55 protein-coding genes and 1 pseudogene (2 of these 56 cut by a window edge) are annotated in these 55565 nt (G+C 72.8%); 31 read left to right on the top strand and 25 right to left on the bottom strand.

Features of this window, described 5'->3' with window-relative positions; genetic code table 11:
- A protein-coding gene (locus tag ITJ64_RS17400) for a LacI family DNA-binding transcriptional regulator (protein WP_194681930.1) crosses the window boundary here: on the bottom strand, positions 1-1045 show its 5' portion. It extends 44 nt beyond the left edge of the window; 1045 of the gene's 1089 nt are visible here — the first part of the coding sequence; the start codon lies at positions 1043-1045; its stop codon lies off the left edge, out of view.
- A 230-nt stretch (positions 1046-1275) separates the two neighbouring features.
- Between ITJ64_RS17400 and ITJ64_RS17395 the strand changes: the two genes are divergently transcribed.
- From ITJ64_RS17395 to ITJ64_RS17380, 4 genes are all read left to right on the top strand, one after another.
- The gene (locus ITJ64_RS17395; RefSeq protein WP_194681929.1) at positions 1276-2601 is read left to right on the top strand and encodes a Gfo/Idh/MocA family protein; all 1326 of its coding nucleotides are present in this window, start codon (positions 1276-1278) and stop codon (positions 2599-2601) included.
- Positions 2602-2717: 116 nt separating this feature from the next.
- Positions 2718-4559 carry an MFS transporter gene (locus ITJ64_RS17390; protein ID WP_194681928.1) on the top strand — a complete coding sequence of 614 codons (1842 nt, stop codon included), beginning with the start codon at positions 2718-2720 and terminating at the stop codon, positions 4557-4559.
- Entirely contained in the window at positions 4556-5035 is a 480-nt protein-coding gene (locus ITJ64_RS17385; protein ID WP_194681927.1) for a MaoC family dehydratase, read from the top strand. Before ITJ64_RS17390 ends, ITJ64_RS17385 begins: the two co-directional genes overlap by 4 nt.
- Positions 5036-5150: 115 nt before the next feature.
- On the top strand, positions 5151-5990 hold the full coding sequence (locus ITJ64_RS17380) for an alpha/beta hydrolase (RefSeq protein WP_194681926.1): 840 nt from the start codon (positions 5151-5153) through the stop codon (positions 5988-5990).
- Positions 5991-6006: 16 nt separating this feature from the next.
- Here ITJ64_RS17380 and ITJ64_RS17375 read toward each other — a convergent pair whose 3' ends face one another.
- The 5 genes from ITJ64_RS17375 to ITJ64_RS17355 are packed head-to-tail and all read right to left on the bottom strand — an operon-like array spanning position 6007 to position 11374.
- A complete protein-coding gene (locus ITJ64_RS17375; RefSeq protein ID WP_194681925.1) occupies positions 6007-6615 on the bottom strand; it encodes an alpha/beta fold hydrolase in 609 nt (202 codons plus the stop codon).
- Between the two features lie 55 nt (positions 6616-6670).
- The gene (locus ITJ64_RS17370) at positions 6671-8155 is read right to left on the bottom strand and encodes an aldehyde dehydrogenase (NADP(+)) (RefSeq protein WP_194681924.1); all 1485 of its coding nucleotides are present in this window, start codon (positions 8153-8155) and stop codon (positions 6671-6673) included.
- Positions 8152-9336, bottom strand: a complete 1185-nt coding sequence (locus ITJ64_RS17365; RefSeq protein WP_194681923.1) for a mandelate racemase/muconate lactonizing enzyme family protein — start codon at positions 9334-9336, stop codon at positions 8152-8154. Before ITJ64_RS17365 ends, ITJ64_RS17370 begins: the two co-directional genes overlap by 4 nt.
- The gene (locus ITJ64_RS17360; RefSeq protein ID WP_194681922.1) at positions 9333-10373 is read right to left on the bottom strand and encodes a 5-dehydro-4-deoxyglucarate dehydratase; all 1041 of its coding nucleotides are present in this window, start codon (positions 10371-10373) and stop codon (positions 9333-9335) included. The genes ITJ64_RS17365 and ITJ64_RS17360 overlap by 4 nt, the downstream gene beginning before the upstream one ends.
- A complete protein-coding gene (locus ITJ64_RS17355) occupies positions 10370-11374 on the bottom strand; it encodes an NAD(P)-dependent oxidoreductase (protein ID WP_194681921.1) in 1005 nt (334 codons plus the stop codon). The genes ITJ64_RS17360 and ITJ64_RS17355 overlap by 4 nt, the downstream gene beginning before the upstream one ends.
- Before the next feature lie 184 nt (positions 11375-11558).
- Here ITJ64_RS17355 and ITJ64_RS17350 point away from each other — a divergent pair, with 184 nt between their 5' ends.
- The 6 genes from ITJ64_RS17350 to ITJ64_RS17325 all read left to right on the top strand — a co-directional run bounded on the left by ITJ64_RS17350 (position 11559) and on the right by ITJ64_RS17325 (position 17306).
- A complete protein-coding gene (locus ITJ64_RS17350; protein WP_194681920.1) occupies positions 11559-12629 on the top strand; it encodes a LacI family DNA-binding transcriptional regulator in 1071 nt (356 codons plus the stop codon).
- Entirely contained in the window at positions 12626-13852 is a 1227-nt protein-coding gene (locus ITJ64_RS17345; RefSeq protein WP_370545249.1) for a M24 family metallopeptidase, read from the top strand. Before ITJ64_RS17350 ends, ITJ64_RS17345 begins: the two co-directional genes overlap by 4 nt.
- Positions 13853-13926: 74 nt before the next feature.
- A complete protein-coding gene (locus ITJ64_RS17340; RefSeq protein ID WP_370545248.1) occupies positions 13927-14946 on the top strand; it encodes a PmoA family protein in 1020 nt (339 codons plus the stop codon).
- Complete coding sequence (locus ITJ64_RS19420) at positions 14943-16100, top strand: Gfo/Idh/MocA family protein (protein WP_370545247.1); 1158 nt, start codon at positions 14943-14945, stop codon at positions 16098-16100. Before ITJ64_RS17340 ends, ITJ64_RS19420 begins: the two co-directional genes overlap by 4 nt.
- Positions 16097-17014, top strand: a complete 918-nt coding sequence (locus tag ITJ64_RS17330; protein WP_194681919.1) for a family 43 glycosylhydrolase — start codon at positions 16097-16099, stop codon at positions 17012-17014. Before ITJ64_RS19420 ends, ITJ64_RS17330 begins: the two co-directional genes overlap by 4 nt.
- 4 nt (positions 17015-17018) lie before the next feature.
- Positions 17019-17306 (top strand): DUF1905 domain-containing protein, encoded by a 288-nt coding sequence (locus ITJ64_RS17325; protein ID WP_194681918.1) that lies wholly within the window; start codon positions 17019-17021, stop codon positions 17304-17306.
- Between the two features lie 273 nt (positions 17307-17579).
- Here the strand turns inward: ITJ64_RS17325 and ITJ64_RS17320 are convergent, their stop codons facing one another.
- Entirely contained in the window at positions 17580-18653 is a 1074-nt protein-coding gene (locus ITJ64_RS17320; RefSeq protein ID WP_194681917.1) for a DNA polymerase IV, read from the bottom strand.
- Positions 18654-18918: 265 nt separating this feature from the next.
- Here ITJ64_RS17320 and ITJ64_RS17315 point away from each other — a divergent pair, with 265 nt between their 5' ends.
- The 9 genes from ITJ64_RS17315 (at position 18919) to ITJ64_RS17275 (ending at position 28609) form a co-directional block, all read left to right on the top strand.
- A complete protein-coding gene (locus ITJ64_RS17315; protein ID WP_194681916.1) occupies positions 18919-20229 on the top strand; it encodes an ABC transporter substrate-binding protein in 1311 nt (436 codons plus the stop codon).
- Positions 20230-20392: 163 nt separating this feature from the next.
- A complete protein-coding gene (locus ITJ64_RS17310) occupies positions 20393-21301 on the top strand; it encodes a carbohydrate ABC transporter permease (protein ID WP_228509206.1) in 909 nt (302 codons plus the stop codon).
- Entirely contained in the window at positions 21298-22209 is a 912-nt protein-coding gene (locus ITJ64_RS17305; protein WP_194681915.1) for a carbohydrate ABC transporter permease, read from the top strand. Before ITJ64_RS17310 ends, ITJ64_RS17305 begins: the two co-directional genes overlap by 4 nt.
- Positions 22210-22214: 5 nt before the next feature.
- Entirely contained in the window at positions 22215-22913 is a 699-nt protein-coding gene (locus tag ITJ64_RS17300; RefSeq protein ID WP_370545246.1) for a hypothetical protein, read from the top strand.
- An 8-nt stretch (positions 22914-22921) separates the two neighbouring features.
- Complete coding sequence (locus ITJ64_RS17295; RefSeq protein WP_194681913.1) at positions 22922-24205, top strand: alpha-L-fucosidase; 1284 nt, start codon at positions 22922-22924, stop codon at positions 24203-24205.
- The gene (locus ITJ64_RS17290) at positions 24202-25197 is read left to right on the top strand and encodes a serine hydrolase (protein ID WP_194681912.1); all 996 of its coding nucleotides are present in this window, start codon (positions 24202-24204) and stop codon (positions 25195-25197) included. The genes ITJ64_RS17295 and ITJ64_RS17290 overlap by 4 nt, the downstream gene beginning before the upstream one ends.
- A 123-nt stretch (positions 25198-25320) precedes the next feature.
- Positions 25321-26445: a Gfo/Idh/MocA family protein gene (locus ITJ64_RS17285; RefSeq protein WP_228509201.1), complete on the top strand. Its 1125-nt coding sequence runs from the start codon at positions 25321-25323 to the stop codon at positions 26443-26445.
- Entirely contained in the window at positions 26442-27641 is a 1200-nt protein-coding gene (locus ITJ64_RS17280) for a dihydrodipicolinate synthase family protein (protein WP_370545245.1), read from the top strand. The genes ITJ64_RS17285 and ITJ64_RS17280 overlap by 4 nt, the downstream gene beginning before the upstream one ends.
- A gap of 113 nt (positions 27642-27754) precedes the next feature.
- Positions 27755-28609, top strand: coding sequence for a sugar phosphate isomerase/epimerase (locus ITJ64_RS17275; protein ID WP_228509196.1), 855 nt, complete (start codon positions 27755-27757; stop codon positions 28607-28609).
- Positions 28610-28680: 71 nt separating this feature from the next.
- Here ITJ64_RS17275 and ITJ64_RS17270 read toward each other — a convergent pair whose 3' ends face one another.
- Genes ITJ64_RS17270 through ITJ64_RS17260 form a run of 3 tightly spaced genes read right to left on the bottom strand, consistent with a single transcriptional unit; the run spans position 28681 to position 31764 of the window.
- Positions 28681-29142: a BLUF domain-containing protein gene (locus ITJ64_RS17270; protein ID WP_194681909.1), complete on the bottom strand. Its 462-nt coding sequence runs from the start codon at positions 29140-29142 to the stop codon at positions 28681-28683.
- Between the two features lie 23 nt (positions 29143-29165).
- Positions 29166-30008, bottom strand: a complete 843-nt coding sequence (locus ITJ64_RS17265) for an aldo/keto reductase (RefSeq protein ID WP_194681908.1) — start codon at positions 30006-30008, stop codon at positions 29166-29168.
- A 25-nt stretch (positions 30009-30033) separates the two neighbouring features.
- Positions 30034-31764, bottom strand: coding sequence for a cell wall-binding repeat-containing protein (locus tag ITJ64_RS17260; RefSeq protein ID WP_194681907.1), 1731 nt, complete (start codon positions 31762-31764; stop codon positions 30034-30036).
- A gap of 174 nt (positions 31765-31938) precedes the next feature.
- Between ITJ64_RS17260 and ITJ64_RS17255 the strand changes: the two genes are divergently transcribed.
- Together ITJ64_RS17255 and ITJ64_RS17250 are read left to right on the top strand one after the other, a co-directional pair.
- Positions 31939-32154, top strand: a complete 216-nt coding sequence (locus ITJ64_RS17255; RefSeq protein WP_194681906.1) for a hypothetical protein — start codon at positions 31939-31941, stop codon at positions 32152-32154.
- Positions 32155-32195: 41 nt separating this feature from the next.
- On the top strand, positions 32196-32738 hold the full coding sequence (locus ITJ64_RS17250; protein WP_194681905.1) for a putative immunity protein: 543 nt from the start codon (positions 32196-32198) through the stop codon (positions 32736-32738).
- 22 nt (positions 32739-32760) lie between these two features.
- On the opposite strand, the gene ITJ64_RS17245 is transcribed toward ITJ64_RS17250, so the two are convergent.
- Positions 32761-32991 (bottom strand): hypothetical protein, encoded by a 231-nt coding sequence (locus tag ITJ64_RS17245; protein ID WP_194681904.1) that lies wholly within the window; start codon positions 32989-32991, stop codon positions 32761-32763.
- A 200-nt stretch (positions 32992-33191) separates the two neighbouring features.
- Between ITJ64_RS17245 and ITJ64_RS17240 the strand changes: the two genes are divergently transcribed.
- Positions 33192-34379 carry a MalY/PatB family protein gene (locus ITJ64_RS17240; protein WP_194681903.1) on the top strand — a complete coding sequence of 396 codons (1188 nt, stop codon included), beginning with the start codon at positions 33192-33194 and terminating at the stop codon, positions 34377-34379.
- A gap of 58 nt (positions 34380-34437) precedes the next feature.
- On the top strand, positions 34438-34779 hold the full coding sequence (locus ITJ64_RS17235) for a carboxymuconolactone decarboxylase family protein (RefSeq protein WP_194681902.1): 342 nt from the start codon (positions 34438-34440) through the stop codon (positions 34777-34779).
- A gap of 24 nt (positions 34780-34803) precedes the next feature.
- On the opposite strand, the gene ITJ64_RS17230 is transcribed toward ITJ64_RS17235, so the two are convergent.
- Both ITJ64_RS17230 and ITJ64_RS17225 read right to left on the bottom strand, forming a co-directional pair.
- On the bottom strand, positions 34804-35172 hold the full coding sequence (locus ITJ64_RS17230; protein ID WP_194681901.1) for a VOC family protein: 369 nt from the start codon (positions 35170-35172) through the stop codon (positions 34804-34806).
- A 32-nt stretch (positions 35173-35204) separates the two neighbouring features.
- Positions 35205-35687 carry a helix-turn-helix domain-containing protein gene (locus ITJ64_RS17225; RefSeq protein WP_194681900.1) on the bottom strand — a complete coding sequence of 161 codons (483 nt, stop codon included), beginning with the start codon at positions 35685-35687 and terminating at the stop codon, positions 35205-35207.
- Positions 35688-35849: 162 nt separating this feature from the next.
- Between ITJ64_RS17225 and ITJ64_RS17220 the strand changes: the two genes are divergently transcribed.
- On the top strand, positions 35850-36050 hold the full coding sequence (locus ITJ64_RS17220) for a hypothetical protein (protein WP_194681899.1): 201 nt from the start codon (positions 35850-35852) through the stop codon (positions 36048-36050).
- Between the two features lie 66 nt (positions 36051-36116).
- Positions 36117-36464: a hypothetical protein gene (locus tag ITJ64_RS17215; protein WP_194681898.1), complete on the top strand. Its 348-nt coding sequence runs from the start codon at positions 36117-36119 to the stop codon at positions 36462-36464.
- A 51-nt stretch (positions 36465-36515) separates the two neighbouring features.
- Here ITJ64_RS17215 and ITJ64_RS17210 read toward each other — a convergent pair whose 3' ends face one another.
- Complete coding sequence (locus ITJ64_RS17210; protein ID WP_194681897.1) at positions 36516-36845, bottom strand: hypothetical protein; 330 nt, start codon at positions 36843-36845, stop codon at positions 36516-36518.
- Positions 36846-36943: 98 nt separating this feature from the next.
- Here ITJ64_RS17210 and ITJ64_RS17205 point away from each other — a divergent pair, with 98 nt between their 5' ends.
- A complete protein-coding gene (locus tag ITJ64_RS17205; RefSeq protein WP_194681896.1) occupies positions 36944-37225 on the top strand; it encodes a hypothetical protein in 282 nt (93 codons plus the stop codon).
- Positions 37226-37378: 153 nt separating this feature from the next.
- On the opposite strand, the gene ITJ64_RS17200 is transcribed toward ITJ64_RS17205, so the two are convergent.
- The 6 genes from ITJ64_RS17200 to ITJ64_RS17175 form a co-directional block, all read right to left on the bottom strand.
- Positions 37379-38596, bottom strand: coding sequence for an HNH endonuclease signature motif containing protein (locus ITJ64_RS17200; protein WP_194681895.1), 1218 nt, complete (start codon positions 38594-38596; stop codon positions 37379-37381).
- Positions 38597-38859: 263 nt separating this feature from the next.
- A complete protein-coding gene (locus ITJ64_RS17195) occupies positions 38860-39876 on the bottom strand; it encodes a transporter substrate-binding domain-containing protein (protein WP_194681894.1) in 1017 nt (338 codons plus the stop codon).
- Between the two features lie 71 nt (positions 39877-39947).
- Complete coding sequence (locus ITJ64_RS17190; protein WP_194681893.1) at positions 39948-40709, bottom strand: amino acid ABC transporter ATP-binding protein; 762 nt, start codon at positions 40707-40709, stop codon at positions 39948-39950.
- Positions 40706-41767 carry an amino acid ABC transporter permease gene (locus ITJ64_RS17185; protein WP_370545244.1) on the bottom strand — a complete coding sequence of 354 codons (1062 nt, stop codon included), beginning with the start codon at positions 41765-41767 and terminating at the stop codon, positions 40706-40708. The genes ITJ64_RS17190 and ITJ64_RS17185 overlap by 4 nt, the downstream gene beginning before the upstream one ends.
- Entirely contained in the window at positions 41764-42363 is a 600-nt protein-coding gene (locus ITJ64_RS17180; RefSeq protein WP_370545243.1) for a GNAT family N-acetyltransferase, read from the bottom strand. The genes ITJ64_RS17185 and ITJ64_RS17180 overlap by 4 nt, the downstream gene beginning before the upstream one ends.
- Positions 42350-43534 carry an LLM class flavin-dependent oxidoreductase gene (locus ITJ64_RS17175; RefSeq protein WP_194681891.1) on the bottom strand — a complete coding sequence of 395 codons (1185 nt, stop codon included), beginning with the start codon at positions 43532-43534 and terminating at the stop codon, positions 42350-42352. The genes ITJ64_RS17180 and ITJ64_RS17175 overlap by 14 nt, the downstream gene beginning before the upstream one ends.
- Positions 43535-43709: 175 nt before the next feature.
- On the opposite strand from ITJ64_RS17175, the gene ITJ64_RS17170 reads away from it, so the two are divergent.
- The gene (locus tag ITJ64_RS17170; RefSeq protein WP_194681890.1) at positions 43710-45896 is read left to right on the top strand and encodes an FAD/NAD(P)-binding domain-containing protein; all 2187 of its coding nucleotides are present in this window, start codon (positions 43710-43712) and stop codon (positions 45894-45896) included.
- 40 nt (positions 45897-45936) lie between these two features.
- Here the strand turns inward: ITJ64_RS17170 and ITJ64_RS17165 are convergent, their stop codons facing one another.
- From ITJ64_RS17165 to ITJ64_RS17150, 4 genes are read right to left on the bottom strand one after another with little or no spacing between them, the layout of a single operon-like run.
- On the bottom strand, positions 45937-48258 hold the full coding sequence (locus ITJ64_RS17165; protein WP_370545242.1) for a glycoside hydrolase family 3 N-terminal domain-containing protein: 2322 nt from the start codon (positions 48256-48258) through the stop codon (positions 45937-45939).
- 34 nt (positions 48259-48292) lie between these two features.
- Entirely contained in the window at positions 48293-49201 is a 909-nt protein-coding gene (locus ITJ64_RS17160) for a carbohydrate ABC transporter permease (protein ID WP_370545241.1), read from the bottom strand.
- Positions 49198-50157 carry a carbohydrate ABC transporter permease gene (locus ITJ64_RS17155; protein ID WP_370545277.1) on the bottom strand — a complete coding sequence of 320 codons (960 nt, stop codon included), beginning with the start codon at positions 50155-50157 and terminating at the stop codon, positions 49198-49200. Before ITJ64_RS17155 ends, ITJ64_RS17160 begins: the two co-directional genes overlap by 4 nt.
- A 34-nt stretch (positions 50158-50191) precedes the next feature.
- Positions 50192-51475 (bottom strand): extracellular solute-binding protein, encoded by a 1284-nt coding sequence (locus ITJ64_RS17150; protein ID WP_194681887.1) that lies wholly within the window; start codon positions 51473-51475, stop codon positions 50192-50194.
- Positions 51476-51648: 173 nt separating this feature from the next.
- Here ITJ64_RS17150 and ITJ64_RS17145 point away from each other — a divergent pair, with 173 nt between their 5' ends.
- The 4 genes and pseudogenes from ITJ64_RS17145 (at position 51649) to ITJ64_RS17135 (ending at position 54909) form a co-directional block, all read left to right on the top strand.
- Complete coding sequence (locus tag ITJ64_RS17145) at positions 51649-53196, top strand: glycoside hydrolase family 43 protein (RefSeq protein ID WP_194681886.1); 1548 nt, start codon at positions 51649-51651, stop codon at positions 53194-53196.
- Entirely contained in the window at positions 53193-54206 is a 1014-nt protein-coding gene (locus ITJ64_RS17140) for a LacI family DNA-binding transcriptional regulator (RefSeq protein WP_194681885.1), read from the top strand. The genes ITJ64_RS17145 and ITJ64_RS17140 overlap by 4 nt, the downstream gene beginning before the upstream one ends.
- Positions 54207-54271: 65 nt before the next feature.
- Positions 54272-54467, top strand: a pseudogene (locus ITJ64_RS19035) (GNAT family N-acetyltransferase); the annotation flags it as partial.
- A gap of 67 nt (positions 54468-54534) precedes the next feature.
- On the top strand, positions 54535-54909 hold the full coding sequence (locus ITJ64_RS17135; protein ID WP_194681884.1) for a VOC family protein: 375 nt from the start codon (positions 54535-54537) through the stop codon (positions 54907-54909).
- Positions 54910-54946: 37 nt separating this feature from the next.
- Here ITJ64_RS17135 and ITJ64_RS17130 read toward each other — a convergent pair whose 3' ends face one another.
- A protein-coding gene (locus ITJ64_RS17130) for an alpha/beta hydrolase (RefSeq protein ID WP_194681883.1) crosses the window boundary here: on the bottom strand, positions 54947-55565 show its 3' portion. The gene runs 362 nt beyond the window's last position; only the last 619 of its 981 coding nucleotides appear in the window; its start codon lies beyond the right edge, outside the window — the gene reads right to left on this strand; its stop codon occupies positions 54947-54949.

The following is a 55565-nucleotide window of genomic DNA, read 5'->3' as shown; positions in this document are numbered from 1 at the left end:
CGACGGGGGAGCCGGCCGACACGGCGGCGGCGTCCGCGTCCTCGAGGGCGAGGCGGAGCGCCGTGCGGCCGACCTCGACGAGCGGCACGGTCACCGTCGTGAGGGTGGGCCAGACGTCCTGCACCGTGGGGATGTCGTCGAACCCCGCGACCGCCACGTCCGCCCCTGGGGTGAGCCCCGCATCCCGCAGCGCCGACAGCGCGCCGACCGCCATCACGTCGTTCACCGCGAAGACGGCCTCGTTGGGTTGCAGGCCGGCGGCGATCAGCGTCTGCATGCCCTCGTAGCCGCCGTCGCGGGTGAAGGCGCTCTGCACCACGCGGTCGGCCTCGACGCGGATGCCCGCCCGCTCCAGCTCGGCCGTGAAGCCGTCGAGGCGGTCGGCGGCCGTCTTCAGCTCGCGATTGCCGGTGAGCACCGAGAAGCGGCGGTAGCCGAGCTCCACCAGCGACGCGGCGAGAGCGGACGCCCCCGAGGCGTTGTCGATCTGCACCGTGCGGAAGCCGAGCTCGTTGCGGCTGATCAGCACGACCCGCCCGCCGGCCCGCTCGTAGTCCTCGAGCTCGCTCTTCAGCGCGGCCTGCGACGGATCGCCCTCGCGCCGCGAGCCGGCCAGGATGATGACCTTCGGCCGCTGCCCGCGCAGGGTGCGCACGATCTCGAGCTCGCGCTCGGAGTCGCGCTCGGTGGCGGCCATCGTGACGATCAGGCGCCCCTGGTCGGCCTCGGCCACCACCCCGGCCGCGATCGAGGAGAAGTACGGGTCGGTGATGTCGGCGACCACGAGCGCCACGGTCATCGTGCTGCCGCGGGCCACGGCCTGCGCCGAGAGGTTGGGGGAGTAGTTCAGCCGCGCCGCCGCGTCGAGCACCTTGCTGCGGTAGTCGGCGTTCACCGTGCGGCTGCTGCCGTTCAGCGAGCGGGACGCGGTGGCGAGCGACACCCCGGCCGCGCGGGCGACGTCTTCGAGCGTCGCGGGCGAGCTGCGGCGCGGGCCCGCGTCGAGCGGGGGTGCCGTGGGGCCGTCGGGGGTGTTCCCGGTCATGCGTTCCTCCGGTGCCGGATGGCGCGGGCGGTCGTTGCCCGAGCGATCCCGATGCTATCGCGACCCCGCCGCCCCGCCCGGGACGTTTGCCCTCTCAGCGCGCCCCTGGTACAACTTGGGATAGCGCTTTCTCGCAGCCGGGCGGCTCTCGACGCAGTCGGCTCCCGGATGATCGGCAAGCGCTTTCTCGAACGCGACGGCGCGCAGGCGCCAGAACCAGGAAGAGCGCCATGGCCCAGACCGAACGCTACGCACTCATCGGAACGGGCGGCCGGGCCGACCTCTACGTGCGCGGGCTGACCGGCCCGCACGCCGACGTCGCCGAGCTCGTCGCGTGGAGCGACGTGAACCCCGGCCGCCTCGACGTCTACGAGCGCCAGGTGACGGCGGCGGGCATCCGGGCACCGAAGCGCTACACGCCCGACCAGCTCGAGCGGATGATCGTGGACGAGCGCATCGACCGCGTGATCATCACCACCCCCGACTTCACCCACGCCGACTACGTGGTGCGGGCGCTCGAGGCCGGCGCCGACGTGGTCGTGGAGAAGCCGCTGACGATCGACGTCGAGAGCGTGCGCCGGATCGCCGCGGCGATCGAGGCGACCGGCCGCGAGGTCATCACGACGTTCAACTACCGCTACTCGCCGCGCAACAGCGCGCTGCGCTCCGTGATCGCCGACGGCACGATCGGCCGGGTCACCGCGGTGCACTTCGAGTGGGCGCTCGACACGGTGCACGGGGCGGACTACTTCCGGCGCTGGCACCGCGACAAGGCGAACTCGGGCGGGCTGTTCGTGCACAAGGCCTCGCACCACTTCGACCTGGTGAACTGGTGGATCGCGGCGACCCCCGTGCGGGTGTTCGCGAGCGGCGGCCTGCGCTTCTACGGGGCGGCGAACGCCGCCGAGCGGGGGCTCGGCGAGCGTCCGGCCCGCGGCACCGGGGTGACCGGCGACCCGTTCGCGCTCGACCTCACGGCCGACGCCCGGATGAAGGAGCTCTACCTCGACAACGAGCACCACGACGGCTACCTGCGCGACCGCGACGTCTTCGACCCGGGCATCACCATCGAGGACAACCTCGCGGCCCTGGTCGACTACGACTCCGGTGCCACGTTGAGCTACTCGCTGAACGCGCACTCGCCCTGGGAGGGCTACCGGGTCTCGGTCAGCGGCACCGAGGGGCGGGCCGAGCTCGAGGTCGTCGAGCGCGGCGCGGTGCTGATCGGGGAGGACGGGCGCGTGGTCGTCGACCCGAGCGCCAACCCCGGCTACTCGCCGGAGGACGACGTGCGCCCCGACTCGGAGCGCCTCGTCGTGCAGCGGCACTGGGAGGGCGCGCGCGTCGTCGAGATCCCCGAGGGCATCGGCGGGCACGGGGGTGGTGACGCGTACCTGCTCGACCACCTCTTCCACCGGGTCGCGGTCGACGAACCGCTGGGGCGCGTCGCGGGCTTCGCGGACGGCGTCAAGGCCGTCTCGGTCGGCATCGCGGGCAACCTCTCGCTCGCGACGGGCGAGCCGGTGCGCATCCCCGACCTCCGCCTCCTCGGCTGAGCCGCCGGGCCTGCTCGGGCCGGCCTGCGTGGTACCAGCAGGGACAGGCGGCGGGTCGTCGACGCCCGTAGATTCGCTGCGACGGGCGCGTGGGGCGCCCGGAGGAAGGCGTGTCGATGACCAGCGATCCCACCGTGTCTCCGGCGGCGTCCACCGCCTCGGCCACGGCGCCGGGCTCGGCCACGGCGGCGCGGGTGGGGGCGCTGGCGCCGCTCGGGGTGCGCATCTTCCGGTGGCTGTGGATCGCCGGGCTGATCAGCAACATCGGCGGCTGGATGCAGACCGTCGGAGCCCAGTGGTTCCTCGTCGAGCAGAACGCCTCGCCCGCGGTGATCGCGCTGGTGTCGACGGCGTCGGCGGCGCCGGTGCTGCTGTTCGGCATCCCGGCCGGCGTGCTCGGGGAGTTCGCGAACCGGCGGCTGCTCCTGATCGGGGTGCAGAGCGTGCAGGCGCTCACCGCCCTCGCCCTGGCGCTGCTCACCGCGGCCGGGGCGATGAACCCCGTGCTGCTGCTCGCGCTGACCTTCGCGCTCGGCACGGCCTCGGCCGTGCAGCTGCCCGCCTACCAGGCGATCGTGCCCGAGATCGTGCCCACCAAGCTGATCGCGAACGCCGCCTCGCTGTCGTCGATCGGGGTGAACGTGGCGCGGGCCATCGGTCCGGCGCTGGCGGGGCTGGCGATCGCGTCGCTCGGCATCCCGTTCGTGTTCGCGCTGAACGCCGCGAGCTTCGCGGGGCTGCTGCTGGTGCTCGTGCTGTGGCGGGGCTACCGGCCGCCGAAGACCGATCGCGAGCCCTTCTTCTCGGCCACCCGCGCGGGCCTGCGCTACGTCGCGCACGCCGGCGTGGTGCGCCGCCTCTACCTGCAGCTGCTGCTGTTCATCGTGCCGGCGAACGCGCTCTGGGCCCTGCTGCCGGTGCTGGCGGATGTTCGGCTGAAGCTCGACTCGAACGGCTACGGTCTGCTGCTGGCCGCCCTCGGGGTCGGCTCGATCGGCGGGGCGTTCCTCATCCCGAAGCTCCGGGACGTCTGGGGGACCAGCCGGCTGATCGTGGCGACGAGCGCCCTCTACGGGCTCGGCATCGCGGGGGTCGCGCTCTCGGACGCCCTGCTGATCACCCTGCCGGTGCTCGTGCTGGTGGGCCTCGCCTGGATCGGGGTGATCGCGACGCTCAACGGCACGGTGCAGTCGTTCCTGCCGGCGTGGGTGCGCACCCGGGGGCTGTCGGTCTACCAGCTCGTGCTGTTCGGCGGCACCGCGCTCGGCGCGACGATCGCCGGGGCGCTCGGCACGTCGATCGGGGTGGTCGTGACCGTCGTGGGCGCGGGCGGGGTGGTGGTGCTGACCGCCGTGTGGCTGCTGTTCCGGCCGCTGCTGCCGACCTCTGGCAAGAGCCGGGTGCTCGCACCGATGCCGCTCACCGATGTGCCGCCGGTCGAGCTGCCGGCCGGGCCCGACGACGGCGACCCGCTCGCGGATGCCCCGGGTGCCCCGGGCGCCTCGAGCACTCCGGGTGCCCCGGGCGCCCGCCCGCCGCTCGATCCCGACGGCAGCACCCTCGTGATCGTGCGGTACGAGATCGCCGACGCCGACCGCATCCGCTTCCTCCAGCTGATGCGGCGGGTCGAGCAGAGCCGGCGCCGCACCGGGGCGCGCACCTGGACGCTGTACGACGACCGCGAGCATCCGGGATTCATCGTGGAGGCCTTCACGGTCGGCTCGTGGCGGGAGCACCTCAGCCAGCACCGCACGCGCACCACCGGCTGGGACTCCGAGATCAGCGACGCCGCCCGGGCGCTGTCGCGGTCGGGGGTCACGGTCGACCACCTCGTCTCGATCGAGGTGCCCCGCCACCTGCTCGCGGCCGACGCTGACGCGCCGGCGCCCGGAGCCGCCGCCGCACCCGCGCCCGCACCCGCCGCACCCGAGGAACCCACCGCCGAGGAGAAGCCATGACCGACGCCGCCTTCGACCCGCTCGACTTCGCCATCGTGCCGCCCCGCACCTTCGAGGAGCTCGAGGTCGGCGAGGTGTTCCGGGCGCCGAGCCGCACCCTGACCGACGCCCACGCCTCGGCCTTCCAGGCGGTCTCGGCCGACAACCACCCCGTGCACTACGACGAGGTCTGGGCGAAGGCCCACGGGCACTCCGCCCCCGTCGTGCACGGGCTGCAGGTGCTCGCGTTCACCGCGCCGGGCGCCACGCTCTTCCCGCATGTGATCGGCGAGGTGTTCATCGCCTTCACGGGGGTGTCGGCGCAGTTCCTCGGCGAGGTGCACGCGGGCGACACCCTCTACTCCGAGCTCGAGATCACGGCGCTCACCCCCGAGGGCTCGAACGGCGTGGTCACGGCACGGGTGACGGTGCACAACCAGCGCTCCGAGGTCGTGCTGGCGGGGGAGCACACGTACCTGCTGAGGCGCAGCCGCTGATGCGCGGCCTCGCTCCGAGAGGCCACCGCCGGGCATCGGCCGCACCGGGGTGCGGCACCCGGCCCTTCGACCACCGTCGAGCATCCGTCGACGACACCACCAACCGGGAGACACCATGAACCAGCCCGACGCGGCCGCGATGACCGTGACCACCGACGTGAGCTACGGCGAGGCCGGCGGCACGCCGCTGCTGCTCGACTTCTACCACCGCGATGCCGACGGGCCGGCCGACGACGAGCGGGCGGCGATCGTGCTCATTCACGGGGGCGGGTGGTTCCGCGGCGACAAGTCCAAGGAGCCGCCGCTCGCCGCGACCCTGGTCGAGGCCGGCTACCTCGTGGCCGTGCCCGACTACCGCGAGGCGCCGCAGCACACCTTCCCGGCGAGCCGCGACGACGTGCTGACGGCGTACCGCTGGCTGCTGGCGTCGGAGCAGCGCTTCGACCGCGGGCGCGTAGCGTTCTTCGGCGGCTCGGCGGGCGGCAACCTCTCGGTCGAGGCGGGGCTGGCGACGGGGCGCCCGGCGGTCAGCTGGTCGGGCATCTTCGACCTCGCGGGGATCGTGGCGGCCACCGACGGCACCATCGCCGAGCCCACCCAGCAGGATCTCGACGCCATGAAGAGCGCCGACATCAACCAGACCGGGCCCGACGACGCGTTCCTGCGCTTCACCGTGCTGCAGGAGGTCGGCGGCGACCGCTCCCTGCTCGCCGAGGCCTCCACCACGGGTCATGCGACCGCGGCGGCCGGCCCGGTCTACCTCGCCAACTCGCTGAACGAGTTCGTGCCGGTGCGCGACCCGCAGGCGATGCAGCAGGCGCTCTCGGCGGTCGGCGTGGCGAGCACGCTGCAGCTCGTGCCGGGCACGCACCACGCCGAGGGGTACACCCCCGCGGCGATCGGGCAGACGCTCGCGTTCCTGGCCGACGTACTGGCACCCGCCCCGGCCCCCTGAGCTCTGACGCCCGGCGTCAGCGCAGGGTGCGGCCGGGCGAGGGGTGGCGCGGCCGGTTGCGGGGCACGCGGGCGCGGATGTCGGCCGCCACGAGCGACAGGTCGGCGCCGAGCTGGTGGCCGCCCGTCGTGGTGCGGGTGACGGCGCCCGGCAGGGCGGTCGCGTAGAGGTCGCGGTGGGCGAAGGGCACGATCTCGTCGTCCTCGCTCGCGTAGAGGAGCAGCCCGGCCGAGGCCGGCAGGCGCTCGGCGAAGTCGTCGGGCAGTTCGAAGCCGTCGAAGGTCCAGTCGGGGTCGCCGCCCGGGTAGGGGGCCGCGATCACGGCGACGAGGGCGACGGGCTCGTCGGCGGCGGATGCCCGCGCGGCCAGCGCCTTGAGCAGCAGGTAGCCGCCCGCCGAGTGGCCCACGAGCACCACGGGCGGGTGCGCCGCGTCGATGGCCTCGCCGATCATCCGGAGCCAGCCGCTGTCGCCCGAGTCGTCGTCGACCGGCAGCCGCGGCACGGTCACCGCGTAGCCCGGGCCGAGCCGGCGGGCGAGGTCGTCGGCGAGCAGCGAGTCGGCCTCGAAGGCCCCCTCGCCCGCGCCGTGCAGGAACACCACGTCGATCGGCCGCGCATCCATGCCGACACCCTAGGCGCGGCGGCGGCCGAGGGGAAGATCGCCGCGAGCGCCCGGCTCAGCCGAGCGTCAGCACCCCGTCCACCCGCCGCGGGATGCCGAGCGGGTTCGACTCGCGCAGCTCGGCCGGCAGCAGCGCCTCGGGCGCGTCCTGGTAGGCGACCGGGCGCAGGAAGCGCCGCAGCGCCGTCACCCCCACCGAGGTGTGGATCGACGTCGTCGCCGGCCACGGCCCCCCGTGCTGCTGCGACCACGTCACCGCGACCCCGGTCGGCCACCCCGCGAACAGCACGCGCCCGGCGATCGCGGTCAGCGCGTCCACGAGCTCGTCCACCGGCTCGCCGGGCTCGGCGTGCAGGGTGGCCGTGAGGCTCCCGCCGATCGCGGCGATCAGGGCGAGCGCCTCGTCGCGTCCGTCGTACTCGATCACGAGCGTGGCCGGGCCGAAGCACTCCACGAGCAGCGCCTCGGGGTCCTCCCGCACGGTCGAGGCCGTCGTCTCGAACACGGCGACGGATGCGCGGCCGCTCTCCGCCGCCGCCACCGACGCCGCCTCGCCGCCCACGACGACCCGCACCGACGGGTGGGCACCGAGGGCCCGCACCCCGTCGCTGAAGCCGGAGGCGATGGCGGCCGAGAGCATCCGCGGCCCCTCGCCGGCGCCTTCACCGAGGATCTCGGCCAGCCGGTCGGCGAACCCCGAGCCGCTCGGCACGAGCACGACGCCCGGCTTGGTGCAGAACTGGCCCGCGCCGAGGGTGAACGAGCCGGCGAGCCCCTCGGCGAGCTCGTCGGCACGGGCCTCGAGGGCGGCGGCGGTGATGAGCACGGGGTTCAGGGCGCTGAGCTCGCCGTAGAACGGGATCGGATCGGGGCGCGCGGCCGCCAGGTCGAACAGGGCGCGCCCGCCGTGCAGCGAGCCCGTGAAGCCGATCGCGCGCACGGCGGGGTGGGTCACGAGTGCGGTGCCCGCGTCGCGGCCCTCGATCAGCGCGAAGGTGCCGGCCGGGGCGCCCGCAGCGGTCAGCGCGGTGTCGACGATCTCGGCGGTGCGGTGCGAGAGCAGCGGATGCGCGGGGTGCGCCTTCACGATCACCGGGCATCCGGCGGCCAGGGCCGAGGCGGTGTCGCCCCCGGCGATCGAGAAGGCGAAGGGGAAGTTCGACGCCCCGAAGACGCCCACCGGGCCGAGGGGGCGGAGCATCCGGCGGAGGTCGCCGTGCGGCGGCACCGCGGCGGGGTCGGCGTGGTCGATCGTGGCCTCGAGGTAGGAGCCCTCGACGACGGCGTCGGCGAACAGGCGCAGCTGGGCGGTGGTGCGGGCGAGCTCGCCGGGCAGACGGGGGCGGCCGAGGGCGGTCTCGCGGTCGGCGAGCTCGACCAGCTCGTCGGCGGCGGCGTCGAGGGCGTCGGCGGCGGCGCGCAGCCAGCGCGCGCGGTCGGCGGCGGGGGTGGCGACGAGGGCGACGGAGCCGCGGCGGGCCCGCTCGGCGATCGCGTCGAGCTCGGCGGGCGAGGTGGTGGGCTCGTGGACGAGGGTCATGGGGTGTCCGTTCGCGGGGTGGGGGTGGGTTCGGGTGTGGAGGCGGAGGCGGAGGTGGAGGTGGCCGTGGCGGCGGCGCGGGCCGGGTCGGGGGTGAAGCGGAGGCCGAGGCCCGGGTGGTCGGTCACGTGCATCCGGTCGCCGTCGACGACGACGGGGGAGGGATCGGCGAGGATGCCGAGGTGCGCGAAGCCGGCGTCCTCGACCGCCTCGACGAGGGGGCGGGACACCGTGGGCGGGAAGGCGGCGGCGAGCTGGCCCGAGAGCTCGAGCAGGAGGTGCGGGGCGACCTCGACGTCGTGGGTGCGGGCGAGGGCGGCGATCTGCTGGAAGGGGGTCACGCCGCCGACGCGCACGGCGTTCGGCTGCAGCACGTCGACGACGCCGGCGCGCAGGAACTCCTCGACGCGGTAGCGGGTGTGCACGTTCTCGCCGAGCGCGATCGGCACGGACGTGCGGGCGCGGAGGGTCTCGTGGGCGGGGAGGTCGTCGGCGCGGAGGGGCTCCTCGATCCAGCGGAGGTCGAACTCGGCGAGGGCGTCGAGGGCGCGCACAGCGCGGTCGAGATCCCAGCGCTGGTTCGCGTCGATCATCAGGCGGCGGTCGGGGCCGATCACCTCGCGCACGGCGCGCACGCGGGCGACGTCGTCGGCGAGCTCGGGGCTGCCGACCTTCATCTTCACGGCCTGGAAGTCAGCGCTGACCCAGCGCTCGGCCTGGGCGACCAGCTCGGGGAGGGGGTAGTGGAGGTTGACGCCGCTGCCGTAGACCTCGGGTTCGGAGGGGGCTTCGTCGTCTCCGGGCGCGTCGCGCAGCATCGCCGTGAGGGGCCGGTCGGTGCGGCGGCCGGCGAGGTCCCAGAGGGCGAGGTCGAGGCCGGCCATCGCGATCGTGGTGAGCCCGCCGGATCCGGCCTCGTGCAGGTGCGCCCAGAGCTCGGGCCAGAGGGCCTCGGGGTCGGTCTCGCGGCCGACGGCGAAGCGGGCGATGTCGTGGTCGAGGAGGGCCTGGGCGGCTTCGGCGCCGATGGAGGGTGTCCACGAGAATCCGAAGCCCTGGGCGCCGTCGGTGTCGCGCACGGTGGTCTCGACGATCGCGATGGATGTGACGTCAGGGCCCCAGGGGCGGTGGAGCGGCACGCGGATGAGGCGCGTGGTGAGGCTCTCGAGGCGGGCGGTCATCGTGGGGCGGGGGCGGCGGCGGGCGTCGCTGTGCGGCCGGCGGGCTCGGTGTGTTCGGCCGACGGTGCGGCAGCACCCGCGGCGGTCAGCTCGGCGGCCAGCGCCAGGCCCGCGTCGAGGAGGGCCGTCAGCCGCGCCTCCTGCTCGGCCGTGGGGTCGACGAGCGGTGGGCGCACCGAGCCGACCGCCAGCCCCCGGAGGCGCAGCCCCGCCTTGATCAGCGACACCCCGAACCCGGGCGTCTCGTCGCGCAGCCGCACGAGCGGCACGTAGAACTCCTCCAGCAACCGCAGTCGCGTCTCCTCGTCGCCCGCGGTGTAGGCGGCGTAGTGCAGCGCCGCCAGCTCGGGGATCATCGCGAACGCCGCCGACGAGTACAGCGGCACGCCGATCCCGCGGAACGCCCCTTGCGTCAGCTCCGCCGTCAGCAGCCCGTTGAAGAACTGCAGCTCGCGGCCGGTGGCGCGGGCGGCCAGCACGATCTCCTGGGTCGCGCCGATGTCGCCCGTGCCGTCCTTGAAGCCGATGACCTGAGGATGCGCGGTGAGGCGCCGCACGGCGTCCGGCGTGTAGCGGGCGGTGCCCCGGTGGTAGAGCACGACGGGCAGCGAGGTCGCGGCGAGCACGGCCTCGACGTAGGCGACGAGCCCCTCGGTGGTGCCCGAGACGAGGTAGGGCGGCAGGAGCAGCAGGCCGTCGGCACCGGCGGCCTCGGCGCTCCGGGCGTTGTCGATGGCGTGGCCGAGCGGTCCGCCGGCGCCGGCGAGCACGGGCACGCGGCCGGCGACGGTGGTGACAGTAGTGCGCACGACGTCCTCGACCTCGCGGGCGCTCAGCGCGTGGAACTCGCCGGTGCCGCACGCGGGGAACACCGCACCGGGCCCGAACGGCAGGCGGCTGGCGACGTGCTCGGCGAGCATCCCGTGGTCGACACCGCCGTCGGCGCCGAACGGGGTGACGGGGAAGAACAGCACCCCGTCGAACGCGAGTGGCCCGGGAGTGGCGGGGGTGGGGGCGTCGGCGTCGGCGTCGCTCATGATCGCGCTGCTCTCTCTTCGGGGGTCTGGGTCGGGGTCTTGGTCTTGGTCTGGGTCGATGTCGATGTCGATGTCGGCGCGGTGGCGGATGCGGCCCGGGCGTTCGGGAGCTCGGTGCGCCAGGTGCGCGTGGGGCGCCAGCCGAGCATCCGCTCTGCCTTGGCGATCGAGAAGACGGGGGCGCCCGGGCCGAGCGCGTCGGCCGCCTCGCCGAGGGCCGGGGCGTGCTCGCGCCAGAGGGACGCGACCGGTTCGACCGCGAGGGCGTCGGCGGCGCCCACGAAGAAGCACTCGCCGTCGATCGCGGCGGGGTCGGCGCGGAGCCAGACGTCGACGAAGTCCGCGGCGTCGCGGGCGTCGACGTAGTTGAACAGGCTCACGGCGGCCAGGGCCGGGTCGCGCAGCCGTTCGAGCACGGTGTGGCCCTGCTGGGTGGGGGCGCCGGCCCACTCCTCGGGGGAGATGACGTAGCAGGGGCGGAACGAGCCGAACACGTGGGGGGAGGTGCGGGCGAACATCCGCACCTCTTCTTCGAGGACGGCCTTCGACAGGGCGTAGGCGTGGGCCGGCGCGATGGGATGGGCCTCGTCGAGCGGGAGGGAGCGGGGGCGCCAGGCGGGCAGGGTGTAGCCGAGCACGGTGGGGCTGCTGGCGACGAGGGTGCGGGCGATGCCGGCGCGGTCGGCGGCGGCGCAGACGGTGTAGGCGAGGGCGGTGTTGGTGCCGAGGATCTCGAGCTCGGGGGCGCTGAACGGCACCGCGATCGCGGCGAGGTGCACGACGGCGTCGGGGCGCAGCTCGGCGAGCAGGGCGTCGAGGGCGGCGGCGTCGCGGAGGTCGAGGTGGTGCTCGGCGTAGGTTTCAGCGACTGCTCCAGGTGCGGGGCCGTCCGGCGCGGCCGGGGCGCGGTCGAGGCCCGTGACGCGGTGGCCGTGCGCCAGGAGGCCCGCGACGACGCTGCGGCCGAGGCGGCCCGATGACCCGGTGACGACCACGTGCATCCGCTTCTCCTCCTGCGTCGACGATGATGCCGCGGCTCACCCGGCCCGGCCGCAGCAACGAGCGCCGATTCGGGAAACCGCTTTCTCGCACGAGCCTAGGCGAGCGCTGGCCCCCACGGCAACCGCGCCGCTACAGTGAGTAAGCGATTTCCCACTCGAGATCGCGCGACGACACGAGGACCGGATGGCCGCCAGAACCAGACCCGCCACCATCGCCGACGTCGCCCTGCGCGCCGGCGTCTCCCAGGCCTCCGTGTCGCGGGTGCTGAACGGCAAGCAGAACGTCGACCCCGCCATCGCCGCCCGCGTGCACGACGCCGTCGCGGACCTCGGCTACACCCCGAGCATCGCCGCCCGCAGCCTCGTGCACGGACGCAACGACACCGTCGCCATGGTCGTGCCCGACCTCGAGAATCCGCTGTTCCAGGGCATCCTGAAGGGCCTCAGCCTCGCCGCCGCGGCCGACGGCTACCGCGTGCTCGTCGCCGACACCGCCGAGCAGGCCGGCGAGGAGGCCGCGATCGCCCGCGAAGCCCGCCACCGCTGCGACGCCATCGTGCTCTGCGCCCCGCGGATGCCCGCCCCCCAGCTGCGCGCCCTCGCCCCCCTGCTCGCGCCGGCCGTCGTGGTCAACCGCAGCCTCGACGACCCCGCGGTGCCCACCGTCGGCGTCGACTACGCCCGTGGCATGCGCGATCTCGTCGAGCACCTCGCGGCCCTCGGCCACACGCGCCTGGTCTACCTGGCGGGCCCCGAGGCCAGCTCGTCCCAGGCCGAGCGGATGCGCGGCCTCCGCGACGCCGTCACCGCCCACCCCGGGGTGACGGTCGACACCCTCCCGTGCGGCTCCCGCATCGACGACGGACACCGGGCCGGCGAGGCGGCCGCCGCCGCGGTGCGGGCGGGCGCGACCGCGGTGATCGCGTTCAACGACCTCGTGGCGCTGGGGCTGATGCCGCGGCTCGTCGAGCTGGGGCTCCGCATCCCCGAGGACGTCTCGGTGGCCGGTTTCGACGACGTGCCGCTCGCGCGCTACGCGACGCCGCCGCTGACGAGCATGTCGGTGCCGCGCAGCGAGCTCGGCGCGCAGGTCTGGTCGCGGCTTCGGGCGCTGATCGCGGGGGAGCCCTCGGAGCACGCGCTGCTCTTCCGCCCGCGCCTCGAGCACCGCACGAGCACGGCGCCGCCGTCACCGGCCCGGCGTCTGGCCGGCGTGCGTGAAGCCCTCCTCGCCGAGTCGGAGCTGCCGGCGTGAGTGCTGTGACACGCGCCGCCGACCGCGCCTCAAAGCGTGAGCGGCTTCTTGCGCTGCTCGACGAGCGCGGCGCCGAGGGGCTGGTGCTGAGCTCGCACGCGGCTGTCACGTGGTACCTCGACGGGGCGCGCACGCACGTGTCGTTGATGGGCGACCCGGTGGCGGCGGTGGTGGTGCGGCCGGGTGGCGACGAGATCCGGCTGTTCGAGAACGAGGCCGAGCGGATGCTCGCCGAGGAGCTCCACCCCGACGACGCCGCCCAGGTGACGCGGGTGCCCTGGCACGAGCCGCTGCTGCCCGCTGGGCTCGTCGGCCCCACGCCCGGCCGTGCTTCCGCCCTCACGCCCGGACTGGCTTCCGGCCCCACGTCCGGCCGGGCTTCCGGCCTCATGCTCGGCCGCGGGCTGTTGCGGGAGAGCGACGTCGCCGGCGAGCTGCGGGCCGCGCGGGCGTCGCTGCTGCCTGGTGAGCTCGGGCGGTACCGGCGGCTCGGCGCCGAGGTCGCGGAGGTGCTGACCGACGTGGCGGAGGCGGTCGCGCCCGGGAGCAGCGAGCGGGACGCGGCCGCGATGCTCGCCGGGGGGCTCGTGTCGCGGGGCATCGACCCGGTCGTGGTGCTGGTGAGCGGGAGCGCGCGGGTGCGGCACCGGCATCCGCTGCCCACCGACGGGCCGCTCGGGGAGCGGGCGATGCTCGTCGTGTGCGGGCGGCGGCACGGGCTGATCGCGAACGCGACGCGGTGGGTGGAGTGGGAGCCGGCAGTCACCGCGAGTGGCGGGCGCGCCGGGGCGGGCGCGGCGTCGGGCAGCCGGCGGTCGGGGCCGGGTGCGACTCACGCGGGTTCGGGCGGGGAGGCGGAGCGGGGGGTGCTCGAGGTCGAGGCGGCGTTCTTCGACGCGAGCGTGCCGGGCGCGAGGGTGGGGGAGGTGTTCGCCGCGGGGGCCGCCGCTTACGCGGGCGTGGGGCTCGACGGGCAGGAGTGGCGGCGGCACCATCAGGGCGGCCCCACAGGCTACGCCGGCCGCGACCCCCGCGCCTCGTTCGGCGTCGAGGACGTCGTGCAGACGAACCACGCCTTCGCCTGGAACCCGAGCACTCCGGGTGCCAAGGTGGAGGATACGGTGCTCGTCACCGCCGCCGGCATCGAGCCCCTGACGGTCGACCCCCGCTGGCCGGTCGTCGAGGTCGCCGGCCGGTGGCGACCGGTACCGCTCCGTCGCTGATCGTGTACATTCGGATGCGGATAGCGCTTTCCAGGAGGCGCGACGACACCTGACCGACGACGACAGGAGACGCGGTGGCCGACATCAGGATCACCGAGGCCGCCGACCGCATCCTCCTGGCCGTCGCCGCACCGCCACTCGCCTCGACCGCCGCCGCGGGCGCGCCCGCCGCCGCCTCAACCGCCGCAGCCGCAACCGCGCCGGCCGCGGGAACGCTCGTGCTCGCCGAGTACGTGATGCGGCCCGCCGACCCGCAGCTCGAGTCGCCGCGCCCGTACTTCGCCCCGCTGCGCACCCTCGCCGGCGACGTCGTCACCGACCTGCGCCCCGCCGACCACGTCTGGCACAAAGGACTGTCCTGGTCGCTGCCGGTCGTCGGCGACGAGAACTTCTGGGGCGGCCCGAGCTACCGCCGCGGCCAGGGCTACGTGCAGCTGCCCAACAACGGTCGCCAGCGCCACCTCGGCTTCGACCGCCTCGACGACGGCCCCCGCGCCCGTGTCACCGAACGCCTCGACTGGATCACCGAGGACGGCCGCACCCTCTTCGACGAGACCCGCCGCCTCACCGCCGAGATCATCGACGACACCGCCTGGCTGCTCGTCTTCGACACGGTCATGACCAACCGCACCTCCGCGCCCGTCGCCCTCGGCTCCCCGACCACCGAGGGCCGCCCGAACGCCGGCTACGGCGGCCTGTTCTGGCGCGGCCCGGCCTCCTTCACGGGCGGCCGCATCCTGGCACCGAACGCCTCGGGCAGTGCGGGCGACGGCAGCGCGGGCGCCGACGAGCTCCGCGGCACGAGGTCGCCGTGGCTCGGCTTCGTGGGCGAGCATCCGGATGCCCGTTCCTCGACGATCGTGATGGTCGACCTGCCCGGCAACCCGCGGCATCCGACGCCCTGGTTCGCCCGCAGCGAGGAGTACGCCGGACTCTGCCCCGCCCCGTTCTTCGACGAGGAGTGGGAGGTGGCGCCCGGGGCGGACCTGCACGCGCGCTACGCCGTCGTGCTCGCCGACGGAGCCCTCGACCCGGAGGGCGCCGCCCGGCTCGCTGCCCGCGCCCTCACCCTCGCGACGAAGGAGTCCCCGTGACCCATCCCATCCCCACCGGCGGCGGCCTCGAGAACGAAAGCGCGACCGCCCGCCCGCTCCGCGCCGGCATCGTCGGCACCGGCGGCATCTCCGAACTGCACGCCCAGGCGCTCGCCGCCTACGACGGAGCCGAGCTCGTGGGCGTCGCCGACCTCGACGCCGAGCGGGCGCGGGCCTTCGCCGAGCGCTGGAGCCGCGCATCCGGCCCGCTCGTCGAACCGGTCGCCGACCTCGACGCCCTGCTCGCCCTCGACCTAGACGTGCTGCACGTCTGCACGCCGCCCGCAGTGCACGCCCAGCAGGCGCTCGCCGCTTTCGCGGCCGGGGTGCACGTGGTCTGTGAGAAGCCCGCGGCCCTGTCGCTCGACGAGCTGCAGACGATGACGGACGCGGCCGCCGCGGCCGGCCGGCAGCTCGCCATCGTCTTCCAGCAGCGCACCGGGACCGCGACCGCCCACGTGCGGGGCCTGCTCGCGGCCGGATCCCTCGGCCGCCCCCTCGTCGCCACCTGCCAGACCCTCTGGTACCGCCCGCAGAGCTATTTCGACGTGCCCTGGCGCGGCACCTGGGCGAGCGAGGGCGGCGGTCCGACGCTGGGGCACGGCATCCATCAGATCGATCTGCTCGCGCACCTGCTCGGCGACTGGGCGAGCGTGTCGGGGCAGCTCTGGCGGCTCGGCCGCGAGACTGAGACCGAGGACGTCTCGACCGCCGTGCTGACGTTCGCGAACGGGGTCGTGGCGTCGGTGATCACGAGCGCGCTGTCGCCGCGCGAGGTCAGCTCGGTGCGCATCGACACCGAGCTCGCCACCGTCAGCGTCGACCACCTCTACGGGCACGGGCACGAGAACTGGCGCATCACGCCGGCGCCGGGCGTCGAGGCGCCGCCCGAGTGGGAGCTGCCGGAGGTGGAGGAGGGCAGCGGGCACGTGCCGCTCGTGCGAAAGGTCTACGACGCGCTCCGCTCGGGCTCTCCGCTGCCGGCGGTCACCGCGGCGCCGGCGCGGTCGCTCGAGATCGTGACGGCGCTCTACTCGTCGGCGGCGACGGGCCGCACGGTCACGCCCGCGACCCTCCGCGACGACCCGGCGCGCCTCCGCTCCCTCGAGAGCCCGGTCACCGACCTGCGCCCGGTCGCCGACCTGCGCCCGTGACCGGCGCCTTCCCGAGCCCGCTGTTCCGCGACCCGGTCACCGACGGCGCGGCCGATCCGACGGTCATCCGCCACCACGAGACGGGCGAGTGGTGGATGTTCTACACACGCCGCCGCCCGGCCGACACCGGCCCCGGGGTGACGTGGGTGCACGGGTCGCGCATCGGGGTGGCGCGATCGCCCGACGGGCGGCACTGGCGTGCGGCGGGGCTGGTCGAGGGCCTCGACCCGGACGCGGGGCCGAACACGCACTGGGCGCCCGAGGTCGTCCACGACGGCACCCGCTACCGCCTGTACCTGTCGTTCATCGAGGGCGTGCCCGATCGGTGGGACGGGCACGCGCGGCACATCGTCGAGTACCAGAGCCCCGACCTCGAGCGCTGGACGCGCATCCGCTCGCTGCCCCTCTCGTCGGACCGCGTCATCGACGCCTGCGTCGCCCGCTGCCCCGACGGCCTCTGGCGGCTCTGGTACAAGGACGAGGCGCGCGACTCGACCACCTGGGTCGCCTCGAGCCCCGACCTCGGCGACGAGCACGAGTGGCGCGTCGAGGGCGAGGCCGTCGGCGGCCGTCCACACGAAGGCCCCAACGTGTTCGAGCTCGGCGGGTGGTGGTGGATGCTCGTCGACGAGTGGCGCGGATTCGCCTCCTACCGCTCCACCGACGCCGTCACGTGGACCCGCCAGGGCGGCCCCGACGCCGTGCTCCTCGGCGCGGCGCCGGTCGGCCGGCACGGTGACGTCGTGGTGGAGGGCGACACGGCCACCCTCTACCACTTCATCCACCCGCACTGGACGGGTTCGGAGATCGACGCCGCTCCGACCCCGGCGTCCCGCACCACCTGGCTCGAGGCGGCCCCCCTCACCGTCCGTGCCGCCACCCTTCTCGTGGGGGAGGGGCGCGTTCTATCGTGAGGGGGTGGAGATCGCGGTGCGGGGTGAGGTGTGGTGGTGGCGCGGGCCGGCGCCGTTCCACTTCGTGACCGTGCCGGCCGCCGAGAGCGAGCTGATCGCCGGGATCGCGCCGGGGGTGAGCTACGGGTGGGGGATGATCCCGGTGGCGGTGCGCGTGGGGCGCACCGAGCTGCCGACGTCGCTCTGGCCGAAGGACGGGCTCTACGTCGTGCCGCTGAAGAAGGCGCTGCGCGATCGAGAGCGCATCGAGCTCGGCGACGTGGTCGACCTCACCCTGATCGTCGGTCGCTAGCGCAGGCGATCCGGCGACGGCGGATCGACCAATCGGTGCGACGGGCCGCTCCGAATCCCGTGTGTACACACGGTCTTCCCGGGAAGTTCAGGATGAACGGCATTAACAGCGCGACGATCGACGACGTGAGCTGGTACCTCGAGTACGGCTATGACGCAGGCGAGGGTGACGCGCATCCGCTTGCCGGAGGTTCAACAGTTTCCGTGAGGATCCCGCCACGCGCGGCGTAGGTCAGGCGCACTCCCATCGTGTGAATCCTCCCAGGAGCATTCCTCAGAACAGCGTGGGCGGGATGCCCGCCAGCGGCCGCAGCCCCGTCAGGCTCGCCCTCACCGAACCGGCGTCCGCGACCGCGTCAACGGGCAGGCGCGCCAGCTCCGCAGCGGCCATCCGCAGCCAGACCGACGGGTCGTCGGCCGCCGTCGGAACCGGTGCCACCGCCTTCATCGTCGCCAATACCGCCGACGCCGCCGCCGCGTCGCCCCGCACCACGATCGTCAGCCCGGTCGCACCGAGCCCGGCGCGCATCGCCCGCTTGCAGACCCGGCGGATGCACGTCTCGACCAGCTCCGCCACCGTCCAGTCCGGCCGCGCGTACCCGGCGATCGACCCCTCAGAGCTCAGCACCGTGCGCTCCGACACCGGGCGCACCGTGGCGTCGTCGCTGCCGTCGCGGATGCCGAGCAGCCGCCGGGTCATCATGGTGCCGCAGGCGTCGAGCAGCCGCTCCGGCAGCACCCCGTCGAGGTCGCCGAGCCGCCGCACGCCGAGCGCCTCGAGCCGCTCGAGCGTCTGACGCCCCACGCCCCACACCTTCGCCAGCGGCAGCGTCGAGCGCAGCCGCTGCTCGGTCGCCGCGTCGATCACATGAAGCCCGTCGGGCTTCGCCGCACGCGAGGCGAGCTTCGCCATCAGCTTCGTGCGGCCGACCCCGACGCTGACGGGGATGCCCAGCTCCTGCCACGCACGACGCCGCAGCTCCGCGCCCGCCCGCACGGCCGCCGCATCACCGCTCTCGTCGTCCCCGGCACCGACGTCGAGAAACGCCTCCTCCATCGACCCCGGCTCGACCGCTCCGGCCACCGAGGCGAACAGGTCGAACAGGGCGTCGGCGGTCTCCTCCACCTCGCCCTGCGGCACGTCGAACAGGGCGAGGCCGGGACAGCGCCGCCGCGCATCCGTCACCAGCATGCCGCCCGTGACACCGCGGTCGCGTGCCGGATAGTTCGAGCTGGCCACGAAGCCGTGCACGACCACCGCCATGGGCGTCGCCCGGAGCGCAGGGCAGGAACGGAGGACCACCGAGGCGAAGAACGAATCCGCGTCGGCGTGCAGGATCGGCGGCACCGCTCCTCCTCCCGGATCGCCATCGAGATGGCCGCCCTCATCCTCCCGCACACCACCGACACCCCCGGGCGGGCGCCGGATGGAAGCGGTCCGGCCCATCGCCTAGGGTGGAGGGCTGACGAGGAGGTCACGGACTTGAAACGTTTTTCTGAACCGTGTTGACCGACACGAACAGCTCGGTTACAGTTGCGGAAAGCGCTTTCTAGTGAAGCATTCCCGAGGGGCGCTGCACCGGGCAGACACAGACGTTTCCAGGAGGACAAAGATGTTCGAAATTCGCAAGCGCCGAACGGCGGTCGCCGCAGCGGCGATCGGTGTCAGCGCCGCTCTCGCGCTCACGGGCTGCGCCGGTGGAGGCTCCGAGCCCGCCGCGACCTACGACCCCAACGAGAAGGTCACGCTGAACTTCGCGTTCTGGGGCAACGACGTGCGCGCCGGTCTCTACGACCAGGCCTTCGCCGCGTTCAACGAGGAGTACCCGAACATCACGGTGAACAGCTCCTTCCTCGGCTTCCCCGAGTTCTGGGAGAAGCGCCAGACCGAGGCGGCCGGCGGCGGCCTGCCCGACGTCATGCAGTTCGACTACTCCTACCTCCGCCAGTACTCCGAGAACGGGCTGCTGCTCGACCTCGACCCGTACCTCGGCACCACGATCGAGACCGACGCGATCGCCGACAACATCCTCGGCATCGGTGTCGTCGACGGCACCACCACCGGCATCGCGACCTCCACCAACGCGTGGGGCCTCTACACGAACCCGAAGCTGCTCGAGCAGGTCGGCGTCGCCGGCTACGAGGGCGGCGGCAGCTGGGACGACTACGCGGACTGGATGAAGCAGGTCACGACCGCGGGCAGCGCCCAGGGCATCTCCGGCGGCACCGACTGGACCGGCCGCATCCAGAACTTCGAGATCCAGCTGCGCGCCGAGGGCGCCGAGCTGTTCAGCGAGGACGGCGAGCCCGGCTTCGACAAGGCCCGCCTCGCCGAGTTCTGGGAGCAGGGCGCCGAGGTGCGCGACCCCGCCATCACCATCCCGCAGCAGCGCCTCGAGGAGATCTACCCCCTGTCGGGCTTCGACGCGGCGCAGACCGCGAGCGAGCTGACCTGGGACAACTTCGGCGCCGGCTACCTCGGCAACCTCGGTGACAGCTTCACCGAGCTCGGCCTGGTCGCCCCGCCGGTCACCAAGGAAGGCGCGAAGGACCTGTACCTGAAGCCCTCCATGCTGCACACGATCTCCTCGAAGACCGACCACCCGGAGGCCGCGGCGACGCTCGTGAACTTCCTGGTGAACTCGCCCGAGGTCGGCGCCATCTTCGGCACCAACCGCGGCCTGCCCGCGTCGGAGACCCAGCTCGAGGGTGCCGACCTCGGCGGCCTCGACGCCCAGATCCGCGACTACGAGGAGTCCATCCAAGACCGCCTCGGCGACGCGCCCCCCGTGCCGATCGTCGGCGCCGGCACCCTGGAGGAGAAGTTCCGCCAGATCGGCCAGGAGCTCGGCTTCGGCACCCTGACGGTCGACGAGGCCGTCGACCAGTTCTTCAACGAGATGGACGTCGTCCTCAACCAGTAACCACCCACGCCTTCCGGGCCCGGACCTCGTGTCCGGGCCCGGAGTGCGTCACAGGGATCGGAGAAATCGCGTGACGATCACGAAAGAGGCTGCCGCGGAGCAGCCCACCCGCGCCGGAGCGGGCGGCCCTGCCAAGGGCGCCGGCCGGCCTAAGACCCCGGCGCTGAAGCCGGGCCGGCGACGGGCCAACCGCCGTGAGAACGTGGCGGGCTACACCTTCCTGCTGCCGTGGCTGATCGGCTTCCTGGGCCTCACGCTCGGGCCGATGATCTACTCCCTGTACCTCTCGTTCACGAAGTACAACCTGTTCGCCGACCCGAAGTTCGTCGGGTTCGACAACTACGTGCGCATGTTCACCCAGGACCCGCAGTTCCTGCAGTCCGTGCAGATCACGCTGGTCTACGTGCTCGTCGGCACCCCGGTGAAGCTCGCCGCCGCCCTCGGCATCGCGATGCTGCTGAACTACCGCAACCGCGGCACCGGCTTCTTCCGCTCCTCCTTCTACGCGCCCTCGCTGATCGGCGCCTCGGTGTCGGTCGCCATCGTCTGGCGTGCCATGTTCTCCTCGAACGGGCCGGTCGACTCCTCGCTGAGCTTCTTCGGGCTCGAGATCGGCGGCTGGGTCGGCAACGTCTCGCTCGTCATCCCGATGATGATCCTGCTGGCGGTCTGGCAGTTCGGCGCCCCGATGGTGATCTTCCTCGCGGGCCTGAAGCAGATCCCGCGGGAGCTCTACGAGGCCGCCGAGGTCGACGGCGCCGGCCCCGTCCGCAAGTTCCGCTCGGTGACCATCCCCATGCTCTCGAGCGTCATCTTCTTCAACCTGCTGCTGGAGACCATCAACGCCTTCCAGGTGTTCGCCTCGGCGTACATCATCTCGAACGGCTCGGGCGGCCCGGCCGGCATGACGAACTTCTACACCCTCTACCTCTACAAGCGCGGCTTCGCCGACGGGCAGATGGGCTACGCCGCGGCGATGGCCTGGGTGCTGGTGATCGTCGTCGCGATCATCGCCTTCATCCTGTTCCGCACCTCGAAGTCGTGGGTCCACTACGCGGGAGAGAGCAAATGAGCACCATCGAAGTCGACCGCGCCGCGTTCCTCGAGGGCCAGATCGAGCCGCAGCCGCGGCGTCGCCGCCCGAAGCGCAAGACGGTCAACACGGTCATCTGGTTCGTGGTGCTCCTCGCGCTCACCGCGATCATCCTGTACCCGCTCGTCTGGCTGGTCTTCTCGACCTTCAAGCCCTCGAGCGAGTTCGGGCAGAACCCCGGGCTCATCCCCGAGAACCCGACGATCGACAACTACCTGAAGGTGTTCGACGGCATCGCCGGCACGCCGCTCTGGCGGTTCTTCGGCAACTCGCTGCTGATCGCGGTGAGCGCGGTGATCGGCATCCTGGCCTCGTCGGCGCTGGCGGCCTACGCCTTCGCGCGCATCAAGTTCAAGGGCGTCGGCGTGCTGTTCGCGGCGATGATCGGAACGCTGCTGCTGCCGTTCCACGTCATCATCATCCCGCAGTACATCATGTTCCAGAAGCTCGAGCTGGTGGACACCTACGTGCCGCTGATCCTGCCGAAGTTCCTCGCGACGGAGGCGTTCTTCGTCTTCCTGATGGTGCAGTTCATCCGCAACATCCCCCGCGACATGGACGAGGCGGCCCGCATCGACGGCGCCGGCCACACCCGCATCTTCTTCTCGATCATCCTGCCGCTGATCCGGCCGGCCCTGATCACCAGCGCGATCTTCGCGTTCATCTGGACCTGGAACGACTTCCTCGGGCCGCTGCTCTACGTGAACTCGCCCGAGAAGTACCCGCTGCCGATCGCGCTGCGCCTCTACAACGACGCCACCAGCACCTCGGACTACGGGGCCACGGTCGCGGTGTCGTTCCTGGCTCTCCTGCCCATCCTGATCTTCTTCATCGTGTTCCAGCGGTTCCTGGTCGACGGGGTGGCCACGCAGGGGCTCAAGGGCTGATGACCGTGACCGACCGGCAGCACCGCCGCTCAGAACGCGCCGCCCGCCGGGCCGCCGAGTCGGGCAGCGGACCGCTGCGCGAGGAGGGGCTGCCCGCGCGGTTCCCCGGCGCGCGCAACCGCTTCGCCCTGCTCGGCGAGGTGCTGACCGTCGGCATCATGGTGACCCTGGTCTCGCTGCCGCTCGTGACGCTGCCGGCCGCCCTCGCCGCGGGGGCCGGCCACATGCGCCGCTTCCTGCGGGCCGAGGAGTCGACCTTCGCCGTCGCCTGGGCCGAGTTCAAGGCCGCCTTCCTCGGCGGTGCGGTCGTGGCGGTCGGCGCCGCGGTGCTGGTGCTCGTGCTGGTGCTCGACATCGACCTGGCCGGCTCGGGCGCGCTGCCCGGCGGCCCGCTGGTCGGGCTCGTCGGCTGGGTGGGGCTCGCGGGGGTCGCACTGGTGCTGCTCACCGTGTGCGGTCGATGGTCTCCGGATGCCGGCTGGCGCGCCGCCTTCAAGGCGGTGCCGACGGCTCTGCGCACCGACCCGGCCGGCGCGGGCTACACGGTCGCGACCGCGGCCTTCGCGGTGGTCGTGACGTGGCAGCTGCTGCCGCTCGCCGTTCCGGCGCTCGGCTGCGTCGTGCTGGCGATGGTCGCGATCCCCGAGCGGCCGCGGCGCACGGACGGCGGCGACGACGTGCTCGGCCCGGAGGAGACCCGGTGAATGAGAGCGTGAGTACCGCGACGGCCGGTGGCAGTGACACCGCGAGCGTGCTCTCGCAGCCCCTGCCCGCCTGGGCGCGCGACGCCACCCTCGGCGTCTTCGTGCACTGGGGCGCCTACTCGGTGCCCGCCTGGGCCGAGCCGATCGGCGCTCTCGGAGCGGTGCCCGACGAGGAGTGGTTCGCCCACAACGCCTACGCCGAGTGGTACGCCAACACGATCCGCATCGCCGGCTCGCCGGCTGCGGAACGTCACGCCGAGCTCCACGGCGACGCTCCCTACACCGCCTTCCTCGACGACTGGACGGCGGATCGCTACGACCCCGCCGACTGGGCAATCCTGTTCGCCGCGATCGGCGCCGACTACGTCGTTCCGACCACGAAGCACCACGACGGCATCGCGCTCTGGGACGCTCCGGGCGCCGGCGAGCTCAGCACGGTGGCCCGCGGGCCCCGCCGCGACCTGATCGGCCCCCTCGCGACCGCGGTGCGCGAGGCGGGGATGCGGTTCGGCGTCTACTACTCGGGCGGTCTCGACTGGGCGTTCGCGGAGCATCCGCCGCTCACGTCGAGCGACGAAGTCAGCCGCCTGCGACCGGTCGGCGCCGACTACAACGACTACGCCTACGCGCAGGTGGCCGACCTGATCGACCGCTACGCGCCGGAGGTGCTCTGGAACGACATCGACTGGCCCGACACCGGCAAGCAGCCCGGGCCGACCTCGATCGAGGCGCTGCTGACGCGCTTCCGGGCGGCGGCACCCGAGGGCATCGTGAACGACCGCTGGGGTGCACCGGTCGGCGACTACCGCACGAGCGAGTACGACCACGACACCGGCAACGAGACCGACGACGGCTGGGAGCACTGCCGCGGGCTCGGTTTCTCGTTCGGCCACAACGCCGTCGAGGACGAGGCCCTGACACTCAGCCCCCGCGAGCTCGCGCGGCTGTACGCCGACGTCGTGTCGCGCGGCGGCCGGCTGCTGCTGAACGTGGGGCCGACGGCGGCGGGCGAGATCCCGGAGGTGCAGCGGCGCACCCTCGAGGGCGTCGCGCCGTGGCTGGCCGAGGTGAAGCCCGCGACGGTGGGGCGGTCGACGGTGGAGCGGGCGGGCATCCGAGTGACCGTGCCGGGCTCCGACCCGACCGCGTCGACGGACGAGCCGTGGTGGCGGGCGTGGCGGAACGCGGACGGCCTCGTCGTCGTGGTGGACGATCCGCGTGCGATCGTGCAGGCGGAGGGCCCGGTGACGGTCGTCGCCCTGCCCGGTGACACGGACGAGGAGACGGCATGAGCGGCTACGGACACGCGCTGGCCTGGGCGCGACGGCAGGTCGACGAGGGCGTGCTGCCCACGGCGGTGCTCGGCATCGCCGACGCGAACGGGGTGCTCGAGCTCGAGGCCTTCGGGGCGAGCGGGCCGCGCCGGGCGGCGGTGGGCGACCACTACCCGCTCTTCTCGATCACCAAGCCGATCGTCGCGCTCACCGCGCTGCGGGCCGTCGAGCGGGGGCTGCTCACGCCGCAGACACCGCTTCAGGATGCTCGGCCGGCCTTCGGGCTGCGCCGCTCCGACACCGTGCGCCTGCGTCACCTGCTCAGCCACACCTCCGGCATCGCCGAACCTCCGCTGCACACGCCCCTCGGACTCGAGGCCTCGCTGCTCGGCGCGGACGCCGACTTCGCAGCCGGCACCGTCTCGCGCTACTCCAGCATCGCGTTCGCGGGCGTGCAGGCGCTCGTCGAGCACGCGACGGGGGAGTCGCTGCAGCACGAGCTCGACGCGCTCGCCGCCGACGCCGGGATGCCCGGGCTGACGTTCGACGCGGGCTGCGATCCGCACCCGGTGTTCGACGCGGCCGAGCAGGGGCTGGACTATCCGGCGTTGCAGCGGCTCGCGCATCCGGGGGCGGGGCTGTACGCGACCGCGTCGGATCTGCTCGCGCTCGGGTCGGCGCTGCTGTCCGACGGGGGACAGGTCGTGCATCCCACCACCGTGTCGGCGATGCTGCGTCCGCAGACCACCGGACTGCCCCGGCTCGAGCCCTACCCCGCCGAGCGGGGTCAGGACTGGGGCCTGGGCTGGAACCTGCGCTTCGCGGCGCCCGGGCTGCTCGAGCAGCGCACCTACGGGCACGGCGGCTGGGCCGGCACCGAGTTCTGGATCTACCCGGACCTCGGCGTCGCGTTCGTGCTGCTGACCAACATCGCGAGCCCGTCGCGACTCGGCCTCGACGTCGACCGGCTGCACAACGCGGTCGTGGCCGGAACGCCGGCGGCGGGCTGACACCCACTCCCACTGGACAACGCCGGAACCGTCTGGCAGAGTCGAACTATCTGGAAAGCGCTTTCCGCACGGAGAGCCCGAGAGAACGGAAACGACGTGTCGACGCAGACGCTTCGCATCATCATGAACGGCGTCACCGGGCGCATGGGCTACCGCCAGCACCTGGTGCGCTCGATCCTCGCGATCCGCGACGACGGCGGCATCCTGCTGCCGAACGGTGACCGGCTCACGGTCGAGCCGATCCTCGTGGGCCGGAACGCCGACAAGCTCGCCGAGCTGGCCGCCCTGCATGGCGTAGCCGAGTACACCACCGACCTGGCCGCCGCCCTCGCCGACGAGACCGCGACCATCTACTTCGACGCCCAGGTCACCAGCGCCCGGAAGGACGCCATCCTGCAGGCCATCGCCGCCGGCAAGCACATCTACACCGAGAAGCCGATCGCCAACTCCGTCGCCGACGGTCTCGAGCTCGTCGCCGCGGCCAAGAAGGCGGGCATCGTCAACGGCGTCGTGCACGACAAGCTCTACCTGCCGGGCCTGCTGAAGCTCAAGCGCCTGATCGACTCGGGCTTCTTCGGGCGCATCCTGAGCGTGCGCGGCGAGTTCGGCTACTGGGTGTTCGAGGGCGACTACCTGCCCGCGCAGCGCCCCTCGTGGAACTACCGCGAAGAGGACGGCGGGGGCATGACCCTGGACATGTACTGCCACTGGAACTACGTGCTCGAGAACCTCTTCGGCCGGGTCGAGGCGGTCTCCTCCAAGGCCGTCACCCACATCCACGAGCGCTGGGACGAGCAGGGCAACCGCTACGAGGCCACCGCCGACGACGCCGCCTACGGCATCTTCGAGCTCGAGGGCGACATCATCGCGCAGATCAACTCGAGCTGGGCGGTGCGGGTCGATCGCGGCGAGCTGGTCGAGTTCCAGGTCGACGGCACCCTCGGCTCGGCGGTCGCCGGCCTGTTCGGCTGCAAGGTGCAGCCTCGGGTGAACACCCCGAAGCCGGTCTGGAACCCCGACCTGCCGACCGACCAGGATTTCCCGTCGCAGTGGACGCAGATCCCCGACAACCAGGAGTTCACCAACGGCTTCCGGGCGCAGTGGGAGCAGTTCCTGCAGGACGTCGCCGCCGGTCGCCCGCACCCCTACGACCTCGCCGCCGGCGTCCGCGGGCTGCAGCTCGTCGACGCGGGTCTGCAGTCGTCGAACGAGGGGCGTCGCGTCGAGATCGAGGCGGTGTCGTCGTGACGCTCGTGAGCGCCGGCAGCAGCGTCGGCACCGGCACCCGCCTCGCGCTGCCGACCGCCGGCGGGTGGCGGGAGATCGAGCTGAACGAGCCGCGGGCGTGGGACGCGCATCCGTCGCCCTACACCTCGCGGGTCGCGTTCGCGGCTGCGCACGTGGTGGCCGACCCGCACGGCGACAACGTGCCGGGGGCGCCCGCCGCGATCGACTGGGACGCGACGCTCGCCTTCCGCCGGCACCTGTTCGGCTACGGGCTCGGCGTCGCCGAGGCGATGGACACGGCGCAGCGCAACATGGGGCTCGACTGGCCCGCGATCCAGGAGCTCGTCACCCGCAGTGCGGCTCAGGCTCAGGAGTTCGGGGCCCGCATCGCCTCGGGCGCCGGCACCGACCACCTCACCGTGGCGCCCGGGGTCGCGACGCTCGCCCAGGTGCAGGAGGCCTACCTCGAGCAGGTCGCCTTCGTCGAGTCGACCGGGTCGCAGGTCATCGTGATGGCCTCGCGTCACCTGGCCGCCGCCGCGGCCGGGCCCGAGGACTACCTGGCGGTGTACGACCGCATCCTCTCGCAGGTCTCGGAGCCCGTCGTGCTGCACTGGCTCGGCGAGGCCTTCGACCCGCAGCTCGCGGGCTACTGGGGCACGCGCGACGTGACGGCTGCGACCGCGACGTTCCTGTCGCTGATCGAGACCCACGCGGGCAAGGTCGACGGCGTGAAGGTGTCGCTGCTCGACGCCTCCCACGAGATCGGGCTGCGCCGGGCGCTGCCCGCCGGGGTGCGCCTCTACACCGGTGACGACTTCAACTACCCGTCGCTCATCCGGGGCGACGACGAGGGTCACTCGGATGCTCTGCTCGGAGCGTTCGCGGCCATCGCCCCCGCCGCCTCGGCCGCACTCGCCGCGCTCGACGACGGCGACCTCGCGCGCTACGACGCCGAGATGGCGCCGACGCTGGAGCTCTCGCGCCACATCTTCGAGGCGCCCACCTTCTACTACAAGGTCGGGATCGCGTTCACGGCGTGGCTGACCGGGGCGCAGAGCGGATTCCAGATGGTGGGCGGGCTGCAGTCGGCCCGCAGCCTGCCGCACCTCGCGCGCATCGTGGAGCTGCTCAACGAGGCGCGGCTGCTGCCCGATCCGTCGCTGGCGGCGCACCGGTTCGGGCTGCTGGCCGAGACGATGGGGGCGACGCGATGACCGTGCAGCAGGGGGTAGGGCTGGGGCTGTCTGCGGATGCGCGTGGTGGCGCATCCGCAGCATCCCTCGCTGAGGCGGCTGTGCTCGACGTGCCGAGCGGGCTGCCGGCGCGCATGCCCACGCCGGTTGCGGGTGACCCGCGGCTCGCGCGGCTGTCGCTGAACCAGCGCACCACCGCGAACTGGACGCTGCGGGAGGCGATCGACGGCGCCGTCGCCGCGGGCCTCGGCGGGATCGGTGTCTGGCGCGAGCCCCTCGCCGACGTCGGGGTCGACACCGCCGCCGCCTGGATCGCCGACTCGGGGCTGCGCGTCTCGAGCATCTGCCGCGGCGGCTTCTTCACCGTGATCGACCCGGCCGCGCGCCGGGCGGCGCACGACGAGAACCTGCGCGCGCTCGACGAGGCGGCGGCGCTCGACGCCCCGACCCTCGTGCTGGTGCCCGGTGGGCTGCCCGAGGGGTCGAAGGACCTCGTGGGCGCCCGCACCCGGGCCGCCGAGGCCATCGCGGAGCTCGCGCCCGAGGCGCGCGCCCGCGGGGTCGTGCTCGGCATCGAGCCGATGAACCCCATCTTCGCCGCCGATCGCGGGGTCGTCTCGACCCTAGGGCAGGCGCTCGCCCTGGCGGAACCGTTCGCGCCCGAGGAGGTCGGCGTGGTCGTCGACACCTTCCACCTGTGGTGGGAGCCGGGCGTGCTCGAGCTCGTCGCCGGTGCGGGGGAGCGGATCGTGAGCTACCAGGTCTGCGACTGGATCACCCCGCTGCCCGCCGACACGCTGCTCTCGCGGGGCATGATGGGCGACGGCCACATCGACTTCCCCGCCTTCACGCGGGCCGTGGCGGCCGCCGGGTACGCGGGCGACGTGGAGGTCGAGATCTTCCACGCCGACGTGTGGGCGGCACCCGGCGCGGGCGTCGTGGCGACGATGGCGCGGCGGTACGCGGAGCTCGTGGAGCCCTGGCTCTGAGCCGCCTCTGAGGCTCTGGGTCTCGGAGGCTCAGGGCTTCTGAGCCTCCGGGCCTCTCTGGGCTTCGCCGGTCAGGCGAGGGGCGTCGCGGTGCCCTTCGCGGTGGCCTCGAACCAGGCCATCAGGTCGGCGAGGGCCCGCACGGCCTCCCGGGAGTCCTCGTCGTCGTCGCTCAGGCCGAAGGCGCTGAGGTAGCCGGGGATATCGTCGGGCGGCGTCGACTCGTGCGGCACGAAGCCCATCGTCCAGTCGGGGAAGCGGCGCTCGCTCAGCCCCTCCTCGAGCAGCACCAGCACCTCGGCGTGACGCGGGTCGCGGGCGATCACGGCCATCCGCTCGCGCACGCCGTCGTCGGGCCCCTCGAGCACCTGCAGGAAGCGGCCGTCGCGGTAGAGCAGCATGCCGGTCACCTCGCTGCCCGCGTTGTTGCGGCGGCTGACCTTCAACAGCTCGACCAGGTCGGTGTCGCTGAACGGCACGGTCGCAGCGCTGGAGTAGATGATCGACAGCACGGCGTCTTGTTCACTGGCCATGCCAGCAGTCTAGCGAGGGCGCGTCACTGCTCCTCGTGCGTCTCCGGATCGCCGTCGAAGAGCCGGCCGTCGGGGCGACCGAGAGCCGTGATCGCGGCCACCTCGTCGCCCGACAGCTCGAAGCCGAATACGTCGAGGTTCTCGGCCTGGCGAGCCGGGGTGGCGCTCTTCGGGATCGGCACGCTGCCGAGCTGCACGTGCCAGCGCAGGATGACCTGGGCCGGCGACACGCCGTGCCGCTCGGCCGCGGCGACGATGGCCGGGTCGTCGTAGCGCGCCGCGCCCTTGCCGAGCGGGCTCCACGCCTCGGTGACGATGCCGAGCTCGGCGTGCACCGCGCGCAACTCCTCCTGCGGGAAGGAGGGGTGCAGCTCGATCTGGTTGACAGCGGGGGTCACCCCGGTGGCCTCGATGACCGCGCGCAGGTTGCCGGCGGTGAAGTTGCTGACGCCGACCGAGCGGATGACGCCCTCCTCGCGGGCCTGCAGGAGCGCCTCGTACGCCTCGACGAACTTCCCGACGCTCGGGTTCGGCCAGTGGATGATGTAGAGGTCGAGGTAGTCGAGCCCCAGCCGCCAGAGCGACTCGCGCACGGCCTCGCCGGCCTGCTCACGGGCGTGGTAGCGGCCCGGAAGCTTCGAGGTGACGAAGAGCTCCTCACGCGCCAGCCCGGCCCGGCGGATGCCCTCGCCGACCGCTCCCTCGTTCTCGTAGTTGAAGGCGGTGTCGATCAGGCGGTAGCCGGTGCCGATGGCGGAGGCCACCGCATCCGCCCCTTTCTCGCCGCGGAGCGGATAGGTGCCGAAGCCCAGCGCGGGGATCTCGTGGCCGTCGTTCAGGGTGAGGGTGGGAGCGAGCTCGGTCATGCCTCCACGCTAGCCCCGCGATGCGTCAGTCGCCGCAGCTGGTCAGCGCGAGCACCGCGTCGGACACCGCGCGGGGGCCGCCGAGCACGGTGAGCGACGAGACGTCCTGCCCGCGCATCGCCGCGAGGGCGGCGGCCGGCAGGCAGTCGGGGCGCGTGACGTAGAGGGGTGCACCGGTGCGGCCCGCCCAGGCCGAGCCGGCGAGGGCGTCGGGGAAGTCGGCACCGGTCGCGACGAACGCCTGCGGAGCGAAGTCGAACACGGCGGCGTTCAGGGCCGCCGCGACCTCGAAGCGGTCGGCGCCGCCGTAGCGCTCGGTCGGCGCGATGCCGCTGACGTCGTCGGCGAGCCCCTCCGACACGGCGGCGGGCCCACCCACGATCGTCACCCGCTCGAGCGGCAGTGCGCCGAGCGCCTCCGCGGTGGCGTCGTCGAGGGCGGATGCGCGGCCGTCCACGACCACGACAGGCTCCCGCGCGGCTCCGGCCGCGGCACCGGCGGCCAGGGCGTCGGGAAAGGCGTCGCCCGTGGCGAGGTAGAGCCCGGTCGTCGTCTCGCCGAACACCGTGGAGAGCACCGCCCGCGACACGGCGAAGCGGTCGGCGCCGCCGATGCGCTGCACCGGGGCGATGCCGGCGAGAGCGTCGAGCACCCCGTCGCCGACGGCGGCGGCTCCGCCGACGACGACGATGCGCGCCGGCTGCAGGCGTTCGAGCTCGGCCGCGGTCTCGGGGGAGAGCTCGTCGTGGCGGGTGAGCAGCAGCGGCCCGCCCTCCCTCGCGGCGGCCGGGCCGGCGCTCAGGGCGTCGGCGAAGGTCTCGCCGGTGACGACGTAGGCGACCTGCGCCCCCTCGGGGAACTGGGCGGCGGAGGCGGCGGCCGCGACCGCGTACCGGTCGGCCCCGTCGACGCGTGCGGCGGTGACGGCCCGCTCGATCGTGACGGGGGTCTCGAAGAGGACGGCGTCGGTGAGGGTGTTGCTCCGCGGCGAGACGCGCACGCGGAGCGAGTCCACGCGGAACAGGTTCACGTCGTCGCTGACGGTCGCGGTGAGGGTCGACCCGTCGGCGGAGGTGGCCACCTCCAGGGCGAAGCCGCTGTCGCCGTCCGACAGCTCGACCCGGGGGAACAGGTTGTCCGGGCTCCAGGAGCCCGTCGGTCCCGTCGTCCAGAAGCCCGGTTCCTGGCGCAACGCGACGTGGTCGCCGGCCGCCACGGTCAGGGACGGGTCGGCGGTGACGTATCGGTGGTTCCGGGAACCGGAGGCCTTCGGTGACGACGGGTCCAGGTCGGCGTCTGCGACGACCATCGGAGGGCTGCCCACCCCCGGCACGGACGGCCAGAGGAACGCGAACAGCAGGGCGGAGTCGCCGTCGCCCGCCGTCGCGCCGGACACCTGCAGGCGCACCGAGCTGTCGGGCGGTACCGTCGGCAGGGCGATGTCGAACTCGGTCTGCGTCGCAGGGAGGACCCCGGTGAGGTCACCGGAGGCGTAACCGCTGAGCGACCAGGAGTAGCCGGACAGCCGGTAGTCGGCGAGCTCGGCGGGGAGCGTCACGTGCACCGATCGGGTCTCACTCGGAACGTAGGGGATCCCGTTCCAGGTCGCCTGGAGCGATCGGCCCGCCGCGACGAGGGGGACCTCGATGGGTGGGTGGGCGTCGTCGGCAGCCGCGGGGGTCGCGGCCGCGATGCCGCCCGCCAGCAGTGCCGTGATCGCGGCCGCAGCCAGTGCCGTGCGTCGTCGAGCCCTCATGGTCGTCCCCGTGTTCCCCCGATGCCGACGCGCCCCGACGGGCGGCGGACGAGGTCACAGTAGCAGCGGGAGGCGTCGTCGCGGGGCTGGATGTGGGGTGTGCATCCGCGTGTCTCGCTCGACACTCGTCGAGGATGGAGGGACGGCACGTCGAGAGGCTCAGGAGGAAGCGACATGGAACCGTTCTGGATCGACATCATCGCCCTGGTGGCGTTCGTGATCGTGGTCGTGGTGGCCCTCGTGGTGCGGCGGCGACTCCGCGGCGGACTCGACTACAAGGAGCCCACGGTGCACCCCGCCGATCAGCCCGATCACTCGCAGGATGCGCGGTCGGCGATGGCGCGGCGGATGTCCGACCGCACCGGGTTCGGCGCCGGCGGCGGGCTCTGATCGGCGTGGCGCGGGGTCGACGGGTCTGACAGGCTTCGGGGATGCTCTCCACGCAGACCCTGAGCGAGACCGACCGGCGACTCGTGGCCGTCTGGGCGGCCGACTGCGCCGATCGCGTGCTTCCGCTGTTCGAGGCCGAGGCGCCCGACGACGACCGGCCGCGGGACGCCATCGACCGCGCTCGCGCCTTCGGGCGGGGTGAGCTGTCGGCGGCGGGTGAGATCCGGCGCCGCTTCGTCGCGAACCGCGCCGCGCAGGGCGTCGCCTCGCCCGCGGCCCGGGCCGCCGCCTGGTCGGCCGGACAGGCGTCGGGGGTAGCGCACATGGGCGCACACGCACTGGGTGCCGCCGCGTACGCCGCGAAGGCCGTCGCGCTCGCCGCGGGCGAGCCGGGACTGTCCGGTGCGGCGGGGGCCGAACTCGCCTGGCAGTTCGGACGGATGAGCGACCCGGTGCGGGCGGCGCTCCGGCTGCTGCCCGCGCTGGGGGAGGACGCCTCGGGCCCGCTCGGCGCGGGGCTGCTCGCGACAGGACTGCTCGGCGGGAGCATCCGTCGCCTGCAGTCGGCGCTCGCCGAGCAGTGACCGGCGCGCGGGTCGGTTCGGGCTAGTCGCGCTCGCCGAGGTCGGCGGCGTCGGCGGGGGCCGCGTCGGGATCGGGGGTGCGGAAGGGCGGGTTCTGCGTGGCCGCGGGCACGCCGGTCTGCTCGGCCTCGGTGGCGGGCTGCTCGAGGTCGGCGGGGGCGTCGGTTCCGGGCGCGCCCGGGCCGGGGTCGGAGGCGGCGGGCGCCTCGTCGCGGTCGGACATGATCGGCACGAAGGATTCTGACATCGACATGCGACCAGCCTCCGCCCGTGCGGCGCGAGACGCAGCCCTCTTGACCGTGACGCATTGCGCAACACTCGGGCGGGCGGCGCGATCGGCGGCGAGGATGCTGGGGCGGGCATCCGACGACCGCACCCGCGACAGCCCCACCCGCGACAGCCCCACCTGCACCGAAGACACCTGCGCCGAAGCCACCTGCACCGAAGCGAGCCATGCACCCGTTCGACCGCATCACCGCCGCCGACCTCGACGTGCCGTCGAGCCGGAAGTGGAGCCTGCACCCCGGCACGATCGGCGCCTGGGTGGCCGAGATGGACTTCGGCACCGCCCCCGCCGTCACCGCCGCCCTGCACCGCGCCCTCGACGAGGGCGTGCTCGGCTACCTGGCACCGGCGACCGCGCACGAGATGGCCGAGGCCACAGCCGAATGGATGCTCGACGCCTACGACTGGCGCGTCGACCCCGCCCGGGTGCACCACGTCTCGGACGTGATGGCGGCCCTCGGCGTCGCCGTCACCGCCTTCTCCCCACCGGGATCGGCCGTGATCGTGCCGACGCCGGCGTATATGCCGTTCCTGACATATCCGCCGACGCTCGGGCATCCGGTGGTCGAGGTGCCCGGGATCGTGACGGAGGACGGGCCGGGCGGTGGCCCCCGGTGGCGGCATGACCTAGACGCGCTCGACGCCGCCTTCCGGGCCGGGGCCGGCACGCTCATCCTGTGCAACCCGCAGAACCCGACGGGCACGGCGCTCGACCGCGACGAGCTCGAGGCGATCGCCGAGGTGGTCGAGCGGAACGGCGGGCGGGTGTTCGCCGACGAGATCCACGCGCCGCTGCGCTTCGACGGGCGGCCGCACATCCCGTACGCCACGGTCTCGGAGGCCGCCGCCGCCCACTCCGTCACCGGCACCAGCGCCTCGAAGGCCTGGAACGTGCCCGGCCTCAAGGCCGCCCAGCTGATCACCACGAACGACGCCGACGAGCGGCGCTACGCCGGCTTCGGTTTCGCCGTGCAGCACGGGGCGGCGACACCCGGTGTGATCGCGGCCACGGCGGCGTACCGCTCGGGGCGGGAGTGGCTCGGCGGAGTGGTCGACTACCTCGACGGCAACCGCCGGCTGCTCGGCTCGCTGCTCGCGGAGCACGCGCCCGACGTGGGCTACGAGCTCCCCGAGGCGACCTACCTGGCCTGGCTCGATCTGCGGTCGTTCGGCTTCGGTGCGGGTTCCGGCGATTCACCGGCGACGTTCCTGCGCGAGCGGGCGGGCGTCGCGGTCACCGACGGTGCGCTCTGCGGCGCGGGCCACGAGGGCTTCGTGCGCCTCGTCTTCGCGATGCCGCGCCCGCTCCTGCGCGACGCGACCCTCCGAACAGCGGATGCCCTGGCCTCCCTCTGAGGCCCCCGAACTCACCCCACCCCACCCCACCCCACGATCCGTCACCGAGAGGACACCCATGGCCGACTACTTCGACCGCACCGAGGACAAGCGCTACACCGCCGTCTACAAGAAGGAGACGCCCGACATCCTCGCGGCGTTCGCGGCCTTCGACGACGCCGTCTTCCAGCCGGAGGGCCGCGAGATCCCGCTGAAGTACCGGGAGCTGATCGCGCTCGCCGTCGGCATCACGACGCAGTGCGTCTACTGCATCGACGCCCACAGCCAGAACGCCGTGAAGGCCGGCGCCTCGGAGGGGGAGTTGGCCGAGGCGGCCTGGGTCGCGACCGCGATCCGCGCCGGCGGCGGCTACGCCCACGGCCGGCTCGCGTTCAAGCTCTCGGGCGCGCACGAGCACTGAGCCCGGGCGCTCGCCGCGCATCCGTCAGTCGGCCGGTGAGACCAGGCAGAAGGGATGGCCGGCCGGGTCGAGGTAGACGCGGAAGGTGTCGGTGGTCGAGCCCGTCGCGGTCGCGCCGATCGCGAGCACGGCTTGTTCGCCCACGTCGAGGTCGTCGACCTTCACGTCGAGGTGGAGCTGCTGCGGCACGAGCTGGCCAGGCCACTCGGGAGCCCGGTAGTCGTCGACCAGCTGGAAGGCGAGCAGCGGCCGGTGGGTCGCGCCGGGCGGTGCGACCTCGACCCAGTCGGCGTCGGCCTGCACGATCTCACCCCCGATCAGCTCGGCGTAGAAGCGGGCGAGCGCGAGCGGGTCGGGGCAGTCGAGGACGATGACATCGAGGGTTCCGATCATGGGCCAGACCCTAGTCCTCCCTACCCGTCCTGTCAGCGCCGCCTGGCGCTGGACAGCGGGTACTTCGCGTCGAGCCGCGGGTTGATCACCGAGTTGAGCAGGAATCGCGCGAACAGGCTCCCGGCCGCCCAGTAGGCGCCGATCGCGAGGAACGCGATGCCCGGCACGAGCTGCGTGGCGACGAGCACGATCACGACGAAGGTGATCAGGATGCCCACGCCCGTGTAGAGCGAGCGGTAGCCGCTGATCGCGGAGTCGCGCTGCGCCTGCTGCACGGCCGAGCGGTCGTCGAGGGCGCCGACGGCCGCGCCGAAGTCGTCGTCGGAGACCGCGGTGAAGAGCTCCCCGACGGTGACGCCGAGGGCTTTGGCGACCATCGAGAGGGTCTCGAGGCTGGCGTCCTGGCCGCCTTCCAGACGTTGCACCGTGCGCACGGCGACGCCGCTCTCGGCGGCGAGCTTCTCCTGGGTCCAGCCGCGCTCCCGGCGGAGGGTGATGATGCGTGTCTCGTTCATGCCTGCAACGCTAGGGCGCGCATCCGGGGCGCACCACGACAGCGACCCGACAGTCGCCCGCCAGCAGCCTGACAGCCTCCCGCCACTCGCGGCTGTGCAGGGCCAGGGTGGGGAGTGGCCCGCGAGGTGCGGGCCGATCATCCATTCGGAGCAGGAGACGACATGACGAACGAACCCGAGCCCACGAACGACGCGCCCGGCAAGACCGCGGCGGATGCGCCCCGCGACGACGAGCTCGCCGAGCTGATCAAGGCGGCGGACGAGGACGAGGGGGCGGGCGCCTCGGAGATGTCCGACCGTCTGCGCGACCGCACCGCCGAGACCGCCGCGGAGCCGGAGTCGGCGGGCGACCTCGAGGACTGAGGGTTCGCGAGCGGGCGGGCTATCGTTCTGAGGGCGGTCGATGACGGTGGGGAGGCGGGGAGCAGCGTGACGCAGACGGGGCAGAACGGTCGGCACCGTTCGGGCGTGCGGAAAGATCGGGGACGGCTGCAGGCGGCGCTCGCCGCGCATCCGCTTCTGATGGCTGCGGGGTCGGCGGTGTTCCTCGCCCTGACCGTCTGGATGTGCACGGTGCACGGCTGGCGGCTGGACGAGACGATGGGGAGCGGGCGCCGGAGCGCACCGCTCTGGGTCGCGGCGTTCGTCGGGCTCCCGCTCTGGACGCTCGGCGTCGCGGTCGGCCTCTGGCGCGCGATCACCGTCCGCCGCCGCCGTGGCGCCCGGCCCGCGCAGGGACGACAAGCACCCGACGGCCCGACGGTCACCGGCGACTGAAGGGCGCGGCGCTCGGGCGATCGACGACCGGGTGACCCGGCTGTCTCGGGCTCAGCCCTGCAGCGAGGGCGACACCGTCACCACGACCACGGGGACGACCCCCAGGACGACGGCCACCACCCCGAGCAGTCGAGGGCGGGCGAAGATGGCGGCGGCGATGCCGAGCAGCGCTGCCACGGCGCCGATCGCGAACGAACCGTAGAAGAGCACCACCGCGATGACCACAGCGTTGGACAGTCCCTGACCGTCGGCGCCGGCGGCGATCAGCTGGAAGCTCAGGATCATCAGCGTGGCGATCGCGCCCATGATGACGGCGGTGATCGCGAGACCCCGTCGAGTGCTGACCGCTGCGGCACGGGAATCGGCGGGGCTGTTCGTCATGCTCAGAAGCGTAGTGGCGCCCAGGCGGTCACGCCGGGTAGGTCACCGGGTGGCCCGCCTGTTGACGTGAGGGCATGCCCGCCCGTTAGCGTGAGGGCATGCCTGCGCGTCGTTCCGGTCGGATGCTCGTCCTCCCCGTGGCTGCCGCCGCGGCGATCGTGGCGGGAGTGGTGGTGATGGTCGCCTCGACGCCGCAGTCCGCCTCGTTCGGGTGGTTCGCCTACGCGCCGCTGTCGAGCACGGTGTTCAGCCCGGCCGGGGCCGTGGTGATCGGCTGGGGCACGATCGCGGGTGCGGCGGTCGTCGTGCTCGGCATCGCGGGTCTCGCTTTCTGGGCGGGCTGGATGCTCGCCCGCTCCCGCGCGGCCAGCGGACGCTAGCAGCCACCTCGCCACCGGCTCTTCCACTCGAAACCCGCTCGCGGCGAGCCGGTCCTCCCGACCCGGCCATGACCATCTCGGGCAAGCGCGTGAGCGCGCGGCAGCCGCCTGCTGCCGCGCGCTTCGCGCTTGCCCTCGAATAGCGGTGGTCGGCTAAGCGGCGGGTCGCTGAATGGTGCGACGCCGGGTGGTCGGGATCGGCTTCTGTTCCGTGTCTACCCACCGCGGTGGAATGAGATGGGGCACACCGCCTTGCATGACCAGTTTCCATGGTGTCTTGTGCAGGTGGGAATGGTGGAAGTGACAGAGAAGAACCCCGTTGTCGATATCGGTTCTGCCGGGCGGATGATCGTCCGACACCCACTCGTTCGCGTGATGTGTCTCGCAGAACGACGGTGGCCGGTCGCAACTGGGCCACACGCAGCCGCCGTCCCGGGCGGCTAGGGCCCGGTTCTGCGCCGCGGTGAAGAGCCGCTTCGCCTTGCCGTGGTAGAGCACCTCGCCCTTGTCTCCGAACAGTGTCGCCGCGACGGGGGATGAGCACCGCAGCTGCGCGACGGTGGAGGCGGGAACGGGCTGATCGATACCGTCGATCCACCCGACCCCGCGGCCCTTCTCGAGATCGTCGAGTGTCATGTGCACGTTGACGGTGGCGATGGCGCCGTTGATGCGGGGCATGTCATCAGCGCCGGCAGCGCGAGCGATGAGCTCAGTCACCGTGTCGGCGTTCTTCTGCGCCTGCGTGCGGCCATCAGCGGTCACGTACTCGTCCCCATCGACGAACCGCGGCCCCGACACCCTGGGGCTCTGCATCGCCTGGATGCTCGCCATCCACACCCCGCCCTGCTCCGGGGCGAGCGCGAACTTCCCCCGGTACATCCCATCCGACGATTGCGCGATCGTCAGTGATCGCTGCATCTGCAACACCTCGTCACGCGGCTCAGCGCCGTCGGGGTCGAGCACCTCGCGCAGATGGATCGCAGCCCGGAAGGTTTCGTCGGCCGTGAGCCGGCACGAAATGGTCTGGTCGACGAGAGTTTCCTCAGCCAGGGCCACGACGTCGGGCGAGCATCCGCGATCGGCGAGCACGCCGCACTGCTTCACGATCGCCGACGCAGCCTCGACCCCCAGCACGCCCTCATCGAGCACGCGGGCGACCACCGGGAACGGCGCCGGCCCTTCGCCCCCACCCAGCAGCACCGCGCCCCGCAGTGTGCGCCCGAGCTCGAGGCGCGCCTTGCACGCCCGCGCCGACGCCCCGGTGACCTTCGCGACCAGCGCGACCGGGGTCGTGAAGTTCTGCGACCGGCTCAACCCCTCGTCGCCGAGTTCGGAGCGCGACCGCACCCCGACCTCGCCGGCGAGCCGCACCTGCTGCGCCGACACCGCACGCCCGAGAGCCTCGTAAGCGGCCATCAATTCGAGCAGCTCGTCGTCGCCGAGACCCGCCAGACTCGCGCCCGAACGGCCGCAGAGTGCGGCGGCCATTTCGTGGATGCGGGCAGCTGGAGTCATACTGAGATTCTATCAGAAACAGCTGATGAATGCTCGTTTAATCTGAGCTGAACTCAGCCCGAGAAACGCCGAACCCCCGACCGCGGAGAGCGGTCGAGGGCTCGGCGCCGGGCGCCCGCTCAGCTGTTGTCGAGCGGCAGCCCGGGCGGGTTCACGAGCGACGTCTCGACCGCCTCGTTCTCCAGGTCGTACGCCGCCAGCCACTTCGCGTACTGCCCGTTCTCGATCAGGTGGTTGATCGCATCCGCCACGGGCTGGGCGAGGCCCGAGTCCTTCTTCACCGTCGCGGCGATCAGGCCGTCGAGGGTCTCGCCCGCGCCCGAGAACGTTCCGGCGGTGCGGGTGGGGTTGGCGCCATCCTTCGAGAGGGTGTTCTGGTAGGCGATGCCCGGGTTCGGCCCGAACGAGGCGTCGATCTTGCCCGAGTTCAGGGCGAGCGTGGTGCTGTTCGCGTCGGGGAAGTAGACGATCTCGAGGGTCTTGCCCTCGGCTTCCAACTTCGACTTCCACTCCGAGAGGATCTTCTCCTGATTGGTGCCCGCGCTCACCGCGACGGTCAGGCCGTCGAGGTTCTCGTAGTCGCCGTCGAAGTCCCAGTCGCTCGAGGCGAGCACCTGGAACGCCAGGTTGTCGCCGCGATAGGAGGCGAAGTCGTACTTCTCCTTGCGCTTCTCGGTGTCGGTGATGTTCGAGAAGCCGACGTCGGTGGCGCCGGTGTCGATGCCGACGAAGAGGTTGTCCCAGGTGGAGTTCTGCACCACCGGCTTCAGGCCGAAGACCGCGGCGACGAGGCGCCCGAGGTCGGGCTCGGCGCCGGTCAGGGTCTCGTTGTCGTCACCGGTGAAGGCGAGCGGCGGGAAACCGGCGGGCAGGGCGCCGACACCGATCACGAGCTCGCCGCTGTCGAGCACCTCCTCAGGCAGGGTCTCGCGGATGCTCTCGACCGTCGACACCTCGATCGACGTCTCGGTCGCCGCACCGTTCGAGAACGCCCCGACGGTGACGGTGCCGTCGGCCGCGGCCGAGGATCCGGAGGCCGAGGCGTCCGACGCGCAGGCGGCGAGACCCGTGACGAGCAGCGCCGCGGCGGCCAGAGCGCCGAACGTTCGGAGGCGGGTGGGGAGGGAGTGCTGCATGGGATGTCCTTCGCTGTGATGGTGATGGTGATGGTGATGGTGAGGGGGAGATGGGGACAGGGGCGCTGCCGCTAGGCGAGCACCTTGTCGAGGAAGTCCCGCGTCCGCGGGTGCCGCGGCGCCGAGAGCACCGCCCCGGGCGGCCCCTGCTCGAGCAGCTCGCCCTCGTCGAGGAACACCACGTGATCGGCCACCTCGCGGGCGAAGCCGATCTCGTGCGTCACGACGACGAGCGTCTTCCCGCTGCCGGCCAGGGTTCGGATGACCTGCAGCACCTCCCCGACGAGCTCCGGGTCGAGCGCCGAGGTGGGTTCGTCGAAGAGCAGCACGTCCGGGTCCAGGGCGAGGGCGCGAGCGATCGCGACGCGCTGCTGCTGGCCGCCCGAGAGCTGCCGCGGGTAGGCGCCGGACTTGTCGGCCAGCCCGACTCGGGTGAGCAGGGCCAGGGCGCGGGTTCGCGCATCCGCTGCTCGCACACCCTGCGCGATCGGGGCCTCGACCACGTTCTCGAGCACGGTCAGGTGCGGGAAGAGGTTGAAGTTCTGGAAGACGAAGCCGATGCGGGCGCGCTGGCGGAGGATGTCGCGTTCGCGCCGTTCCTTGAGGCGGTCGCCGCGCACGGTGACCCCGATCAGCTCGCCGCCGATCGCGACGTAGCCCTCGTCGAGCTTCTCGAGGTGGTTGATCGCGCGCAGCAGGGTCGACTTGCCCGAGCCGCTCGGGCCGAGGATGACCGTCACGGTGCCGGCGGCGAGGGTGAGGTCGACGCCCTTCAGCACGGTGCGGTCGCCGTAGGACTTCGTGGCGTTGTGGATCTCGATCGCGGCGCTCATACGACCTCCCTCGATTCGTGAGGGCGGGCTGCGGGCCGACGGCTCAGCTGCCGCACGCCACCCCGGAATCGCTGCCACGGCGTCGCCGGAAGCACCCGAACCGACCCCCGGGCGTAGAACCGCTCGATGTAGTACTGCACCACCGAGATGACGCTCGTCAGCACGAGGTACCAGATCGTCGCGACCACGAGCAGCGGGATGATGTCGGTCGGGTAGGTGCTGCCGAGGTTCTGCACGACGCCGAAGAGATCCAGCAGCGACACGTAGAACAGCAGCGAGCTCGCCTTCAGCAGCCCGATGATCTGGTTCACGTAGGCCGGCACGATCGAGCGCAGCGCCTGCGGCAGCACGATGCGCGTGAACTGCCGCCGCGACGGGATGCCGAGCGCCTTCGCCGCCTCGTGCTGCCCCGGGTCGACGGCCAGGATGCCCGACCGCACCACCTCGGCGCTGTACGCGATCTCGCTGAGGCTCAGCCCGATCACGCCGAGCGCCAGCGACGACAGCACCGTCACGGTGGGCAGTTCCAGCTGCGGCCCGAACGGAACCCCGATGCCGATCGTGGGGTACAGGTTGCCGAGGTTGAACAGGAAGATCAGCACCAGGATCAGCGGCACCGAGCGGAACAGCCAGATGTACAGCCAGCTCAGCGTGCTCAGCACCGGGTTGCCCGAGATGCGTCCGAGCGCCACGACGATGCCGCCGAGGAAGCTGACGACCGCACTGATCGCGGTGGCGACGAGCGTCAGCTGCAGCCCCTTCAGAATGGCGGGGGCGAACAGCCACGTGCCCACCTTCGACCACTCCCACGCGGGGTTCGTGAACAGCGTCTGCACGAAGTTGAGCAGCAGCACGAGCACGACGGCGGTGATCACCCAGCGCACGGGGTGGCGCAGCGGCACGACGGGTCGCTCGGCCAGGCGCTTCAGGTCGATGCCCGGGGGCAGCGGGGCGCCGGGGCTGCCGGTCGGCGTGGCGTCGCCGCTCTCCCCGAATGGGGTGACGGATGCGCGGCCGCCCGCTCCCGCGGACCGCTCCCGGGTCGACAGCCCGCTCACGCCGTCACCTCCGATCGTCCGGCGCCCAGCCGACGGTTCGGCAGAGCCGCGTAGAAGTGCTCGAGCGACTCCTCGTGCCGCCGCCGGATGTCCGCGACGTCGAGCGGCTCCCCGGTCAGCGACTTGGCGAAGCCGTGGATGACGACCTCCTCGGCCGGGAGGGTCGGGTCGAACAGGGGCGTGTAGCCGGTCTCGGCGTAGAGGCGCTGGGCCTCGGGCTGGCGGGGGCCGGTGGTGAGGTAGACGCGGGTGAAGCCTCGGCGGCGCGACTCGTCCTCGAGCTCGGCGACGACCCGGCGGGCGAGGCCCTGGCGGCGGTGGTGCTTCGAGGTCCAGATGCGCTTGAGCTCGGTGGTGGCGGGGTCGAAGGTCTTGAAGGCTCCGCCGGCGATCGGCTCGCCGTCGCGCAGGAGGAGCACGAAGGCGCCGTGCGGGGGTGCGAACTCGGCGGCGGGATAGCGGGTGATCTCGGTCGCGGCTGGCTCGCCCCAGGCGTCGCCGTAGCGGGCGTCGTACTCCTCGGCCAGCTCGGTGAGGAGGGGAAGGGTCAGCGGGTCGTCGGCGGCGACGTAACGGAACTCGTCAGGCTGCGGCACGGGAGGCCTCCTCGCGGGTGGCGGAGCCGGCGGAATCTCCGGAATCGGCAGGGGCACCGGCATCGGCAGCGGCAGCGGCAGCCGCAGCCGCAGCCGCCGCATCCCGCCGCGCCACCTCCTCGCGCACGAGCGGGATGACGTACCGCCCGAAGTCGATCGTGTCGTCGACGTAGTCGTAGCCCCGCGCCGAGATGATGTCGACCCCGAGGTCGACGTAGTCGAGCAGCGCCGCCGCGACCGTCTCGGGGGTGCCGACGAGAGCGTTCGAGTTACCCCGCCCGCCCGAGGCCGCGGCCACCTTCGTCCACAGCGCCCGGTCGTAGCGGTCGCCCTGCTCGGCGATGGACAGCAGCCGCTGCGATCCCGCGTTCTCAGGATTGCGGAGGTCGGCGGCACCGAGCACGCCGCTCCGCTCCTGGATCCGGCCGAGGATGCGCTCGGCCTTCTCCCACGCGAGCTCCTCGGTCGCCCCGAGGATGGGCCGGAAGGCCACCTGCAGCCGCGGACGGGAGGGCCGCCCGGCGGCGAGCGCCGCGTCCGTGATCGTGCGGATCTGCTCGGCCGTGCTCGCGAGTGGCTCGCCCCACAGCGCGTAGATGTCGCTCTCGGCGGCGCCGATCGCATAGGCCGCGGGGGAGGAGCCGCCGAACGAGATGCTCGGCCGCGGCTGCTGCACCGGCCAGACGTCGCTGACGAAGTCGTCGAAGCGGTAGTGCGTGCCGTGGAAGCTGAAGGCCTCCTTGCTCGTCCACGCCTGCTTCAGGATGCGGATGTACTCACCGGTGCGCTCGTAGCGCTCGTCCTTCGTCAGGAAGTCGCCCTCGGCGGCCTGGTCGGCGCTCGACCCGCCCGTGATGATGTGCACCGTGAGGCGCCCGCCGCTGATCTGGTCGAGCGTCGCGATGACCTTGGCCGCATAGGTGGGGTACGACACGTTCGGCCGGTGCGCGAGCAGGATCTGCAGCCGGTCGAGCTTCGAGGCGACATACGCCGCCGCGGTCGCGGGGTCGGGCGAGCCGGAGTGGTAGGCGAAGAGCACGCGGTCCCAGCCGGTGTCCTCGTGGGCCCGGGCGAGGCGCAGCGTGTACTCCGTGTCGAAGCTCGCGCCGCTGCGGGCCCGGGTCTCGCTGCCGTCGTTGGTCGCGGCGATGCCGAGGAATTCGATGGGCATGGGGTTCCTTCTTTCGTTGCCGAGCGCCGTTCTGTTCGGTGCCGAGCGCTGTCGTTGGCCCGACGTTAGGTGCGCCCGGGGCCGGTCGCCAACGAATCCGGTTCACAAAGCGTCACCTGCGTCACGGTTGGTCATAGTGCTCGCATCGGGCGGATGCGCGGGCGATCCTCGGGGCATGTCCGCACGCATCCCGGCCCCCGCCGCACCCACCGCTCCCGTCTCCCTCGCCGTGATCGGCGCCGGGCCGCGCGGCGTCGGAGTGCTCGAGCGCCTGGCCGCGAACCTCGACGAGCTCTGGGGCCGCGACCGCCGCACGCGCGACGGCGGCCCCTCGCTCGTGGTGCACCTGATCGACCCCCACCCCGCCGGCCCGGGCCGCATCTGGCGCCGCGACCAGTCCCCGCTGCTCAAGCTGAACTCGACGGCGGCCGACGTCACGATGTTCACCGACGAGACGTCCACCATCGACGGGCCGGTGCGCCCCGGGCCTTCGCTGGTGGAGTGGGCGGAGCGGGTGCGTGGGGGGAGCATCCGCGTGCCCGACGGCCGCCTCGACGACGCCCTCTCCGCCGAGCTGCGGCACCTCGGCCCGGCTAGCTTCCCGACTCGGCGCCTGCAGAGCCTCTACCTCCGCTGGTACCACGAGGAGGCGGTGGCCGCCCTCGGACCGGGCGTCGAGGTGCGCGAGCACCGCACCCGGGCCACCGCGGTGACCGAGCTCCCGGATGGCCGCCGCCGGGTGGGTCTCGAGCGGGGCCGGGCGCTCACGGTCGACCTCGTGCTGTACTCCCTGGGTCACACGGGGGCCGATCCGCAGCCCGAGCACGCCCGGCTGATCGACTTCGCTCGCCGCCGGGAGCTCTACTACCTGCCGCCGGCCTTCACCGCCGACGCCGACACCCGCGCGATCGTTCCGGGCCAGCGCGTGATCGTGCGGGGCTTCGGGCTCGCCGCCGTCGATTTGATCGTGCTGCTGACCGAGGGCCGCGGCGGACGCTTCACGACGGAGGACGGGCGGCTGCGCTACGAGCCCTCGGGGCGCGAGCCGCGCCTCCTGATCGGCTCGCGGCGAGGCGTGCCCTACCACTCGAAGATCGGCTCGGCGCTCGCCGGAGAGGCGCCGGCCGGCCGGTTCTTCACGCCGGCGATCGCGGCGGAGCTCGCCGCCTCGCGCGAGTCGCTCGACTTCTCGGCCGACGTCTGGCCGCTGATCGCGCAGGAGATGCTCTGGGGCTACTACCGGGAACTGGTCACGGGTCATCCCGAGCGGGTGCGGATCGGCTGGCCGGAGTTCGCGGCGCGCTTCGAGGCGCTCGACCGGCGGGCGTCGATCGTCGCCACCGCCACCGGTTCGTCGACGACAGCTCCGTCGGCGCGCGGCCGCGGCTTCGCCGACCCCGTGTTCGCCGACGCCGTCGACGAGGCGCGGGTGCGGCGCGACGCCGCCGAACTCACGGCCTTGATCGAGCGGACGGTGATCGACGAGCTCGACCGCCTCTTCCTGCCGCAGCTCGACCGCCCGCTCGACGGCGTACGCGACGACGGGCCCGACGGCGCCGACGAGCTCCAGCGGCGCGTGCGCGCGTACATCGAACGCGACCTCCGCCTGCGCACCCGGCCCGAGCACAGCGCCACCCTCGGCCTGTTCATCGCGCTGCTGACGTCCCTGTTCGCGCTCGCCGAGATCGTCTCGTCGCCGAATTGGACGGCGCGCTCCCGCGTCGAGGACATCAACGGCTGGTGGCTCGGCTGGTTCAGCTTCATCGCGAGCGGCCCGCCCGCCCACCGCCTCGAGGAGCTGCTCGCCCTCTCGGAGGCGGGCGTGGTGCGCTTCCTCGGCGCCGGGCTGCGCGTCGAGGCCGACGAGGAGGGCGGGGTGTTCCGCGCGAGCTCCGAGAACCACGCCGAGGTCGTCACCGCGAGCGCCCTGGTCGACGCCCGCCTACCCGACACGAGCGTCGCCCGCAGCGACAACGCGCTGCTGCGCGCGCTCCTCGAGGCCGGTGCCGCGGTGGAGGAGGTCGCCCATGACCCCGCCTTCCGCGCCCCGACCGGACGCCTCGCCGTGCGCCCCGACGACCGCCGGGTGCTGCACGCCGACGAGCCCTCGGGCCGCACCTACGCCATCGGCCCCTACACGAACTCCCCGTTCGTCGGCGCCTTCTCGCGCCCCCGCACGAACGCCGTCGCCTTCCGCGAGAACGACCGCGTCGCCCGCGCCCTCCTCCGCCACCTCGCCGACCTCGCCGACACGCCGGCCACCGTCCCCGCGGCCGAGCCTGCCGAGCCGGCGGCGCCGCCCCTCCCGCCCGGCGCCTTCACCGACCGCCTCTGGGGCGAGTTCGCGGCCCACCCCCGCTGAGCGGGCACGACCGCGCCGAGCAGCAGCCGGGGCCCGAGGGTCAGGCCCGCGCGACCGCGCGGGCGGGCATCCGCTCGACCTCGACGGCCACGAGCAGCTCGTCGTCGACGGTCACCGGATGCACGGCCCCCACGATCTCGATCGCCGCCTCGGTCTCGCGCTCGGCGCACGAGGGGCCGACCCAGAGCTCGACGGCGCCCGGCTCCACGATGCGCGTGAGGTCGAGGCCGCTGAACGCGAGCCGCGTGGTCGGCACCCGGAAGCGCACCACGGCCTCCTCGCCCGGCTCGAGCGCGACCCGGCGGTAGCCGAGCAGCTGCGCGACGGGCCGGGTGATGCTGCCCACGAGGTCGCGGGCGTAGAGCTGCACGAGGTCGGTGGCCGCGCGCTCGCCCGTGTTCCGGATGCGCACCGAGGCCTCGAAGGCCCCGCCGGCGGTCACCTCGGGGTCGGCCGTCAGCTCCGAGCGCTCGAAGGTCGTGTAGCTGAGGCCGTGGCCGAACGGCAGCACGGGGGTGCTGTCGGCGCTCGTGACCTCGGACGGCCCGCCGAGGATCGGGTGCAGGTAGCCGAAGGGCTCCGCCCCGGCCGAGCGCGGCAGCGACACCGGCAGGTGCCCGCTCGGCGACACGGCTCCCGAGATCACGTCCGCGAGAGCCGTGCCGCCCTCCTCGCCCGGGAAGAACGCCTGCAGCACCGCCGCAGGACGCTCGGCGCCCGAGATCGCCCAGTCGATCGCGTAGGGCCGGCCGGTGACGACCACCATCACCACCGGCGTGCCCGACGCGACGACCGCCTGCACGAGCTCCCGCTGCACCCCGGGGAGCTCGAGGCTCTCGACGTCGTTGCCCTCGCCCACCGTGCCGCGGCCGAAGAGGCCTGCCCGGTCGCCGACGACGACCACGGCGACCTCGGCGCGGCGCGCGCTCTCGACCGCCGCGGCGATGCCGGAGCGGTCGTCGCCCTCGACGTCGCAGCCGGGCTCGTAGGTCACCGTGGCGGTGCCGAGCGCGGCGGTCAGGGCAGCGCGCACGGTCGGGATCTCGATGCCCATCGGAATCCCGGGGTGGTGCGCCAGCACGTGGTTGACGAAGGAGTAGCAGCCCATCAGCGCCTCGGCCGAGTCGGCGTTCGGGCCGATGACCGCGACCCGGGAGGGCGCCGCGCCGCGGGAGGGATCCGCGAGCGGGAGGACGCCGTCGTTGGTCAGCAGCACGACGGACTTCTCGGCGAGCTGCCGGGCGAGCATCCGGTGCTCGGCATCGTCGAGGTCGATCGCGGTGGGAGCCGACTCGAAGGTCTCGTCGAGGAGCCCGAGCTCCTCCTTTTCGCCCAGCACGCGCAGCACGGAGCGGTCGATCAGGCTCTCGGGCACGCGGCCCGCGCGCACCTCCTCGGCCAGCGGTGCGAGGTAGGCGTCGCCGCTCGGCAGCTCGACGTCGATGCCGGCCTCGAGGGCGAGCCGGGCCGCCTCGCCGCGGGAGTCGGCGACGGCGTGCATGGTCTCGAGGAACGCGACCGAGAAGTAGTCCGACACGACCGTGCCGTCGAAGCCCCAGCCGTCGCGGAGCAGCCCGGTGAGCAGGGCCGCGTTCGCGCCGACCGGCACACCGTCGATCTCGCTGTAGGAGTTCATCACCGAGCGGGCGCCGCCCTCGCGGATCGCCATCTCGAACGGCGGCAGGAAGACGTCGGCGAGCTCGCGGGCCCCGACGTGCACCGGCGCGTGGTTGCGGCCGGCCTGCGAGGCCGAGTACGCGGCGAAGTGCTTCAGCGTGGCGTGCACGCCGGCGTCCTGGAGGCCCCGCACGTAGGCGGTGCCGATGGTGCCGACGACGTACGGGTCCTCGGCGATGCACTCGTCGACCCGGCCCCAGCGCGGGTCGCGGATGACGTCGAGCACCGGGGCGAGCCCCTGGTGCACCCCGACCTCGCGCATCGAGCGCCCGATCGCGGCCCCGACCTGCTCGACCAGTGACGGGTCGAACGAGGCGCCCCAGGCCAGCGGCGTCGGAAAGGTGGCGGCCTTCCACGCGGCGAGCCCGGTCAGGCACTCCTCGTGCACGAGCGCCGGGATGCCCAGCCGGGTCTCCGCGACCAGCCGGCGCTGCTCGGCCCAGAGCCACTCCGCGCGCTCGACCGGGTCGATCGGGCGGGTGCCGTAGACCCGGGTGAGGTGGCCGATTCCGTGCTCGACGGCGTCGCGGTAGAGCCCACCGGCGTTCATGTCTCCGGCCATCGGTGCGACGGCGTCGTCGCTCTGGTCGACCCAGAAGCCCACGAGCTGGGCGAGTTTCTCCTCGAGCGTCATCTGGGCGAGCAGCCCGTGCACACGGTCGGAGGCGGGGAGGGGAGTGGTCACGACGTCTTCGCTTTCAGGTCGTTGGAGGAGTGGTTCAGCCCTTGACAGCGCCCGTGAGACCGCCCACGATGCGCCGCTCGAAGAGGCTGAAGAAGATCAGGGCGGGGATCATCGACAGCGAGGTGAAGGCGAGCACCTTCGCCGTGTCGACCGAGTACTGCGAGGCGAAGGCCTGCGTGCCGAGCGGCAGCGTGAACGCGGCGTCGTTGTTCAGGATGAACAGCGGCAGCATGTACGAGTTCCAGCTGGCCACGAAGGCGAGGATGCCGACGGTGATCACGCCGGGCACCGCCAGCGGCAGCACCATCCGCCAGAAGAAGCCGAGCCGGCTGCAGCCGTCGATCGACGCCGCCTCCTGCAGCTCCTTCGGGATGGCCGAGAGGAAGGGCACGAGCACGATGATGGTCACGGGCAGGCCGAACGCGATCTGCGGAACGATGACGCCCGCGAGCGAGTTCATCAGGCCGAGGTCGCGCACCAGGATGTAGAGCGGCGTGATCGCGACCGTCATCGGGAACATGAGCCCCGCGGTGAACAGCGCGTAGACCGCGCCGCGGCCCCGGAAGGCGTACCGCGAGAGGGCGAACGCCGCCATCAGGCCCAGCACGACGACGAACAGGGTCGTGGCGACGGCCGCGATGGTCGAGTTCGCCACCTGGCCCCAGAACACGCCGCTGCCGAGCACGTCGCCGTAGTTCGCCCAGTTCCACTCGCCCGGCAGGCCCGAGGGGTCGAGCGTGATCTCGGAGTTCGAGCGGAAGCCGCCCAGGATGATGTAGGCGACGGGCGCCAGCATCAGGCCGATCAGCACGAGGGCGACGAAGTAGATCGCGAGGCTGCTCGAGCGGCGCGCGCCTCCCACGGGGGCGGCGGATGCGGCCGGTGCGCGCCGGGTCGTCGCCGACTCCGTCACCGGCTTCTGCAGGGTGGGGGTTGCCATCATTTGCTGCTTCCGGTGAGGGCGCCCGCGGTGTCGCGGCGCAGCACGAAGCGCTGGTAGAGCAGCGCCACGGCGAGGGAGATGAGGAACATCACGACGGCGACGGCGCTGCCGTAGCCGTAGCTGCCGGCGTTGCGGCCGTTGGCGACCATGTAGGTGGCCATCGTCGAGGTGCCGGCGGTGGAGGCGACGTACTGGCCCCAGATGATCCAGACCAGGTCGAACAGCTGCAGCGAGCCGATGATCGACAGGAACGCCCAGATGCGCACGGTCGGGCCGAGCAGCGGCAGCACGATGTGCCGCTGGATCTGCCAGAACGAGGCCCCGTCGATGGCCGCCGCCTCGGAGAGCTCCTCGGGGATGCCCTGGAGCCCCGCGAGGAAGAGGATGACCGCGAAGCCGATGTACTTCCAGGTGATGATGACGAGCAGGGTCCAGATGGCCCGGCCGGGCTCCGAGATCCAGTCGGCGGCGAAGGCGCCGAGCCCGACCTTGTCGAGCAGGCCGTTCACCGCCCCGCTCGACTGGAGCATGAGGCCCCAGCCGAGACCGACGACGACCTCGGAGATGACGTACGGCACGAAGATCAGCACGCGGATGACCGACTGGAAGCGGAGCTTCCGGTTCAGCAGCAGCGCGAGCCCCAGGGCGATCGGGCCCTGCAGCACGAGCGACATCACGACGATGAAGACGTTGTGCCCGAGCGCCTCGTGGAAGTCGGGATCGGTGAGGATGGTGACGTAGTTGCGGATCCCGACGAAGTCGACCGCCGGGCCGTAGCCCGACCAGCTGAAGAATCCGTAGTACGCCGCCATCGCCACCGGCAGGATGACGAAGCCGCAGAAGACGACCAGGGCGGGCCCGAGCAGCAGGGCCAGTTCACCCCGGGTCGCCCAGCGGCGACGGCGCGCCGTGGCTCCCGTGGACGGCCCGGCCGTCTGCGTCGGTGTCGGCGCCAGCGGGGGCGCGGTCACGGTAGCCACGGCGCCCGCCTCAGGACTTCGCCGCGGCGTCGTTCACGGCGTCGACGATGCTCTGCGCATCGCCCTTGCCGGCGAACAGGTCGACGACGGCGACGTTCAGCGCGTTGCCGACGTTCTGGCCGTAGAGGGTGTCGAGCCAGACGACCACGTAGGGAGCGTCGTTGTACGAGGCCAGCACGTCCTTCAGGGCCGGGTCGCTGACGACGCTCTGGGCGTCCTGCGAGGCGGGGAGCGTCTGGAACGCGTCGGCGTAGGCCTCCTGGTTCGACTGCTCGACCATGAAGTTCAGGAAGTCGACGCACTCCTTCGGGGCGTTCACCCAGCAGGAGAAGCCGTCGACGCCGCCCATCATGGCGCCGGGCTCACCGTCGCCGCCCTCGACCTCGGGGAAGGGGAACCACTTCAGGTCGGCCAGCGGCTTCTCGTCGGGGGTGAGCGAGGTGATCACTCCGGGATCCCAGGCGCCCATCAGCTCCATGCTCGCCTGCTTGTTGGCGAGCAGGCCTGCCGACGATCCGGCGCCCTGCTGGGCGGCGGTGGTCAGGAAGCCGTCGTTGAAGGGAGCGGTGTCGATGAAGGCCTGCAGGTCCTCACCGGCCTTCAGCCAGCACGGGTCGTCGAACTTGCGGGTCTCGGCGGCCGTGTCGAGCACGTCCTTCGAGCAGGCGCGCAGCGCGAAGTTGTAGTACCAGTGCGCGGCGGGCCACGCGTCCTTGGCGCCGACGGCGATCGGGTCGATGCCCGCCGCCTTCAGCTCCTCGTTCGCCGCCTCGAGGTCGGCGATCGTCGCCGGGGGAGTGGTCACGCCGGCCTGCGTGAACAGGTCGGAGGAGTAGAAGATGCCCGACGGGAGCACCGAGACGGGCATCCCGTAGTTCTTGCCGTCGACCTCGAAGGCCGAGAGCGAGCTGCCGACGGCGGCCTTCGCGTCGGCGGAGATGCCGTCGCTGAGGTCCATCGCCTGGCCGGCCTTGACCACGTCGGCGAGCTTGCCGCCGCCGCGGGCCATGAAGACGTCGGGGGCGTCGCCCGAGTTCAGGGCGGTCTGCAGCTTGCCGTCCATCTCCTCGTTCTGCAGCGACTGCACCTCGACGGTGACGCCGGGGTTCGCCTTCTCGAAGGCGGCCGCGGTGTCCTCCCAGTACTTCTTGCCGTCGCCGGTGGTGGAGTTGTGCCAGAACGTCAGCGTGGTGCCGCCGTCGGCGGAGTCGCCTGAGCTCGGCGCGCAGCCCGCCAGGGCCAGGGCGCTGAGGGCGATCGCCGCGCATCCGGTGAGGATCTTCGAGCGTTTCATGAGTGCAACCTGCTCTCTCTTCGTTGAGATGCATCCGCTGTGGACGGATGGGTGGTCGGGGTCCCGGCTCGGCCGGGCGCACTCAGTGTCACTCGCGGTCCCCGGCATCGTCAAACGTTTTCGAAACTGTTTTCCGTAGGGCTAGAGTGAGCCATCATCGAGAGGAGCCGACGATGGCCACCTACCGCAATCCGGTTCTGCCCGGCTGCCACCCCGACCCGGGCGTCTGCCGTTTCGGTGACGAATTCGTGCTGGTCACGTCGAGTTTCGAGTACCTGCCGGGACTGCCGGTGCACGTGTCCTCCGACCTCATCGGGTGGCGGCAGGTGGGGCACGCGATCGAGCGGCCCGGCCAGCTCGACCTCGCCGGGCTGGAGTCGTCGCGCGGGCTGTTCGCGCCCTCGGTGCGGGTGGTCGGCGAGCGGCTCGTGGTGGTCTGCACGGTGGTCGGGCCCGACGACGGCTCGTGGGGCGGGCGCACCGGGCACTTCGCCGTGACGGCGACGGATGCGCGCGGCCCGTGGTCGGATCCGGTCTGGATCGACGGGGTCGGCGGCATCGACCCGTGCTTGACGGTCGACGGGGAGCGGCTGTGGCTCACCGGCACGCAGCCGGCGGCGTCGGCGTCCTACCCCGGTCAGACCGACGTCTGGCTCGTGGAGCTCGACCCGTCCACCCTCCAGCCGCTGGGGTCGCCGACGGTGATCTGGGGCGGGGCGATGAAGGGCGCCGTCTGGGCCGAGGGGCCGCGCATCCTGAGCCGGCCGGGGGGAGGGTGGCTGCTGCTGACCGCCGAGGGCGGCACCGCCGAGGACCACGCGGTCGTCGTGGCCTACAGCGACGAGATCACCGGGACCTACGTCGGCGACCCGGGCAACCCGCGGCTGACGCATCGTGAGCTGGGGCGGCGCGCCGAGTTCTCGGCGGTGGGGCACGCCGATCTGGTTCAGGATGCGACGGGCGCCTGGTGGGCGACGCTGCTCGCGACGCGGCCGGTGCCGGGGCTCAGCGGCGGTGCGCGGGAGGGGCTGCTCGGGCGCGAGACGTGCCTGGTGCCGGTCGAGTGGGAGGACGGGCGGCCGCTGTTCGCGCCGGGGGTGGGGCGGGTGCAGAGGGAGGTGGTGACCGGTGGTGAGGACTCGGCGCCTGTCGCGCATCCGCTCGTCGTGGAGGGGTTCGGGGAGGGGGCGCTCGACCTCGACTGGAACGGGGTCGGGCGGCATCCGTCGGCGTTCGCCGATCTTCTCGAGGGCGGCGGCGTGCGCCTGCGGGGCGGCGGCGAGCCGTCGGAGGTCGTGCCGCGGTCGTTGCTCGGGCGGCGGCTGCCGGCGGAGCGGGCGCACGTCGCGGTGACGATCGGGGTGCCAGCGGGGTCGGGGGTGCGCGGCGGGCTGCTGCTGCGGGTGTCGGAGCTGGCGGTGCTCGAGCTGTCGGTCGACGGGGCGGGGACCGTGAGCTGCGTTCGCGTGACCCCGGGGGAGCGGGTGGTGCTCGCCTCGGGGTCGGCCCGCGATGTCGGGGCCGTGCGCCTGGAGCTGTCGGTGGACGGGCTGAGCGGCCGCGCATCCGTCGACGGGGATCTGTTCGCCTCGGTCGATCTGGCCGGGCTCGCCCCCTCGCCCGGGCGCGACTTCGTGGGAGCGTGGGTGGGGCCGGTCGCGGTGGGGCCGTCGTCGGAGGTCGTCACGGCGAGCTCGTTCGTCCTGGCGGTGCGGGCGTGAGCGGGCGGCCGACCATCCACGACGTCGCCGCGGCGGCGGGCGTGTCGGTGTCGACGGTGTCGAAGGCGGTCAACGGGCGGTACGGCATCTCGAGCGAGACCACGCAGCGGGTGCTGCAGGTGGTGGAGGAGCTCGGCTACGAGTCAAGCCTGATCGCGAGCAGCATGCGCTCGCGGCGCACCGGCGTGATCGGGGTGCTGGTGGCGGACTTCGAGCCGTTCAGCGCCGAGATCCTGAAGGGCGTGGCCGCCGCGCTGCACGAGTCGCGGTACGACCTGCTGGCCTACAGCGGATCGCGCCAGAACAACAGCGCGGGCTGGGAGCGCCGCTCGCTCAGCCGGCTGAGCGGCACCCTGATCGACGGGGCGATCCTCGTCACGCCGACGGTCATCGGGGTCACCGCCGACGTGCCCATCGTCGCGGTCGACCCGCACACGGGCCGCGCCGACCTGCCGACCGTGGAGTCGGACAGCTTCGGCGGCGCCCTCCTGGCCACGCGCTACCTGATCGAGCTCGGGCACCGGCGGATCGCGTTCGTGGCCGGCCGCCCCGACCTCCGCTCGTCGAACCTCCGCGACGCGGGGTATCGGCGCGCGCTGGAGGAGGCGGGCATCCCGTTCGACCCGGCGCTCGTGCGGGTCGGCCTCTACGAGAAGGAGATCGCGCGCGAGACGGCGACGTCGCTGCTGTCGTCGCCCGACCGGCCGACCGCGGTCTTCGCGGCGAACGACCTCTCGGCGATCGCGACCATCCAGACGGCGGCCGAGCTCGGCCTCGACGTGCCCGGCGACCTCTCGGTCGTCGGCTTCGACGACGTGCCCGAGGCGGCCCGGCTGAACCCGCCGCTGACCACGGTGCGCCAGCCCATGCAGTCGATCGGCGCCTCGGCGGCCGAGCTGCTGATCGGCCTGATGGCCGGCGAGACCCCGGCCCGCACCCACATCACCCTCCCCACCCGCCTCGTCCGCCGCGCGACGACGGGCCCGCCCCCGCCCGCCCCCTCCCGCTAGGGTCGCGGGGTGACCTCTGACATGCACCTGGGCGGGGGAGTGATACTCAGACGCCTGTCGATCGCATCGTCGGGCGGGTGAATCTCTCGGGCGTCGTGCGCGGCGCCTTTCAGAGCGCGAACCACCCTCGTGCACAACCGCGCGTCGCAGTCGGTGCTGGAGCGCTGCGGCTTCACCCGCTTCGGGCTTGCGCCGCAGTACCTCCGTATCGCGGGGTGCTGCCAGGACCACCTGTTGTTCCAGCGCATCCTGAGCCCCTGAGACCCGGTGTCGGTGGGTGCGCCCAGAATGATCACGCCAGGCCGGATGGCTCGGTCGGAAGGAAGACATGGACCTCGCATCGATCCGCATCATCACCCACGACGTCGACCGGCTCGTCCGCTTCTACGAGGCCGTGACCGGGATCACGGCCACGCGGCCCGCTCCCGTGTTCGCAGAACTGCGGACGGCCAGGGGCACCGTGGCCATCGCGAGCACGGTGACGGTCGCCATGCTCGGTGACCAGGCGCCGCAGCCGGCCCGCAATGACTCGATCATCATCGAGTTCTTCGTCGACGACGTCGACGCCGAGTTCGCGCGCCTGCACGACGTCCTCGACGACGTCGCCCTCCCGCCGACGACCATGCCCTGGGGCAACAGGTCGATGCTCTTCCGCGACCCCGACGGCAACCTCGTCAACCTCTTCTCCCGCCCCGCGCCGTGATCGAACGGCGCCCTCGAGGCTCCCGCGGAGCGATCCGTCAGCGGGTGCCTGAACCGAGGAGGCGCCGGGTCCAGTCGGCCAGCGCCGCGGTGGCGCTCAGCGAAATGGCCGCGGACGGCATCATGCTCGTGAAGCCGTGGAAGGCGCCGGGCCACACGTGCAGCTCCGCGTCACCACCGGCCGCCCACAGCGCACTGGCGTAGGCGACCGTCTCGTCGCGGAAGACCTCGGCGCTGCCGCAGTCGATGTAGGTGCTCGGGAGGCCGGAGAGGTCGGTCGCCCGCGCCGGTGCGGCGTAGACCGAGACGTCCTCGCCGCCGCGGCGGGCCCCGAGGTAGGCGTCCCAGCCGAAGCGGGTCAACTGCCGATCCGCGACCCCGACACCGTCGATCTGCCTCGTCGACACGGTGGAGTCGCGGTCGTCGAGCATGGGCGAGACCAGGATCTGCGCCAGGAGCGGCGGCCCCTTCCGGTCGCGAGCGAGCAGCGCGGTGCCGGCGGCGAGCCCGGCGCCGGCGCTCTGCCCGGCGATCACGATGCGCTCGGGGTCGATGCCGAGCTCGTGGGCGTGGGCGTGCACCCAGACGAGTCCGGCGTAGCAGTCCTCGACCGGGTAGGGGTCGGGGTGTTCGGGGGCGAGCCGGTAGTCGACACTG

The sequence above is a fragment of the Herbiconiux sp. VKM Ac-1786 genome, from assembly GCF_015350805.1.
In the GTDB taxonomy this organism is placed as follows: domain Bacteria; phylum Actinomycetota; class Actinomycetes; order Actinomycetales; family Microbacteriaceae; genus Herbiconiux.
This window is presented reverse-complemented; position numbering and strand designations above follow the sequence as displayed.

Coding starts and splice junctions, on each gene's coding strand:
- ITJ64_RS17395 (WP_194681929.1), top strand. CDS start 1,276: ATGGCCCAGACCGAACGCTACGCACTCATCGGAACGGGCGGCCGGGCC.
- ITJ64_RS17390 (WP_194681928.1), top strand. CDS start 2,718: ATGACCAGCGATCCCACCGTGTCTCCGGCGGCGTCCACCGCCTCGGCC.
- ITJ64_RS17385 (WP_194681927.1), top strand. CDS start 4,556: ATGACCGACGCCGCCTTCGACCCGCTCGACTTCGCCATCGTGCCGCCC.
- ITJ64_RS17380 (WP_194681926.1), top strand. CDS start 5,151: ATGAACCAGCCCGACGCGGCCGCGATGACCGTGACCACCGACGTGAGC.
- ITJ64_RS17375 (WP_194681925.1), bottom strand. CDS start 6,615: ATGGATGCGCGGCCGATCGACGTGGTGTTCCTGCACGGCGCGGGCGAG.
- ITJ64_RS17370 (WP_194681924.1), bottom strand. CDS start 8,155: ATGACCCTCGTCCACGAGCCCACCACCTCGCCCGCCGAGCTCGACGCG.
- ITJ64_RS17365 (WP_194681923.1), bottom strand. CDS start 9,336: ATGACCGCCCGCCTCGAGAGCCTCACCACGCGCCTCATCCGCGTGCCG.
- ITJ64_RS17360 (WP_194681922.1), bottom strand. CDS start 10,373: ATGAGCGACGCCGACGCCGACGCCCCCACCCCCGCCACTCCCGGGCCA.
- ITJ64_RS17355 (WP_194681921.1), bottom strand. CDS start 11,374: ATGCACGTGGTCGTCACCGGGTCATCGGGCCGCCTCGGCCGCAGCGTC.
- ITJ64_RS17350 (WP_194681920.1), top strand. CDS start 11,559: ATGGCCGCCAGAACCAGACCCGCCACCATCGCCGACGTCGCCCTGCGC.
- ITJ64_RS17315 (WP_194681916.1), top strand. CDS start 18,919: ATGTTCGAAATTCGCAAGCGCCGAACGGCGGTCGCCGCAGCGGCGATC.
- ITJ64_RS17305 (WP_194681915.1), top strand. CDS start 21,298: ATGAGCACCATCGAAGTCGACCGCGCCGCGTTCCTCGAGGGCCAGATC.
- ITJ64_RS17290 (WP_194681912.1), top strand. CDS start 24,202: ATGAGCGGCTACGGACACGCGCTGGCCTGGGCGCGACGGCAGGTCGAC.
- ITJ64_RS17285 (WP_228509201.1), top strand. CDS start 25,321: ATGAACGGCGTCACCGGGCGCATGGGCTACCGCCAGCACCTGGTGCGC.
- ITJ64_RS17275 (WP_228509196.1), top strand. CDS start 27,755: ATGCCCACGCCGGTTGCGGGTGACCCGCGGCTCGCGCGGCTGTCGCTG.
- ITJ64_RS17270 (WP_194681909.1), bottom strand. CDS start 29,142: ATGGCCAGTGAACAAGACGCCGTGCTGTCGATCATCTACTCCAGCGCT.
- ITJ64_RS17265 (WP_194681908.1), bottom strand. CDS start 30,008: ATGACCGAGCTCGCTCCCACCCTCACCCTGAACGACGGCCACGAGATC.
- ITJ64_RS17260 (WP_194681907.1), bottom strand. CDS start 31,764: ATGAGGGCTCGACGACGCACGGCACTGGCTGCGGCCGCGATCACGGCA.
- ITJ64_RS17255 (WP_194681906.1), top strand. CDS start 31,939: ATGGAACCGTTCTGGATCGACATCATCGCCCTGGTGGCGTTCGTGATC.
- ITJ64_RS17250 (WP_194681905.1), top strand. CDS start 32,196: ATGCTCTCCACGCAGACCCTGAGCGAGACCGACCGGCGACTCGTGGCC.
- ITJ64_RS17245 (WP_194681904.1), bottom strand. CDS start 32,991: ATGTCGATGTCAGAATCCTTCGTGCCGATCATGTCCGACCGCGACGAG.
- ITJ64_RS17240 (WP_194681903.1), top strand. CDS start 33,192: ATGCACCCGTTCGACCGCATCACCGCCGCCGACCTCGACGTGCCGTCG.
- ITJ64_RS17235 (WP_194681902.1), top strand. CDS start 34,438: ATGGCCGACTACTTCGACCGCACCGAGGACAAGCGCTACACCGCCGTC.
- ITJ64_RS17230 (WP_194681901.1), bottom strand. CDS start 35,172: ATGATCGGAACCCTCGATGTCATCGTCCTCGACTGCCCCGACCCGCTC.
- ITJ64_RS17225 (WP_194681900.1), bottom strand. CDS start 35,687: ATGAACGAGACACGCATCATCACCCTCCGCCGGGAGCGCGGCTGGACC.
- ITJ64_RS17220 (WP_194681899.1), top strand. CDS start 35,850: ATGACGAACGAACCCGAGCCCACGAACGACGCGCCCGGCAAGACCGCG.
- ITJ64_RS17210 (WP_194681897.1), bottom strand. CDS start 36,845: ATGACGAACAGCCCCGCCGATTCCCGTGCCGCAGCGGTCAGCACTCGA.
- ITJ64_RS17205 (WP_194681896.1), top strand. CDS start 36,944: ATGCCTGCGCGTCGTTCCGGTCGGATGCTCGTCCTCCCCGTGGCTGCC.
- ITJ64_RS17195 (WP_194681894.1), bottom strand. CDS start 39,876: ATGCAGCACTCCCTCCCCACCCGCCTCCGAACGTTCGGCGCTCTGGCC.
- ITJ64_RS17190 (WP_194681893.1), bottom strand. CDS start 40,709: ATGAGCGCCGCGATCGAGATCCACAACGCCACGAAGTCCTACGGCGAC.
- ITJ64_RS17175 (WP_194681891.1), bottom strand. CDS start 43,534: ATGCCCATCGAATTCCTCGGCATCGCCGCGACCAACGACGGCAGCGAG.
- ITJ64_RS17170 (WP_194681890.1), top strand. CDS start 43,710: ATGTCCGCACGCATCCCGGCCCCCGCCGCACCCACCGCTCCCGTCTCC.
- ITJ64_RS17160 (WP_370545241.1), bottom strand. CDS start 49,201: ATGATGGCAACCCCCACCCTGCAGAAGCCGGTGACGGAGTCGGCGACG.
- ITJ64_RS17150 (WP_194681887.1), bottom strand. CDS start 51,475: ATGAAACGCTCGAAGATCCTCACCGGATGCGCGGCGATCGCCCTCAGC.
- ITJ64_RS17145 (WP_194681886.1), top strand. CDS start 51,649: ATGGCCACCTACCGCAATCCGGTTCTGCCCGGCTGCCACCCCGACCCG.
- ITJ64_RS17135 (WP_194681884.1), top strand. CDS start 54,535: ATGGACCTCGCATCGATCCGCATCATCACCCACGACGTCGACCGGCTC.